The organism is Hymenobacter antarcticus (assembly GCF_039539545.1).
In the GTDB taxonomy this organism is placed as follows: Bacteria; Bacteroidota; Bacteroidia; order Cytophagales; family Hymenobacteraceae; genus Hymenobacter; species Hymenobacter antarcticus.
In genome coordinates, this window is sequence record NZ_BAABDI010000007.1 from 56,801 (window position 1) to 114,471 (window position 57,671).

Annotated in this window: 45 protein-coding genes (2 of these 45 running past the window's edge); 22 read left to right on the top strand and 23 right to left on the bottom strand. The window is 57.3% G+C overall.

The features are described 5' to 3' along the window. The 9 genes from ABD819_RS07175 to ABD819_RS07215 all read right to left on the bottom strand — a co-directional run. A protein-coding gene (locus ABD819_RS07175) for an FG-GAP-like repeat-containing protein (RefSeq protein ID WP_345122529.1) crosses the window boundary here: on the bottom strand, window positions 1–3,757 show its 5' portion. 3,107 nt of this gene lie to the left of the window's left edge; only the first 3,757 of its 6,864 coding nucleotides appear in the window; it begins with the start codon at window positions 3,755–3,757; its stop codon lies off the left edge, out of view. 102 nt (window positions 3,758–3,859) lie between these two features. Next, window positions 3,860–4,069, bottom strand: coding sequence for a hypothetical protein (locus ABD819_RS07180; protein WP_345122532.1), 210 nt, complete (start codon window positions 4,067–4,069; stop codon window positions 3,860–3,862). A 273-nt stretch (window positions 4,070–4,342) separates the two neighbouring features. Next, a complete protein-coding gene (locus ABD819_RS07185) occupies window positions 4,343–5,026 on the bottom strand; it encodes a response regulator (protein ID WP_345122534.1) in 684 nt (227 codons plus the stop codon). A 133-nt stretch (window positions 5,027–5,159) separates the two neighbouring features. Beyond that, window positions 5,160–7,106, bottom strand: a complete 1,947-nt coding sequence (locus ABD819_RS07190; protein ID WP_345122536.1) for an ATP-binding protein — start codon at window positions 7,104–7,106, stop codon at window positions 5,160–5,162. Between the two features lie 839 nt (window positions 7,107–7,945). Beyond that, the gene (locus ABD819_RS07195; protein ID WP_345122538.1) at window positions 7,946–10,333 is read right to left on the bottom strand and encodes a GmrSD restriction endonuclease domain-containing protein; all 2,388 of its coding nucleotides are present in this window, start codon (window positions 10,331–10,333) and stop codon (window positions 7,946–7,948) included. 1 nt (window position 10,334) lies between these two features. Beyond that, entirely contained in the window at window positions 10,335–12,203 is a 1,869-nt protein-coding gene (locus tag ABD819_RS07200; protein WP_345122540.1) for a GmrSD restriction endonuclease domain-containing protein, read from the bottom strand. A gap of 81 nt (window positions 12,204–12,284) precedes the next feature. Continuing rightward, window positions 12,285–13,196 (bottom strand): helix-turn-helix transcriptional regulator, encoded by a 912-nt coding sequence (locus ABD819_RS07205; protein WP_345122542.1) that lies wholly within the window; start codon window positions 13,194–13,196, stop codon window positions 12,285–12,287. A gap of 162 nt (window positions 13,197–13,358) precedes the next feature. Continuing rightward, on the bottom strand, window positions 13,359–13,676 hold the full coding sequence (locus ABD819_RS07210) for a hypothetical protein (RefSeq protein ID WP_345122544.1): 318 nt from the start codon (window positions 13,674–13,676) through the stop codon (window positions 13,359–13,361). A 26-nt stretch (window positions 13,677–13,702) separates the two neighbouring features. After that, entirely contained in the window at window positions 13,703–14,212 is a 510-nt protein-coding gene (locus ABD819_RS07215) for a hypothetical protein (protein WP_345122546.1), read from the bottom strand. A gap of 314 nt (window positions 14,213–14,526) precedes the next feature. On the opposite strand from ABD819_RS07215, the gene ABD819_RS07220 reads away from it, so the two are divergent. From ABD819_RS07220 to ABD819_RS07240, 5 genes are all read left to right on the top strand, one after another. Continuing rightward, entirely contained in the window at window positions 14,527–15,477 is a 951-nt protein-coding gene (locus ABD819_RS07220) for a GIY-YIG nuclease family protein (RefSeq protein WP_345122548.1), read from the top strand. Between the two features lie 58 nt (window positions 15,478–15,535). Next, on the top strand, window positions 15,536–16,318 hold the full coding sequence (locus ABD819_RS07225) for an IS5 family transposase (RefSeq protein ID WP_345122550.1): 783 nt from the start codon (window positions 15,536–15,538) through the stop codon (window positions 16,316–16,318). Window positions 16,319–16,360: 42 nt separating this feature from the next. Continuing rightward, window positions 16,361–16,507: a hypothetical protein gene (locus tag ABD819_RS07230; protein ID WP_345122552.1), complete on the top strand. Its 147-nt coding sequence runs from the start codon at window positions 16,361–16,363 to the stop codon at window positions 16,505–16,507. Between the two features lie 344 nt (window positions 16,508–16,851). Beyond that, the gene (locus ABD819_RS07235) at window positions 16,852–18,954 is read left to right on the top strand and encodes a caspase family protein (protein ID WP_345122554.1); all 2,103 of its coding nucleotides are present in this window, start codon (window positions 16,852–16,854) and stop codon (window positions 18,952–18,954) included. Further along, on the top strand, window positions 18,951–19,817 hold the full coding sequence (locus tag ABD819_RS07240; RefSeq protein ID WP_345122556.1) for a lipase family protein: 867 nt from the start codon (window positions 18,951–18,953) through the stop codon (window positions 19,815–19,817). Before ABD819_RS07235 ends, ABD819_RS07240 begins: the two co-directional genes overlap by 4 nt. A 323-nt stretch (window positions 19,818–20,140) precedes the next feature. Here ABD819_RS07240 and ABD819_RS07245 read toward each other — a convergent pair whose 3' ends face one another. Beyond that, a complete protein-coding gene (locus ABD819_RS07245) occupies window positions 20,141–21,880 on the bottom strand; it encodes a tetratricopeptide repeat protein (RefSeq protein WP_345122558.1) in 1,740 nt (579 codons plus the stop codon). A 512-nt stretch (window positions 21,881–22,392) separates the two neighbouring features. Between ABD819_RS07245 and ABD819_RS07250 the strand changes: the two genes are divergently transcribed. Beyond that, on the top strand, window positions 22,393–22,698 hold the full coding sequence (locus ABD819_RS07250; RefSeq protein ID WP_345122560.1) for an NIPSNAP family protein: 306 nt from the start codon (window positions 22,393–22,395) through the stop codon (window positions 22,696–22,698). Window positions 22,699–22,753: 55 nt separating this feature from the next. Here the strand turns inward: ABD819_RS07250 and ABD819_RS07255 are convergent, their stop codons facing one another. The 8 genes from ABD819_RS07255 to ABD819_RS07290 form a co-directional block, all read right to left on the bottom strand. Beyond that, complete coding sequence (locus ABD819_RS07255) at window positions 22,754–23,206, bottom strand: hypothetical protein (RefSeq protein ID WP_345122562.1); 453 nt, start codon at window positions 23,204–23,206, stop codon at window positions 22,754–22,756. 239 nt (window positions 23,207–23,445) lie between these two features. Next, complete coding sequence (locus ABD819_RS07260) at window positions 23,446–23,769, bottom strand: hypothetical protein (RefSeq protein WP_345122564.1); 324 nt, start codon at window positions 23,767–23,769, stop codon at window positions 23,446–23,448. Window positions 23,770–24,455: 686 nt separating this feature from the next. Continuing rightward, window positions 24,456–24,830 (bottom strand): hypothetical protein, encoded by a 375-nt coding sequence (locus ABD819_RS07265; protein WP_345122566.1) that lies wholly within the window; start codon window positions 24,828–24,830, stop codon window positions 24,456–24,458. A gap of 178 nt (window positions 24,831–25,008) precedes the next feature. Further along, window positions 25,009–25,644 (bottom strand): hypothetical protein, encoded by a 636-nt coding sequence (locus ABD819_RS07270; protein ID WP_345122568.1) that lies wholly within the window; start codon window positions 25,642–25,644, stop codon window positions 25,009–25,011. Window positions 25,645–25,693: 49 nt separating this feature from the next. After that, on the bottom strand, window positions 25,694–25,852 hold the full coding sequence (locus ABD819_RS07275) for a hypothetical protein (RefSeq protein WP_345122570.1): 159 nt from the start codon (window positions 25,850–25,852) through the stop codon (window positions 25,694–25,696). A gap of 581 nt (window positions 25,853–26,433) precedes the next feature. Beyond that, complete coding sequence (locus ABD819_RS07280; protein WP_345122572.1) at window positions 26,434–27,636, bottom strand: hypothetical protein; 1,203 nt, start codon at window positions 27,634–27,636, stop codon at window positions 26,434–26,436. A 732-nt stretch (window positions 27,637–28,368) separates the two neighbouring features. After that, entirely contained in the window at window positions 28,369–28,902 is a 534-nt protein-coding gene (locus ABD819_RS07285) for a hypothetical protein (protein ID WP_345122574.1), read from the bottom strand. A 347-nt stretch (window positions 28,903–29,249) separates the two neighbouring features. Then, a complete protein-coding gene (locus ABD819_RS07290) occupies window positions 29,250–30,590 on the bottom strand; it encodes a site-specific integrase (protein ID WP_345122576.1) in 1,341 nt (446 codons plus the stop codon). 1,025 nt (window positions 30,591–31,615) lie between these two features. On the opposite strand from ABD819_RS07290, the gene ABD819_RS07295 reads away from it, so the two are divergent. Beyond that, window positions 31,616–31,972: a helix-turn-helix domain-containing protein gene (locus ABD819_RS07295; protein WP_345122578.1), complete on the top strand. Its 357-nt coding sequence runs from the start codon at window positions 31,616–31,618 to the stop codon at window positions 31,970–31,972. A 112-nt stretch (window positions 31,973–32,084) separates the two neighbouring features. Here the strand turns inward: ABD819_RS07295 and ABD819_RS07300 are convergent, their stop codons facing one another. Continuing rightward, complete coding sequence (locus ABD819_RS07300) at window positions 32,085–32,711, bottom strand: hypothetical protein (protein ID WP_345122581.1); 627 nt, start codon at window positions 32,709–32,711, stop codon at window positions 32,085–32,087. A 527-nt stretch (window positions 32,712–33,238) separates the two neighbouring features. Between ABD819_RS07300 and ABD819_RS07305 the strand changes: the two genes are divergently transcribed. The 5 genes from ABD819_RS07305 (at window position 33,239) to ABD819_RS07325 (ending at window position 38,811) form a co-directional block, all read left to right on the top strand. Next, entirely contained in the window at window positions 33,239–34,429 is a 1,191-nt protein-coding gene (locus ABD819_RS07305; RefSeq protein ID WP_345122583.1) for a hypothetical protein, read from the top strand. Window positions 34,430–34,603: 174 nt separating this feature from the next. Continuing rightward, window positions 34,604–35,521, top strand: a complete 918-nt coding sequence (locus ABD819_RS07310) for a hypothetical protein (RefSeq protein WP_345122585.1) — start codon at window positions 34,604–34,606, stop codon at window positions 35,519–35,521. A gap of 270 nt (window positions 35,522–35,791) precedes the next feature. Beyond that, complete coding sequence (locus tag ABD819_RS07315; RefSeq protein WP_345122587.1) at window positions 35,792–36,214, top strand: DUF2493 domain-containing protein; 423 nt, start codon at window positions 35,792–35,794, stop codon at window positions 36,212–36,214. Between the two features lie 166 nt (window positions 36,215–36,380). Next, the gene (locus ABD819_RS07320; RefSeq protein ID WP_345122589.1) at window positions 36,381–36,944 is read left to right on the top strand and encodes a hypothetical protein; all 564 of its coding nucleotides are present in this window, start codon (window positions 36,381–36,383) and stop codon (window positions 36,942–36,944) included. 223 nt (window positions 36,945–37,167) lie between these two features. Beyond that, on the top strand, window positions 37,168–38,811 hold the full coding sequence (locus ABD819_RS07325; protein WP_345122591.1) for a hypothetical protein: 1,644 nt from the start codon (window positions 37,168–37,170) through the stop codon (window positions 38,809–38,811). Between the two features lie 231 nt (window positions 38,812–39,042). Here the strand turns inward: ABD819_RS07325 and ABD819_RS07330 are convergent, their stop codons facing one another. Beyond that, window positions 39,043–41,196 carry an IS4 family transposase gene (locus ABD819_RS07330; protein WP_345122593.1) on the bottom strand — a complete coding sequence of 718 codons (2,154 nt, stop codon included), beginning with the start codon at window positions 41,194–41,196 and terminating at the stop codon, window positions 39,043–39,045. A 177-nt stretch (window positions 41,197–41,373) separates the two neighbouring features. Between ABD819_RS07330 and ABD819_RS07335 the strand changes: the two genes are divergently transcribed. The 6 genes from ABD819_RS07335 (at window position 41,374) to ABD819_RS07360 (ending at window position 45,828) form a co-directional block, all read left to right on the top strand. Then, on the top strand, window positions 41,374–41,601 hold the full coding sequence (locus ABD819_RS07335; protein WP_345122595.1) for a helix-turn-helix domain-containing protein: 228 nt from the start codon (window positions 41,374–41,376) through the stop codon (window positions 41,599–41,601). Between the two features lie 466 nt (window positions 41,602–42,067). Continuing rightward, complete coding sequence (locus tag ABD819_RS07340; protein ID WP_345122598.1) at window positions 42,068–44,146, top strand: GNAT family N-acetyltransferase; 2,079 nt, start codon at window positions 42,068–42,070, stop codon at window positions 44,144–44,146. Between the two features lie 10 nt (window positions 44,147–44,156). After that, window positions 44,157–44,612 (top strand): ASCH domain-containing protein, encoded by a 456-nt coding sequence (locus ABD819_RS07345; RefSeq protein WP_345122600.1) that lies wholly within the window; start codon window positions 44,157–44,159, stop codon window positions 44,610–44,612. 431 nt (window positions 44,613–45,043) lie between these two features. Next, a complete protein-coding gene (locus ABD819_RS07350; protein ID WP_345122602.1) occupies window positions 45,044–45,253 on the top strand; it encodes a hypothetical protein in 210 nt (69 codons plus the stop codon). Between the two features lie 11 nt (window positions 45,254–45,264). Further along, window positions 45,265–45,534, top strand: a complete 270-nt coding sequence (locus tag ABD819_RS07355) for a hypothetical protein (protein ID WP_345122604.1) — start codon at window positions 45,265–45,267, stop codon at window positions 45,532–45,534. A 120-nt stretch (window positions 45,535–45,654) separates the two neighbouring features. Beyond that, entirely contained in the window at window positions 45,655–45,828 is a 174-nt protein-coding gene (locus ABD819_RS07360; protein ID WP_345122606.1) for a SymE family type I addiction module toxin, read from the top strand. Window positions 45,829–46,036: 208 nt separating this feature from the next. Here ABD819_RS07360 and ABD819_RS07365 read toward each other — a convergent pair whose 3' ends face one another. The 3 genes from ABD819_RS07365 to ABD819_RS07375 form a co-directional block, all read right to left on the bottom strand. Beyond that, a complete protein-coding gene (locus tag ABD819_RS07365) occupies window positions 46,037–47,041 on the bottom strand; it encodes a hypothetical protein (protein ID WP_345122608.1) in 1,005 nt (334 codons plus the stop codon). 149 nt (window positions 47,042–47,190) lie between these two features. After that, complete coding sequence (locus tag ABD819_RS07370) at window positions 47,191–51,549, bottom strand: NACHT domain-containing protein (RefSeq protein ID WP_345122610.1); 4,359 nt, start codon at window positions 51,547–51,549, stop codon at window positions 47,191–47,193. 337 nt (window positions 51,550–51,886) lie between these two features. After that, complete coding sequence (locus ABD819_RS07375; RefSeq protein ID WP_345122612.1) at window positions 51,887–53,023, bottom strand: hypothetical protein; 1,137 nt, start codon at window positions 53,021–53,023, stop codon at window positions 51,887–51,889. A 148-nt stretch (window positions 53,024–53,171) separates the two neighbouring features. On the opposite strand from ABD819_RS07375, the gene ABD819_RS07380 reads away from it, so the two are divergent. The 4 genes from ABD819_RS07380 to ABD819_RS07395 all read left to right on the top strand — a co-directional run. Further along, window positions 53,172–53,624, top strand: a complete 453-nt coding sequence (locus ABD819_RS07380) for a hypothetical protein (RefSeq protein WP_345122615.1) — start codon at window positions 53,172–53,174, stop codon at window positions 53,622–53,624. A gap of 319 nt (window positions 53,625–53,943) precedes the next feature. Beyond that, window positions 53,944–54,540 carry a hypothetical protein gene (locus ABD819_RS07385; protein ID WP_345122617.1) on the top strand — a complete coding sequence of 199 codons (597 nt, stop codon included), beginning with the start codon at window positions 53,944–53,946 and terminating at the stop codon, window positions 54,538–54,540. 133 nt (window positions 54,541–54,673) lie between these two features. After that, window positions 54,674–55,072: a DUF6530 family protein gene (locus tag ABD819_RS07390; RefSeq protein WP_345122619.1), complete on the top strand. Its 399-nt coding sequence runs from the start codon at window positions 54,674–54,676 to the stop codon at window positions 55,070–55,072. Between the two features lie 1,384 nt (window positions 55,073–56,456). After that, window positions 56,457–57,671: the 5' end (the start) of an NACHT domain-containing protein gene (locus tag ABD819_RS07395; RefSeq protein WP_345122621.1), read on the top strand. It continues 2,577 nt past the right edge of the window; the window shows 1,215 of its 3,792 coding nt (coding positions 1–1,215); it begins with the start codon at window positions 56,457–56,459; the stop codon falls past the right edge of the window.

Genomic DNA, 57,671 nt, shown 5'->3' on the forward strand with positions numbered 1-57,671 from the left:
GCGCGAAGCTCACCGTGCTGCCGCTGGCCGTAGTAGTGCCGCTGGCCCCCGTGCGCAGGCCGCCGCGCTGGGCGCTGAACACCTTGAGGGCCGCCGTGCTGGCGCTGGTCACGGCCTGGTCGAAGGTGACCGAGACCGGGCCGCTGGCCGCACGCGCATTGGCCGTGGGGCTCGTGCTCACAATGATGAGCGGCGAGGTCACCGTGAACGTCACCCCGTTGCTGGTGCCGCCGGGCGTAGTCACTGTTACGTTGCCCGTGGTGGCCCCGGTGGGTACGCTCACAGTAATGCTGGTGGGTGAGTTCACCACGAAGCCGGGGGCACTGGTACCGTTGAAGCTGACCGCCGTGGCACCGGTGAAATTGGTGCCCGTCAGTGTTACGCTCGTGCTGACCGGTCCGCTTGTGGGGCTAAGGCTGGTGAGGGTGGGTGCGCTGCTCCCTGTTACAACCACCGTATTCGACGTGTAGGTGCAGCCACTGGCCGGGTCGGTGGCCGTGGCTGTGTACGAGCCGCTGGTATTCACGGTACGGGTGTTGCCGCTGGTGTTGCCGGGATTGAACACGAAAGTGGCCCCAGCCAAGGGCGCGGCGGTATTGTTAAGGCTACCGTTGGCGTTGAGGCGGGCAATGTTGCCCGGAGTTGGGGCGCCATTGTATGTGGTAAAGAATCCCCCGGCCAGCACCTTGCCGTCGGGGTAGAGCGCAACGCGGTATACCCCGCTGCCTCCAAAGCCCGCATTGCCGCCGTTGAAAGTTGCATCGAGCGAGCCATCGGAATTAAAGCGGGCCAACAATCGGGGTACGGCCCCGAAATTGAAGGTGCTAAAGAAGCCGCCAGCTAAGACCTTGCCGTCGGGCTGCAATGCCAGGGTCAGCACGGTGTTATCTAAGCCTTGGTTTGAGCCGTTGAAAGTGGCGTCGCGGCTGCCGTCGGCGTTGAGACGTATCAGGCACCGCGGTACGGCCACCCCATTGTACGTAGTAGAGTTGCTGCCGACCACGATTTTGCCGTCGGGCTGAACCACCACGGCCCCGGCGTTAGTATTGAAACCGTTTCCACCCGTATTAAACGTCGCGTCGCGGCTGCCATCGGCGTTGAGGCGCACGATGGCCCCGGCGGCACCCCCATTGTAGGCCGTGAACTCCCCCACTGCTACCACCTTGCCGTCGGGTTGCAGGGCAAGGCCGCGCACGATGCCATTGCCGCCAGTGAAACCGGCATTGCTGCCGTTAAAGGAAGCATCGCGGCTGCCGTCGGCGTTGAGGCGGATAAGGCCAGCGGGTACGGTACTGCCGTTGTAGGAGGTAGGATAGGCACCGGCTACCAGGATTTTGCCATCAGCTTGCAACACTATCGATTCGATTTCGACACCACCGGTTGCCCCGAATCCCGCATTACTCCCGTTAAAGGTGGCATCGCGACTGCCGTCGGCGTTGAGCCGGATGAGGGACCTGGGCACGGCAGTACCGTTGTAGGTCGTGAACGAGCCGGCCACCAGAATCTTTCCATCTGACTGTACAAGCACTGTTGCAATTGAAGGGATGCCACTCGACCCGAACCCCGCATTACCGCTATTGAAGGTAAGGTCTCGGGTTCCATCGGCACTGAGCCGGACGAGGCCACCGTTTGTGCTGCTGCCGTTGTAGGTAAATGAGTCGCCTCCGACGAGTACCTTGCCGTCGGCTTGCACCGCCAGTGTTCGGGGACGGTCGAACCCGCCGGTACTAAACCCCGCGCCACCTGTATTGAACCCCGGCGTGGTGGCCGTGGCCGTGAGGACCTGGGTGCCGCCTGAGGGCAGCGCAATCGGTCCCGCCGGCGTGATGGCGGCCTGCGCCGCAGTGCAGTAAGAATAGGCAAACGAGCCGGCGCTGCTGCCCGTGCCGTTGGGCGTGGTCGCGGCGATAGGACCCGTGGCAGCATCCAGCGGCACCACAGCCGTGGCGCTCGTGGCGCTCAGTAAACTCACTTGTGTGCTCAGACCGCCCGCACCGAAGCGTACCCCGGTGAGGCCTGTCAGGTTAGTGCCTGTGAGGGTGACCACCGTGCCCGCCGCACCATTACTGGGCGAGAAACTGCTAATGATGGGTGGTGGAACCGTCACCGCAAATGAAATGCCATTACTCGTACCGTTAGGCGTGGTCACGGTCACGTTGCCCGTGGTGGCTCCCGCCGGCACGGCCATGACTACACTGGTAGCCGTGTTGCTGCCGATGGTCGTCTGGGCCGTGCCGTTGAAGCTCACGCTGGTCGCGCCACTCAGGTTGGTACCACTAATCGTTACGCTCGTGCCCACCGGCCCGCTGGTGGGCGACAAGCTGGTGATGACCGGCGGCGTCCCTACCTGGCGCAGCACTGACACCGTAGCGCTGCCTGAATTAGCCACGGCCAGGTCGGGCTTGCCGTCCCCGTCCACGTCCCCGATGCTCACCGAGCGGGGCTGGCTGCCGGTGGTAAAGTCCACTTTGGCGGCGAAGCTGGCCGTGCCCGCCGTGCCCGTGTTGCGCAGCACCGACACCGTATTGCTGCTTAAATTGGCCACGGCCAGGTCGGGCTTGCCGTCCCCGTCCACGTCCCCGATGCTCATCGAAAAGGGCTGGATGCCGGTGGCAAAGTCCACTTTGGCGGCGAAGCTGGCCGTGCCCACCGTGCCCGTGTTGCGCAGCACCGACACCGTGTTGCTGCCGAGATTGGCCACGGCCAGGTCGGGCTTGCCGTCCCCGTCCACGTCCCCGATGCTCATCGAAAAGGGCTGGATGCCGGTGGCAAAGTCCACTTTGGCGGCGAAGCTGGCCGTGCCCGCCGTGCCCGTGTTGCGCAGCACCGACACCGTGTTGCTGCCGAGATTGGCCACGGCCAGGTCGGGCTTGCCGTCCCCGTCCACGTCCCCGATGCTCACCGAAAAGGGACTCGTGCCGGTGGGAAAGTCCACTTTGGCGGCGAAGCTGGCCGTGCCCACCGTGCCCGTGTTGCGCAGCACCGACACCGTGGCGCTGCTTAAATTGGCCACGGCCAGGTCGGGCTTGCCGTCCCCGTCCACGTCCCCGATGCTCACCGAGACGGGCTGGCTGCCGGTGGCAAAGTCCACTTTGGCGGCGAAGCTGGCCGTGCCCACCGTGCCCGTGTTGCGCAGCACCGACACCGTGTTGTCGCCCTGATTGACCACGGCCAGGTCGGGCTTGCCGTCCCCGTCCACGTCCCCGATGCTCACCGAGCGGGGATTCGCGCCGGTGGCGAAGTCCACTTTGGCGGCGAAGCTGGCCGTGCCCGCCGTGCTCGTGTTGCGCAGCACCGACACCGTGTTGTTGTTGAAATTGGTCACGGCCAGGTCGGGCTTGCCGTCTCCGTCTACGTCCCCGATGCTCACCGAAAAGGGAAATACGCCGGTGGTAAAGTCCACTTCGGCGGCAAAGGCCACGGCCCCGTTCAGGGTCACGACGAAGGGCTGGCCGGCGTAGGCCGTGCGGGCGCTGGTCAGGTTCGTGACCGAGGGGTACTGGTACGTCGCGCCCAGCGGCACGCTCACCGTCAGGCTGGTGGGGCTGGCCGCCGTCACGGTCGCCCGCGTGGCCCCGAAGAACACCACGTTCTGGCTGGCCCCGGCGTCGAAGCCCGTGCCCACAATGGTCACGCTCGTGCCTATCGGCCCGCTCAGGGGCGAGAAGCTGGTGATGGTTTGGGCCGGGGCCAGCCCCGGCAGGGCCAGCAGCAGCAGCAGGACCAGGGTGCCCGACCAGGGGCGGCACCGGGCCATGAGGGAGGGAAACAAAGAGCAAAGCTTTTTCATAAAAGGACAAAAAGAGGCAAACAAAAAATACTTAAAAAGCTACCGCCCAATGCAGCTTACCACGGCCGGCTACCCCAGTCCGGCCACCGAGCCGGGGGGTACCCGGCAACCATTACTTCCACCGCAGTGCCTTTGTAGCTTAATAGCTGCCTGAATATCCGCATAGATGTTGGGGCCCGTAATACCGCTATTATTCACGCGGCGGGTGGTTTGGGCCGAAGCCGAAAGGCTGACCAGGGCCAGCAGCAAGCATACGAGGGAAGCGGAAGCGTTTTTCATAAGATGAGAGGTGAAAAAGTGAGGGTTGAAAGCGGAAATCAAATGAGAAATAAGCCAAACCAGTGGGCCAGCATCTGGCAGACTGCAGCGCCAGCGGCGTCAGCTACCCGTTCGCCAGATGCAACGTGCAAAGTTTAATTAATTCTTGCTCCCGTGCAATACCTACTTATAGGTATAAAATGATTTTATTGGCTTATCGCGCCAATTTTTTTCCTAAGAGGTTATCCGAACAGGCCGCCAGGACTCCGTTCATAAGCTGGTTAATTATTTGGTTTACAGCCCGTGCTCATGCGCGAAGCGCACCAACCCGGCCACGCCGTGCAGGCCGAGCTTACGCAGTAGATTACGGCGGTGGGTGCTGACGGTCATTTCGGTCAGGCCCAGTTGGTCGGCGATGGCGCGGCTGGAATAGCCGGCGCGGACCAGGCCGATAATCTCGCGCTCGCGGGCCGAAAGCTGGCGCAGTCGTAGTAGAGCGTCGGCAGCCACCGTGCCGGGCGTGGCGGCACCGGATGCCGGGGCCCAGGCCGCCGCGCTCGGCAGCAACGGGGCCCGCAGCCGCGCCGGAAATACCAGCTGCCCCGTATGCACCGCCCGGATGGCTGCCAGCAACGCGCCGGCCTCGGCCGATTTGTCCAGAAAGCCGTGGGCACCGGCCGCCGCCACCTGCGATACCAGCACCGGCGAGGCCGCGCTGCTGAACACAAGCACGCGCAGGCCGGGCCACCCGCGACGCAGGCGCGGCAACAGCGTCAGGCCATCGAGCGGCGGGGGCAGATACAGGTCTAGCAATATCAGGTCAGCGGTCGGCCCCGGCGCGGTGGCCAGGAACTCGAGCAGGGCGTCACCGCTGGCAAACTGCCCGCTCACTACAAGGTCGGGCTCCTGCGCGAGCAAGGCTGCCAACCCCCGGGTGAGGGCGGGATGGTCATCGACAAGTAACAAGTGGCAAGCCATACGCACAAACGCTAAGTAATCATTGAAATAAGTGCGTTGTTTGTTGTCAACTATCAGTCAGCTGTTTGCAGCGAAGCCAACAACCGGAATAACCAGCGGCCAGTAGCCAAAGCCACCACCGGTGATGAACAACTCAGATGGGCAACTCAACGGTGACGACCGTACCCTGGCCGGGCCTGGAGCTCACCAGCACCGCTCCGCGTAGATAGCCGGCGCGGGCCTGCACGCCGCGTAGGCCCAGGCCACCGCGCTGGGGCGGTGGGGCCTGCGGGTCGAAGCCGCGGCCGTCGTCCTCCACGCTCAGGCGCAGGCTGGCGGGTAAGCGGCGCACTTCCAGGTTCACATGCCGGGCGTGGGCATGACGCAGCGCGTTGTGCAGTAGCTCGGCCACGATGCGGTAAGCGGCCAGTTGCACGGGTATGGGCACGTCGGCGGCGGCTGGGTCGCAGTAGCTACTCACGCGGGGGCCGGCGTCGGCCAGGGACAGGGTTTCCACCAGTAGGTTCAGGGCTTCGGGCAGGGGCGGCTGTTCGCCGGGGCCGGCCGGCAGCAGCACTTGGCTGAGGGCGCGCACGTCATGGCGCAGTTGGCGCAGCAGGGCCTCCGTTTGCTGATGGGTTTCGGCCAACACGGGGGCGGCTTCGGCCAGGGCGTGGCGCACCTGCCGGCCTTGCCAGGCCAGGTGCAGGGCCGTAAGGCCGGGAGCCAGGGCATCGTGTAGCTCACGGGCCAGGGCCTCGCGCTCGGCCTCCTGGGCCGTAATGAGGTGCAGTCCGGCCGCTTCGCGCTCGCGGAAGCGGCTCTGGCGCAAGGTGCCGTTGCGGCGCTGGGCCTGGCGAAAGCGCCAGGTGAGCAGCACGCTCAGTGAGAGCAGTTCCAGGGCCAGACTCCAGGCCAGCGAGTTGGGCTCAACGAGGTGCACGTACACCAGCCCCGAGTAATCGAGGAGCAACTCGGCTGCGCCGAACAGCAAAAAGGCATAAGTACTGGCGTAGAGGGTCGCCAGCCGCCGCTGTGAAGCCCTCCCCTGCGCCAGTACCATGGCTAACAGCGCGGCCCCGCCCAGCAGCAGCGCCCACAGCAGCACCAGGCGGCCGGTATTGAGCATCGCCAGCGCGGTGGCGGCGTGGCCGCTGCGCCAGGCCAGTGCGTACAGCGCGGGATAAGCCAGGGCGTATCCCGCGCCCACCGCGCTCAGCCATTGGCCCAAAGTGTGCAGGCGCGGCCAGCCCCGGCGCAGGCGTACGAAACCCGCCAGGATGCGCAATTCCGCGGCTAGCGCCAGCAGCAGCAAGCTGAACTGCCCCAACTGCCAGCTCAGCCCATATACTGACTGGGGCAACAGCAGCGCGTCCACGCTGTCCTCCATCAACAAAAACCAGGTGATGCACACCACGTAAGCGGCGTACCAGAGGTGGATGCGGTCGCGCAGCAGGGCGTAAAACACCAGATTGAACAGGGCGCTGCCCATGTACAAGCCCAATAGCCAGGCCCAGTGCTTATAGGCAAAATAAGTGGTTTCGAAGCGCAGAAAGCCCTCCGTGGTGCTCATATCGGTGGGCAGGCACCAGGCCCCGGTGTGGTTTTCGACGCGCAGGTATAACACCGCTCGTGCGTGGGCATCAAGCCAGAACGGCAAGCACACGGCTCGCGCCGGAAACGGCCGGTCCGCCGCTACCACCCGGCTGCTGGCCCCGCCCGCCGCCCGCAATGGCCCTTGCCCTTCCGGCTGTATGTACAGCGTGGCACTGTCCACGAACTGGTACAGGCTCCAGACGAAGTGCGTGCGCTGGGGCAGCGTGTTCACCACCGCTACCCGCAGCCACAGCCGGTCCTGCCGGTAGCCACCCTGCAGCACGCCGTTGGCCAGCGGAATGCGGGCGTAGCGCCCGGCCGCCCATAGGGCCGTGGCGCGGGCGCCCGTGGCGGGCCGGGCCAACGGGTCGAAGCAATAGGAGAAGTAGTGACCGAACTGACCGCTGTCTTCGTAGTTCAAGTGCAGGGTGTCGACGGGCGCAGGCGCGCAGTGCCCGACCAAACCAGCCAGTAGCAGCCAAAGTGAAAGAGCGAGCAAGCGCACGATAGAGCTACGAAACCGCCAGAAAAGTCGCCGGTGGCATGCTGCAAGTACGCCCCCAATTTTGAAAAACCAAATACCTATTTATGGGTATGGGCGTAACATGCGAGGGAGGTAGGCTAGGGGCGCAGTCCTCATAATCAATAATGTATTTTCCTGCGAGAAAAACTCTTTACAGCGGCGGTGACATAGAGGCTGTTTAGGGTTCCAAAAAAGCTGTCATCCTGAGCTTACGAAGGACTTTACCACGTTCGTGCCACTTGGAATTAGGCCAAAATGAGCAGTCATGAGAAGGTCCTTCGCAAGCTCAGGATGACAAACGACTAAAAAACCGAAATCCCAAACAGGTTTATAGACTTGCACTACTCTACCCCAAGATTTTTTAATAAACTGTCTTTCAACGCATTATCGAGTTGTCAAAAATGGGCCTTTTCTGGCTTCATCTGTCAAAAAACAGCCTTCCGAGGCTGAAATCGCAGGTGCTACAGATAAGTCAGAGAGCCGGAGAAAAAATCGTGGGGTAGAGTAGCATAGCCCACTACTTCGAACGCCCAAAAAATTATAGTAGGTCATCCGGATTTGTCCCAGATACCGTCCCAGATAAAAGCAAAAACCCCATTCACAGGCTGTGAGTGGGGTTTTTTGTGGTCGTGTAAGGCCCGGAAATTACCTATTCAGCTAGATGAGAACACACAGAAACCGCCTTTTCTGGCCTTCCTGGCGGTTTGCGCTGCGAGCTACTATCTAGTCTGGTGTGTCCTGATATAGCGGAGAGGAGGGACGGGTCCCCTGACGGGTCCCCCGGCTATCATTATCCTATTCACAGCGCTAGAAATACTGACTCAACTAGCTGCTGCAACTGACAAGACATTAATTCGAGCGCGAAAAAAATCATTATCAAACAGATCACTCTTAATGATTTGGACAAGTTCAGATGCCAACTCGGCGCTAGAGACGTTATTGAACACGTAGGGTTTCTGTACGAGCCAGTGCTCGTCCTGCTCCACCTCCGAAACAAGTTCATTCTCTGTTAGTGCCAACGCATCAGTCCGGCGGACACCAATATGTAAGGTCTCGTATTCGTTGAAGTGAGCCGTAATCATCCAATCGGCTTCAACTCTAAACAACGTCAACGTATCGCCCCAGAAGCAATTGCTGGTTCCACATCGTTGCTCTGTTTCAAAGCCAAGATGCTCAATCAAGCCATTTGCTATTTCGTTACGAAAAGTATCGAGTCTCACTCGCGTATAGTCGCGGCCATAGTGTTTATGGGCATAGATGTGATCATACCTCCATCGAAGTCCCGTAGCACCTACTTCTGGCTTTTGCATCCAGTTTTGCAACCCTGCTTCCAGATAAAGGTGCTCATGGACATGACGATGTTCAGTATTTGATTGGAGAGCAGAAGGTTGGCTCACTAGGCGGTGTAATTCCTCTCTTATAGCTGGTTCATCTGCCAAACTCACCAAGTGTCCTACCAAAGTCCGAACCGCTGCATTTCTTCTTAACAGTAGCCGCCAGTTATAGGCATTATCCCGCATGTCCAAGCCCAAGAGCCAGTCCCATTTAGGTGCATTACTGATGGTGGCCCGAAGCAATAAGTGGGCTCCCTTATAGGCGCCTTCTGTGCCCTTCGCTGAAAACATTCGTTCAGCCAATGCCGCCCGGTGTTGGAAACGGTCAGTTGTAAGTTCGCCAAGCAACAAAAACAGGATGTTCCCTTGAAAAAGCGGGTGCTTCTCGCTTGCAACAAGTACAGATTCCCAAGCAGCGTTGCCCTGTATGAGCTGAGCTTTTAAGCGCTCCTCCGTTAATTGGGCCTTGATAAAAGAAGAACGCTCGGTGTTGGCTATCTCAGCGCATTCATCGGTCGGCAGGAATTCATAGATGTTGCCCGCACCTTTGGCCAACTTGCCGACCATTCGCATGACGGCGACCATGGCGTCAGTACTACGCATATCGGGGTCCACGCTGATGTTCCAAATCACCCGCAACCACCGCCGCAGTGCCTGCTGGTCAAATGCTTCTGTTTCCAGGTAGCACACAACTGCATAAAAAAGAATACGCTGCTGCAGAGTGATGGAAGATGCCAAAAGGTGCCAGTTTTCGGCCTGTTCTCCCCATGAATCTTTTATAGCGATGCCAATTGCATCATAGTGGTCAGATAACTTATCCAAGAGCCAAGCCGCGGCCTTCACCCGGCCGGGTTTTCCTAGCAGCGTTCTATAAAGTGAAAAACCTTTGTAAGTCTCATTGTACGCGCTGCTATCTAAAGCCAGAGCTAAGGAATTTTCTTCTGCAACCGGTTTGGGCTCAACATATTGCATAGCCAGCAAAAAACGCTGCCAGAAGCGCAGATAAGCTGCATCAACTGTATTGTCAACCCTAGCATTCCGCCAGAATAGGTCGGTCCAAGTGGTATCCAGCTTAATGGTGAAAGCCTCAACAAAAGGAATCTTCCGGCCATCCAAAATAGCAAGCTTAGCAAACTCCTCGCGCTCCGGATTGGTGTCGGCTCGTAACCAATCAATTAAGTCTGCCTTAAAGTTCTCGAAGCCCGTGAGTTGCTTGCCTCGGGCGTTCATTTTAATGTATAGCTCATCCGAAAGCCCGAAACCATCAAGTGGCAGCACATAGAACGACAACTGCTTTAGTGCGGGAAACAGGTCTGTCGCGGTTCCCTCGGTGTACTTCTTGTGTATGGCATCAAGCATTTCCAGCATGGCCAAGATAGTCGGGTCTTGCTGGTAGCTGCTGTAAAACCAAGCAAGGTTGCGAATTGTCTGACTTGGCTTAGTAGCAGGGTCTATGTCTACGCCTGTGAGTTTGTCGCAGAAGTCACGGGCTGTGCTGCGGGTTGCGTAGCTAAACTTTCCCAGCCAGCCCCTAAGCGTCGTCTTTGCATCGCCCATCAGTTCACGATTTCCGATGTACCAGTAGAGCAAAAACAACGTCGTCAGGCGTTGCTGCCCGTCAAGCGGCACGAAGTAGGACTTTTTATCCAGCGTCTGGACAGAGCCATACACAAAATCGAGCGTCAGTTGATTGTTTCCCGTCAATGCCCCGAAAAGGGCCGACAGAAACCGGTTACGTACAGCTTCCTCCGACTTTCGGCCTTGCGCGTAGTCGCGCTGTATCATGGGCACCTGCACACCGTCAAAGCGAATTGGCTCCTGCGCCACCATGCCGATTTCGCCGACCAGCAGTTCTTCCAAAGTATACTTCTTCATCTTAGTTATTGAGTGGCTTAGCAGGTAAAAAATCGCGCAGTTCGATGGCTATTTGTTTGCGATGAGCGCGGATATCATCTATACCCCAGCTAGTCCGGAAGATGCCTTGCTTGTCGTGGTGCTTTAGGAAAGCATTCTTAGTAGCAGGCGGGATGAATTTCCCGTCGCCATCGTTTTCAAGAATTATTCTCCGCTTGGTTACAAAAAGGGCGTTTCCATAGGAGCGGTTGGTACTCGCATCTAGCAGGGTCAAATTGCCGATGTTGTTTTTCGTTAGCTCATCATTCCCTTCTTCCCCCGCCAGTTTGATAATATCCTGTTGGATGTCCTGAAATGTCTCCCTGTCCTCACTCTTTTGTGCTGTCCGAAAGTCTTGAATTCGTTTAAAGAGGCCGGCATCACTGCTGAGTTGTGGCAAATCGTGCAATGCCGCGTCCAGCCAGTTTAGCTGGTCCTGCAGGACGATAAGTGGATTCTCTGAAGAAGAATCAATGTGTTCGATGTCCCACTTTTCAAGCTTGAAGGATTTGAAAGGGAATCGGGCGAAGCCCAGAGAAGAGCGGCGTTGCCGGATTACCTCCTGCAGGTTGAAGAGCAGGAGTACTCGGCGGACCAACTCACGATTATGATAACTCAGATTTAGATAGGTCTCACCGCCTTTAGCATCATGAGTCCATTCCACAATACCGACGGCTACAAGCTTTGCCGTGATTTTGGCTTTTAACCGTTCAGTGATGTCCTTCTTAGTAGGTGCATCATAAAGAGCCAGTAAGTCCTCTACTCGCTCTCCGCAATGAATTAGAAAACCTACATAATGGTACCACTCAGGATGCAGGTACCACTCAAGCATCTGATTGAAGCGAGTAACAACCGTTCCCCATTCCTGCTTGATAAACTCATACGAGGGGTCAGCATTCGTTCGTAGGTAGTAAAAGCGAAAGGTAGCGTGGCCATCCGTACCCGTTTTCTTATCTAAGTCAGGGTCATTTTGCCGCTCCAGTTGACGGATGATTTCGAAAACAAATTCAATGCGGGCGCTGGTATTGTTTTCTCCTTTATTCAGGAACCACCACAGGTCATCGTTTTGCAACGCATTCTCCATGCGGTCCCACTCGCCAGCAATTTCAAGCTGTTGCAGTTTACCCAGCTCATTAGCTTCAGGACCAAAGTTTCTGGTTTGCAGAAACAAGGCTTTGATTAGCTCAGAATTAGTCAAAGGTATTTTGCCCAGGTTGATGCGAGTGAAGCTTTCAATGGGGTTTTCGTCCTTGGCCAGCTCGTACCAGATGACTTTTACGGTCCCTTGAACATAGGGCTGTTCGGGGGTTCCCACCAGCGTTCCGATTATCGTGTCGCGAGCTGGCCGCTGTTGCGCTTTGCCCTCAAACCACTCGCGGATATACCTGTAAGCCTGGGAAATATAGTGCGAATCAACACCTTCCTCATTGCCCTCGCTAATGTGCTCTAGGAAGTAGTTGGTATCGTTCCGCGTTTCATACCGTAGTGTGAATACATCATTTCCGTAAGCGCTGGCAAAGGACTCATTCTGCTGTAGATGCACTCGCGTCAGGTACACAAATAGGATTTTCAGCGTTGTGAGCCGTTGCTGCCCATCGACGATTTCCCAGCTTTGCGTTGGATTGCCTTGGTCAGTTGAAGCAGCAACTCCTGTGCAGGGTCGAACGACAATAGGCTGCAAACAATAAAACTCCCCGGGGTTCTTGTTCCTTTTATTCGCAAATTCGGATATGTCATTCAGCAGGTCAACTACTTGTTGCTTATCCCAGCGGTATCCGCGCTGATAAGATGGGATAAAGAAATCCTTTCCAAGTAGTTCGCCTATGGAATAGAGTCGTACAGCGTTTTCCATGAAGCACAAGGCATTAATGTGATGTTGATTATGAGGTAGTTTGAGTTCGAAGAGTTATTGGCTTCAGGTATTTCTGGGCCATTATATGGGACCGCCTGTTACTGCAGCAGCATGAATTTGCTTGACCTGCATCCTTAGTGACGCAGGGGCCAGCACTTGCACTTGGTCGCCAAGGGAAAGCAATTCCATCAGCAGGTCGTAGGTGTTGTACACGGTCAACTGAATCAGTAGCTCCGCATCAGTATCCACCAGCACGCGCTGCGAGGAATGGAGTGGGAACGACTTGAGGTATCGGCCCTGGGTTGGCTCCAACGCCAAGACAATCTCTGCCGGCGGTTCGTGGTCGGGGCGAATAATGCCAAAGCTGTGGGCGTAGTAAGTATCGGGCGCAAAGTCGGCAGGGGACTCAAATGACTGAGTATTTGATTCCAGCGCCCGGATACGGTCCAGCCCAAAGCACCGCAGCCCCTGGCGGGCCGGGTCGTGAGCCAGCAGGTACCACCGGCCTTTGAATTCTTTGAGCAACAGAGGTGAGACGGTCCGAGCGGTGGGCGCTTCATCCCAAAACTTATGGTACTGAAACGCTACCTGCCGGCGTAGCTGCACGGCGCGCAGCAACGGTTGCAACCACTCCGTGCCCAAGGGCCGACGTGACTCCCACTGCACAAACGGGCTCAGGGCTGTCGGGAGGCGTAGGAACTCTTGCAGCTCAAAGGCATCGAGCAGTCGCTGGTAACCTTCCGGCAACGGATCCGCTGTGATAATCACATAGCCACCTGCTCGTCGGTCATGCCCAATGGTAACACCAAAGCGCTCGGCAATCTGAGGCAAGTCCCGCTGTAAAGTGCGCTGCGAATAGTTAGCGGCTAAGTCCCGCAACGAGGTCTGCTCCAATAGGTAGTCACGCAACTCTTCAAACGGCACCGCCCGCTTGAGGTGCTGCAAGCGCAGAACCACTAATAACTGACGAAGAAAATGGGCGTGGGTAGTCACAGAGCAGAGTAGGTGCCTCCGTTCGTTCAGGATTTCAACCGGATACGCTGCCCAATTTCATCCCCTGGAGTAGAAGGCAAACGGACGATACCTGCTCTCCTGAAGAAGCGTAAGCAAGGTGCAAGGTAAGGATTAGTAGTGGCTGGCAAATACCCTTTATGATTAAAGACCGGCTTTATTTTCATTGTCATAAAGCGCGATTAACATGCTCTCCTGCACCCACCGCAAGCCCCACTGCTCGAGCTTGTCGGTTTCTGCTCCATAATGGCGCTGCGCCCGCTGCCATCCCTCTTTCCCGGCCTCGACCAGTTCAGTTAGGTTCAGGCCCCGCCCCCGGAAGCGGCCGGCGACGGAAACCAGGAGCATGTTGGTGCCAGGTGGCAGGCCGGGTGGCACCGGAGCGTTTAACACTTCTTCTCTGGCTTGTCGGTCCTCCTCGGTCAGGCGTTCCGGTTTTACAATGCGTAGCGGTCGTAGCATGGAGTTACTCCAAAAGAAAGGTGGTCTTATTGCCGGCTAACGAGCATCATCACCTGGATGCTTCCACCGAGGGCCGGATTGAGGCCGTGCCCAAAAACTACTTCGACTTGGTCCCCAGCCTGGCTCACCACGTACTCCAGGATTTGGGTTAGCTCGTCCATCTCCAATTCCGGCGTCGTTCCGCTTTGGATGGCCAGCAAAATCCGGTGGGCCGGCAGTGTAGCATCACCAAGCAGGGTGGAACTCTCCCACAGTTGCTGCCCGACTACTGCGGCGCGGTTGTGGCCTCCACCGGTTGCCATGCCGAATTGAAGGGAGGTGGCCCCGGCCAGCAATGCCCAAACGTCCTGATGGTCTACGTTGATATCCCCGGTATCCGCCAGGATGTGGTGCAAGACGGTTAACAGGCCGGATTTCGTGGCCGGTGTCAATGCCTGCACGGCTGGTACGTCGGCACATTCCTGTAGCCAGGACGCGAATAGGGCATCAGCCTGCGCCGGGCCGCTTGCGCTAGAAGAAATGGATGGGGGTTGCATGGGTTCAGGTGCCAATTTTAGACGAAGGTGCATGCCGAAGACGACAGAACATGTCGTTTTCATCCGAGGCAGAAATTTGCTGCCGGGGTTAAGCTAAATGTTCGGGATATCTTCGATTTGCACCGACCGATTCTTTGCCTCTTATTTGACTCGGCAGCTAATTCCCTGGCCCAAATCGAATGACCAACTCACTAGTTTCAGACCAGGAAAGCGAGCTTGCCACTTTGCTGGCTGCTTACCAAGAACAGTTTCCAGATGCAGAGAGCCCCTTATCTTACATGATGGGGTTTGGGCCGGAACAACTGTGCACCATTTTGCGGGAAGCCAACGGGCGGAAAATCGTGTTCAGCTACCCCGGCCTGGACCAAGGGGTACTCGATGGCTGTGCCTATCATTATAAGGAGGCATCGGATGACGTCGAGCGCGGCAATCCCATCACCCTGCAGGAACTGCTCTATGCCCGCGGCCTCCCCGCTGCGGCCAAAACAAAACTGGTGCGGCACCGCGATACCAGCGGCAAAATTGACATTAACGACCTCTACCGCAACCACCGGCCGGCCTTCCTCGACTACCAGCGCCAGCAGGGGAACCGCGTGTTTGACAAATGCGACTTCCTTGTAGCCTGCCTGGGCGAGCCGGGCAGTCAATCCCGTTTCGTGGGGGTGTTTCAGGTTCTGGGCATCGAGCGCGAAACTGAAGAACATTTCTACTACCACCTGGTTGAGGTGCCCGGCTTTGCTGACCTGAAAGAGCGGGTCATCTTCGACTGGGGCCGGGCTGCCATCAGCTGGCACCAGTGGCTGCGGCCGGAAGTGGGCAAGGCGGTACTGGAAATTCAGCCCAAGCCGTTCAGTCAGCCTTTCACCGACTACCTGGATTTCACCCTCTCGTTCGCAGAGCTGACGCAGCTCGTCACCAGCCAGTCGCCCCGTGACGAGTGGTGCCGGATGCTCTCGGCCACCGCCGGGGTGTATTTGATACTGGACCAATCCACCGGGAAGCAATACATTGGCTCCGCCTCCGGCACGGAAGGCATTTGGGGCCGCTGGAAAGACTACGTGGCCACGCAGGGCCACGGGGGCAACGTAGAATTAGTCAAGCTCCTGGCCGCCGACGCGCATCACGGCCGGCATTTTCAATTCACGGTCTTGATGACTCTGCCCAAAACCATGACCCGGCCTGAGGTCATCAAACGCGAATACCTCTTTATGAAAAAACTCGGCTCCCGCGCCAACGGCCTTAGAGCGTGTTTGGGAATTGGGTAGGGCAAAAAGAAACGAGTCAGTAAGTTGCGGCAGAAGTTCCTAGGCTCCGGTTCGCTTTATGGTTGACGGCTATCAACCCCTCACTGACTCGCAGTGGCAAGTTATTGCGCCCTTGCTGCCCCTGCAACGCAAGCGGCGCTTGTGTTTGCGCCAAGTCGTTGACGCCCTGCGCTACGTGTGCCGCACGGGCTGCCAGTGGCGCAGCCTGCCAGCTTGTTTTCCGCCCTGGTCGGCCGTGTACTACTATTTTGCCTGCTGGCAAACTACCGGCCTGCTGCAACGGCTCAACGAGGCCGCCAACCGCGCCGACCGGCGGGCCTGCCACCGGCCGCCTACTCCGTCCCTGGCGCTGGTCGATGCGCAAAGCGTCAAGCTGGCCCCGCGCCTGAACCAGCAGCGGGGCCTCGATGCGCACAAGCGCGTGAACGGGCGCAAACGGCAAGTGCTCTGCGACACGGGCGGGCGCATTTGGCGCGTGCAGGTGCACGCCGCCAACGGCCACGATAGCCGGGCGGCCCGGCCCTTACTACCGGCCCCCACGCAACTGCGCCCCGCCTGGGCCAGCCGGCTCCGCAGGGTGCTGACCGACAGCGCCTACAATGGCCAATTCGCCCAGCACGTGCAGGACCTGGGCTGGCAGCATCACGTGGCCAGTCGGCCGCCCAGTGCCACGCGCGGGTTTGTGCCGGTGGCCCAGCGCTGGGTCGTCGAGCGCACCTTTGCCTGGCTCAATTGCTTTCGCCGACTCACCATGGATTACGAGCGCACAACGGCCAGCCATGCCGCGTGGCTGCTGGTCGCCAACTTGACCATGACCTTACGCCGAGCAACAGCCCACTAGTTCCCAAACACGTTCTTAATCAGAAAGCATCCGAATAATAATATGGCAACCATTACCACGCACGCGGGCCTGACGCTCGACCTGGCGCAAATCAAATGCTTCAAGTTGTCGCCGTTTCTCATGGACGGCAACGACACGCGGCAGCTGCTCGTGGAATATAAGACGCGGCCGGTGTATGTGCTGCAGTGAAAGGTTGAGTACAGTATAGCGTTCAGGGTACTCCCTATTAAGCCTACATCAGCCCCTAGCTTATGAACTTCTACTTCTTATTTTGGTGGGTTACTCAGATTAATGGAACTGCTCCAATTCATCTTTCGGGGTCTATTAAAACGTCATCTAATAGACTTACATAAAATCTATGATGTTAATTGCTCATAATCAAATGGTTGAAACGAATGACATTGAATGTCAGGCGTTTCCTCATATCTGCACGATAAGCTAGGCATTAGCGCAGTTATCATCGTGAATAAGTGGGTAACAGGTTTTATTCTTATTGTTACAGCAAAATTGATAAACTACCCATTTTCTACCCCATGCCGAATAGAGCCGTTGTTTGTATAGGAGTCAATAACGTAGCAAAACTACAACCTCTGTTAGGCGCAGTACAAGGAGCCAATGACTTTGCGGAGTGGGCGCGCTCACAAGGTTGCGATACGGTACTTATTACAGATGAGGGAGGCGTTGAGGTAACGGCCGCTACTATTTTCAACGCTGTGGATAAAATTGTTGAAGCGGCTACCTACCAGCAACTGATAATTTATTTTTCGGGACATGGTATTCGTCTCAATCCACGCGACGAATTCTGGCTGCTCTCTAAAGCTGCTACAAATGGGTCAGCTGCCATTAACCTTTCGGAGTCTATTGACTTGGCTCGGGGTTGTGGTATTCCACATGTAGTTTTTATCTCCGATGCTTGCCGGACACCTGCTGAACGTGATGAATTAACGGGCATTAAAGGGAGTGCCATTTTTCCTAGCAACCCTGGTTATACTGGAGATGGGGATAATGCCACTATAGATTCGTTTTTCGCCACAGCACCCGGCAAGGCAGCGTGGGAAGTTCGTGACGAGGCCGAACAGAACCGATACCAAGGAGTATTTACTGATTGCCTAATAAAGGCCATCAAATCCCTTGAGCCGTGGTGGTATGACAAGACTGGCGAGGGGGAAACACAACTTCAAGTAATTACTTCGAGAAAGCTTAAAATTTATTTAGAGTCGACCGTACCAAGCTTAGCAGCGAAAGCTGATATTAAGGCAAACCAGAAGCCCATTGTGCGTGTAGAAAGTGATTTACCAATGTACTTCGTAGATGGTACCACGTTACTAGCGCCACTTGTTAACAAAGCCAAATCGCCGAGCGGTAGTCAGGTGAAAATGTTGGGTGCATTTAAATCTTATAATGCCTATAAGAATGAGAATGTCCAGTTTTCACTGCAAACTTCGGACTGGACTAGTTATAAAGTAGCCAGGAAGCAAGCCTTTCATCTGGATTTAGATAAAAAGCTGCAAAATAACGGGTTGCCTAGTGTGAGTGCTATAATTTCTATGCAGGAGGGACGCGAAGGCAATGGTCAATTGTTTGGCCTGCACAACACGTTAAGCACTTCACTTGCACGAGTAGCAAGGACTATCCCCAAAGAAAGTCCAGTTTATAACCAAGAACTGAACGAAGTCTTTGAGGCCACACGCGTGGCTTATGAAGAAACGAAGAAGAACAAAAGCTTAGCAGATAAAAATGCAGAAAGGAAGCGGCTACGACAAGAAAGGGGAGAGATAAAGTTGCTGCTGGATGGGCAAGCTGAAGTACTTAGCTATGGCTTTAAAACGGGCTTTGTAATTCAAGGTGTCTCAATCATCGGGGAGCTGCAGTCACCGAATTGGCTTGCTTCCAGAAGGGATTCAAAGGGGCGTAACAACTCAGCTTGGGAATTATTGCCAAATAGCTACACTGGGGTTATAGATGAACAAACACCAACTTCATTACTACTAACTTTTCGTGGTGGGAACAGTACCGTATTACCCGTCTGGCCTGGTATGATAGGCATTGTAGTTGTGGAAGACGAACGGGTAGTTAGTGTGAACTACATTCCGTCACGGCAGAATTGGCGATACCAAGGCTATGCAAGCCATGCCGTTCAATTAGAAAGGCACAAGGCTGCTATTGCAGTAGCGAGTCGGTATGGAGAATTTTTCCCCAATCGCAATGAAGCAGAGAAGATGGCTAGGGAATTGCGGCTCATGAAGCTTTTTGACCCTACTCTAGGCCTGTACGCTGCTTATGCTTATGCCCAGGCTGGCAATTACAAACAGGTGCGTGATGTTTTATCTTACATGCAACAGTCCGACTTGCCTGTACCATTCGACGTGCTAATGCTGGCACGGCGCCACCGGATACCAGACGGAGTGTTTGTGAATGGTTTAGAGCGTTACGCGCCATTTGCTCCACTTCTGAGCCAAGGTTGGGCTTTATTGCAGCCTGGCAATCCGTTGCATAAACCCTATCATGAACAGTTGCGACATCACGTGATTCCCGCTTTATGGACTACCTACGCACCGTCAGGCCGTGACTTGCTCTTTACCCTCACTCACAACCCTAGTTTTTTCAACCTCATTCACCAGTCCCCAAAACAATGAAACTAGTTCTCATTCATGGCCGTGCACAAGAAGGTAAAAATCCTGAACTGCTTCGCAAAGAGTGGGTCGATGCCTTGCATTACGGTTGTGCCCGTGCCGACGTACAGCTTCCGCCCAAAACAACAATCGAGTTCCCATACTATGGAGACTTGCTGGCAGACCTAGTGAAGCAAGTAGAAGCTCCGCTTAGTCGAGATGTAACCGCTAAAGGGGACTTAGGTGAAGGGGATGAGTCCTCCTTACGCGGAGAAATTTTGACTGAAATTGCCCAAAATGCTGGTGTAACGGCGAAGGATGTACAGTTAGAATTAGGTGGTGCTGCAATTGCCCGAGGACCTGGTGAATGGGAATGGGTACAGGCCATGGCTCGGGCTCTTGATAAGGTGCCTGGCCTCAACGGGCGCTTCATTGACCTCTTCACGCGTGATGCCTTTGTGTACCTGAGTTATTCAAACGTTCGCAAACAGATTAACGACTTCGTAGCAGCTGCCATAGGGCAGGAGCCTTGCGTAGTACTAGGGCACTCATTGGGCTCCGCTGTCGCCTACAACGTGCTTAGTGCACCTTGGCCAGCTCAACCAGCTTTCCCCCAGCTTATTACGGTAGGTTCTCCACTTGGCTTGAGGGCATTTAAAGCAAGGCTTAAAAAACCGCTGGCCTCACCACCGTGTGTAAGGAATTGGTTTAACGCCTACGATGACCGCGACATTGTTGCTTTAAACCCACTTGATAAGACCAACTTTGGCATAACCCCTGCCGTTGATAACTACAACAAAGTAATAAACTTCACAGACAATCGTCATGGCATCGCAGGGTACCTAGCTGACCCAGAAGTGGCCCGCAAAATTTGTCAATTTCTATAATAACACATTTGGTGAAAGCTTGAGTATTCGAGTATTGGTGTAGCGTCACAAGCAACGTTTGACAGTAGGATTGCCCTGCTGTGGAACGTAGTGAGACGGTCTAGAAACGACGGACAGAAGAGGGGCATATGCGAAGGACGTACGTTAGCCAAGCTTGAAACCAGTCATCCCATAGCCTGCTACAAAGTTGAGCCACCCCGTGCTCGGCTACCACTTGCCCAACCCCGTCGAAACTAACCTGCAAACCACGTCCCCGTGGTGTCTGGTTTACTGGACCACATCGGTTTGTTGGGTTGAGGGAAATAAGGCTCTTTGAGCAGACTCTATTTCGCACTATAATCGGCTATCCGGGCCTCGTAGTGGTCCAGCGCCGCCCGGCACTGTTCAGCGGACGCATCCGGCCTGTTCTGCGCGTCGCGCAACTCTGACCTGAGAATGCCTCGGTAGAGCTGAGCAAACACTGTCTTATAAAGCGGCTGCTGCATGCCAACCAAGTACTGCGTCAGCGCCTTCGCAACCGCGTCAGCTCGGGCATACCCATAATAATGGCCAGCCGGCACCCACAGGTCCCGGTACTGCTCCATTGCCTGGGCCAGCTCGGGGACGTTCAGCACCTGAGCCGCTGCTAACAGCCACTCGTTGATAGTGCGCTGCCGCTCGGGGTCTGTCACTTCTTGCGCCAGCTGGTGCTCCAGTTGCCAGCGCAGGTATTCGGTGTCGAATACCGGTGGTGGCAAGTATTTTACATCGCCAATACCCAAAGAATACGGCGACCACTCTCCGCTCATTCGCCCGCGGTCCCGGCGCGGTTCTTCCGGAGGCCGGTCGGTGGCGGCCGCAAAATGGGCCAGCGCCTGCTCGGGCCGGCCCAGACGAAAATGAGCCCAAGCCGCATAATAGCCATAGCGGGCACGCCGGCTTAATGCCTGGTCTATCGCCTGGCTACGGAGCGAACCGGGATTGTCTGTTCTCTTTGAACGGGTGGCACGGGGACGGAGCGCCTCCAGCAGCCACTCACAATCCGTTAGCAGGGCCGCGAAGTCCGGCGTCGCTTGCGCCTGCTGACAGGCCACGCGAAGCTCCCGGTAAGGTGCGTGGCCGGGCCGCAAAGCCACAGTGGCTTCGGCATCGGCCAGCGCCCGGACCGGTGCGTCATGCTTCAGGAAATAGTGGGCCCGTTCGCTCAGGTACTTCGCCGAAGTGGGCTCCCGGAGGCCCGTCAACTCGAAAAGAGCCAACGCATCGTTCCAGCGCTGTACCGGGGAGGGCTGCCGCTTATCAGGGTACTTGATAACGTACTCAACCCTGGCCTCACGCCAGTCGCCCTCCAACCCTCGCCAGCTACTGGTGCGGAAGTCTTGCAGCGCCCCGCGAAAGTCGTGCCGCAGGAAACGAGTGACGGCCCGCAGTTCCGCGGCATGGTAATATGTTTGGTGCAGCAACGCCGCGTCCAGGTCCGCCAGTGCCTCGTCGAGCCGGTCGTGCAGTAGGTGAAATCTTCCCCGGCGCACCCGATACCAATCGTTTGTGGGGTTCAGGGCAAGGGCCTGGTCGTATGCGGCCAGCCGCCGGGCCTGTCCTTCGGGCGAGGCATCGTAGTCATCGGGGGAAACGTAGGCGGACGGGGTTTCCAATGCTTCGGCGAAGCGATACCAGGCGTCGGCTCGGGTAGGGTCGAGCGCCAGGGAGGCGGCCAGGTCGCGCCGGGAGTCGCCGTCGCCGTCGTTGAGGAGGGCGCCCACTCCCCGCCAGTAGAGTTCCTCGGCCGTCGTAGCCGGGCATTTGGCTGCCCGCGAAAAGGCCGCCAGGCCAATGTGCCCATCCGAATTACGCACCCCCTTCCGGCCCAGCAGTTGGCCGTAACGGGCCCACAGCTCCGGGGAGTCCGTGACCAGCTTAACGGCCTGCTCGTAGCAAGCCCCCGCCGCGCCCCAATCCGCGGCTTGCTCGTGCTGAAGGGCGTTTACATACAGGGTTTGAACGGGTTCAGGGAAGCTGGGCATAAAAAACAGAAAGCGAAGAATAAAAACACGCGGGGACGTACCGATAAAGCATAAGGGCACAACCACAACCGGAGCCTGTTCGCTGGGCAGGCAGCCATCAGTTCAAAACCGAAGGCCCGGACATCTTAATCATCGGTGCCCATACCCTCGCCGTGGTCCATTACTTCCATGCGCTGGCCCGGTGTGTCCGTGCTGGCGGTGCAGCAACGGCCCCCAGGGGGATACGCGCGGATGAGCACGCCGCGGGCGCGGTTGGTGAGCAGCAGATCAAATGCGGATGATTAAGATAGTTTAGCTCATCGAAATAAATTTACCCACGAAGTCGACCACAAACGGGTGAACCCGTGCTGCGTCCAGGTTGATACGATTCCTACTTATTGGATGCTCCTTCTTGCTTTTACAATCGGTTCTAATGATGTTTGCTCGCCTTGACCAGAACACTTGGCAGTCCGGGTCAAGATAAAAACTCCTACCCGCGCCCGGACCTTTATAATATCTAAACGCGATTGGGGTTATTTTGCAAAACAAGGCCTGCATCCCAGGTACTGCGGTGCCTTCAACGAACATAACCAATGGTCACTGTTTACATCCGCTACGTTCTGGACCCCGCCAAATTGATGGATTTTGAGCAGTACGGTCGCCTGTGGATTCCGCTGGTTGAGCAATTTGGAGGCCAGCACCACGGATACTTTCTGCCTGGCGAAGGCGCGAACAACGTAGCGCTCGCGCTCTTTACCTTTAGCAGCTTGGCCGCGTACGAGCAGTACCGCCAGCAAGCGGCACTTGACCCGGCCTGTCAGGCGGCCGCCCAGTTTGCCGAAGAAACGGGTTGCATTCTCAGCTACGAGCGTAGCTTTTTTCGCCCGGTGTTTGCTTGAGCGGACTCCGCAAGCGCTGACCAAGGAGGATGCCGCAGGGGCAACGAAGTGAAGCTTAAGGCACCGGCACGTGCTGCCGTTGCCAGTTGGAATACCCTTCCCGCTCGGCGTGGGTAGGCGTGCTGGGGTGTCGGTCCAGCCGCACGACAAAGTAGGTGTCGGAGCAACTCACGCTGACGTAGGCGTACTGGTGGTCGTGTTGGATTTCTTTGTGGCCTTTTTTGGAATCGTCGAACATCTGCCAAATGGCATGGGCGAGCTGCACTGGCTGGTTGCGGTAACGCATCAGGTCGGAGAAGTAGCCGCACAGCTCGGCGTGGGGTTGCCGGAGGTCGTGAAACAACGCGCCGTTGGCGGTGACCAGGCGTTGGTTGTGAAGCACGGTGCCGGGCAGCAGCAGCGAGTCGTACTGCACGGGCTGGTAACTTTGCGGCAGCGGTTGGCGGAGCAAGCGGCGACGGCTGAGCTCCCGGACATAGGCGTAGTTGAGGGCTCGCAGTTCCACCAAGGGATTAAACGCGGCTGTTTTCGGCGGCGGAGGGGGGGCAGGGGGACGCGAGGCGTCGAAGCGGCTGCGGCGCATGCGCGGATGCGAACGCTTGTCCGGCGGCGGTATTTCTTGGGCTGAGGCGGCTGACCAACTGCCAGCTATCAGCGAGAGCAGAATAAACTTGACGCAAGAGTAGCGGAACATTGTGAGGGGGCGGGAATAGAGGTTGTCGTAACAGATCGTGCTTGACGGCGCTGTCAAAAGCAGGGGGCGTCCGCGAGCAGGTGCCAAGCGTTCAGCTGGTGGGTGAGGCTCACGCGGGAAGAAGTGACGCGCGGGCCGTGGGTCATCAGCGCCGAGAGGTTGGTACCCAGGGACGGGCTGGCGTAGCACTGGCCGGACCGGGTGAAGTACAAGAAGAGCCGGCCCACTTCCGCGGAGCAACGCAGGTAGTTAAGCAGCTCCAACGTGGGCAGCACGAAGCCGGTGGTCGTCGGGCCAGGGCCGGGCTCCTCCAGCACCAGGATCCAGAAGTCGGTCATGGCCACTTGCTCGGCGCCGTCGAAGGACCAGCATCCCACGTGGGAGACTTCGGGGCGCAGGTGGTCCGGCACCGCCGCTTCGGTGAGGAGCTTCGCGGCGGGACGAATGCGAAGGTCAATCGGGCGACGAGACTTGATACCGGACAGGCCGCTAAGCGGCAGTTGCAGCCTTAGGTGGTAAGCGTCTGGATTGGGCCACGCCCATTGACGCAGGAACCAAGCTTCGCCAAAATGAGCGACAACTTGTTTCCGAACCCACTGCAGGGGCGTATTTTCGGATGGGGCCATGGATGGGAGCAGAAATAAGGAAGGCAGGAATGACCACACGGCCGTCTGCTCAACGGCCTAGTAGCCTAAAGCCGGCCGGAACAGGTTGGTCGTAGACGTAAACTTGAACGAGGGCCGCGTAGGGGAACCCCCAACGACGACCAACCGGCGAGATGTTGCACCGGACGGTGAGCGCACCAGGCCGCAGGGATTCCACCGCCGCATACAAGGCCTCGGGGGTCGGCAAATGGGACTCATGCCGGACAAAAACGGTGACCAGCAGCGGGGCAAGGGGCCGCTGTTGCAGGCGGCAAACCTGTACCCGCGTGACGGGCCACAGGGCGGCCAGCAGCCGTGACAAGTCGCCCACAAACTGGCGGAGGGAACCGAACCCGATGAAGTAAGGCACATACTGGCCCATGAATAGCGGAGTTAGAGGAGCGGCTCTGCGGAAGAAATTAGTTGTTGGAAAAACGCCAATAGGCGATGTGCAAGCCGAAGCCCCGGTGCGTGCACTCGTCTGAATCCGGGTCGCGGTACCAGGAGAACACGTGGAACGTCGTGGGGAAGTCCAAAAACTCAAACTGGGCCCTTATCATGCCGGCCAAGATGTATGGAGGAGGGACCTGGTCGGTGGCATCGAAATAGAATACCACCTCCAACGGCCCTGTCGACCCAAGTCGGCGCTTTTCCCTTATCGCGCGGAGCTTGAACACCCGTCGGCAGTCTTGCTTGAATTGGCGCAACAACTCCCACATGCGTCCCACGATGACCTCGTTGTCTTCCAGGCTAGCAGCAATGTCTTCATAACTAACAAAGGCATCGTGGTCCATCTTTTTTAGGTTAAGCGTGCGCCCTATCCACCCGGTCGCAGCCAAAGCCCACGGGTGATGATGTGCTCTTGTCAAGGAGGTAAAAACGTACTCGGCTGTCAGAAAATTGGATTACCCATCTTTTACTTGGTAGTGACGGGAGCGATTCCAACAAATAAAAACGCTGCCTTTCGATGCTTCACGGTGCAGCGAGCTGGTGCCAATTGTTCAGGTACGAGTCCATTTTTAAGTCCCGGTTTTCGTCGGTGTCGAGCAGGGAAGGGTTTTTAAGCACCGCCAGCCGGTTGGCCGTTGACAATGGCTGGGCGGCGAAACAGAAACCGGATTTGGACCGCAGCAAACTGAATTTTTCGGGGTCGTGCGCCCGGCTCAGCAATTCTTTCAGCTTCCGAGTGGGCAGAATCAAGTAATGAGATGCTTCGTCCTTCAGCTCAAGCATTAGGATCCAAAAATCGGTTGCTGCCGGGTTAACCCAGGCCTCAATGCGCCAGTAGGCGTAGTATGCCAGGTAATCGCGAATTTCCGCATCGGGCCGCGTAAACCGTTGGATGTAATCAGCGCCGGGCGCAATGCAGACGCTTAGCGGCCGCTGGCCCGGCAGCGTCAATTGCAGGGGGTAGTAAAACGGGTAGCCGCCCGGATACCGCAACTCAATGGTCGAGTAATCCTCTCCGAATTCCCCGTTGTCCCCGCTCTGGTAGAGGCGCGTCGTCCGGTCGCGCCGGGGCTCGTCCGAATCGATTAACGGCGCGACACGGGCGCCGGGAAGGTGGGCGCGCACTTGGCGGGCAACGAATTCGTAGGGGGTGGCCATCGCGTGGTAAGCGGGTAAGTGAAAGACAACAGTCAGCGGCGAACTGGAGCTACTTCAGCCAGTCGAAGATGGCCCGGATGATGTCGTAGATGTAGCAGAGAAACAGAAACACGCCGAGCAGCAGCAGATAGGACAGCGGCTTGTGGTGGCGGAAGGCGTCGCGAAAAAGGATGGCCGTGAGCAGGAGGCTGCCGAAGATGCGTGACATGGGTTTGACGTTAAAGGGCGGGATGAGCGGATGGCGGGGAGTGAAGGAGCGTCCCGAGGGCGCTCATTCCTCATTGCTTCGGATGCTGGCGTTAATTGCCCAACTCATGGGGCGCCACCGGCATCGCGTATTGCGTAGCTTCGGCGGCATCGTTGCCGGCCTTTAGCCACTTGGTCTTCTGGATGGAATACCCCTCGCCTTAGGGAACGAAGGTGCCTGACGTGCCGGCGGGACTCATTTTTTGGCAGTTGTGGCCGGAAGGTGAAAAAGTTGAGCAACCGTTTTTATCTGGGGGTTTGCGAGCAGAAAAGCACCCCCAATTGATGCGGCGAAGGCTAACACCAACACGAGGCAGGCGAGCTTGACCAGGAAGCGGAGCAGGACCAGCATAATTGCACGTAATCCGTTGAAAATAAGAATAAGGCAAAAAAGGCTTTCTGCGGAGTCCTTCGTTTATAAAGACGAGTTTGCGCGCTATCAAATTGCCTGATTAACTGGTTAATGGGTCACCAAGCATCGGCCGCAGAATGAGTGCGGGCGTGGCATCTGGCAACGAATCAGCCACGTTAGGCCGCTTGCACTCAGGCGGCTGCTTTGCTGGGGAACGTGTTGCTTCCGCGCTGGCTGTTGCGCGAAGTGGAAAGTATTTCCAACTGGACCTGCTCAGCAAGCAGGCGGATTTCGGCCGCTACTTGGTCCACTAAATCGACGGGAAGGGCGCCGGGCTTGCAGAAGCCCTGGTAAATCTCACGTTGCCCGGCAAAGTAGCGGGCGTTGGGGGCTTGCAACGGAGGCCCCCCCGTTTGGCTAATCCGTGCGGTCAGTGCCCGCAGGCCCGGAAGTTTGTCCACGTTGGCGCGCAAGGTGTCGGTAAAGGGCACCACATGGTCGAGCGAGACGTGGGTGAAGAGCTTTTGGGCCAAGGTGGCGGAGCTGGCCGAGCTTTTGGCGTACGCCGTGGTCAGCGTGGCGGGGGATAGCTGAAAAGGCTCGAATTCGGTGACCGCGTCGGCGGCGTGCACGCGCTGCATGAGTTGGCCGGCCACCAGTTGCCCTCCGGGGTTCACGCAGTGCGCATGGACGTGTGCCCCGGCAGGAACGGGCACGACTTGCAACCGCACGACGGCGCTGAAGGGAACCGCTCGAACCGTGGGGTTGGGACCTAAAGGCAATTCCGTTATGTAGAAGCGCACGCGTTCGGTCGCCGCCTGGATGGTTTCTTGCACGGCTTGCCGGATGAGTGGGGGCGCGCCAACGTACCGAAAAAAGGTGGCCGGGTAACGCAGGCACACCGGAGCATGCTCCGGCTGCTGGCGAAACAGGTTGGCGTAATAGCGTTCCTGGGACTCCAGCCGGCCGACAAACTGACGCCGCATGTATTCCCGTTCGATGTAAACGGGCTGCGTCAGCACCATCGGTTCGGAAGAGCAGGAATGCTCCGTAGCGGCAGCCCGGGGCCGTTTTGTGGGACCAAGGGCAGCAGGTGGGGCGGCGCGTTGCGCGGGCACGTCCCCCACGATGGTGAGGGGAAGGGGCTGGATCCGGTAAAACTGCCGCAGCGAGCAAGCTTGGTCCCCGTTTATGCGGTGCATGGGGGAATGGGCTTGGACCCCGGTCAGGAACTCTTGCAAGGTGCTCGAAACGGCGTACTGCTCACCAGGTACCAACCGAAGCGCGGTTTTGACGCTGCCGGCATAGGCCCGAGCCGAGACCGGCCGGAGACCGCGCACCGCAATCAGGTGCTGTTGAAAATCGTGCAAAAGGTCGGTCAGGGGGCGCTGCATGGGTGAAAAAAGAAAACTGAGCGTTCGGATTATCAGATGTTGGCACAGCCGGACCCGTTGCCAGTCCGCAAGTGCTTGGCTCGGGTTAGTGCCCATGCTTCGGCCTGTTTCAATTGGCCGAGCGTGTCGCGCTACGTTTCGTTATAGCGAGCAGTGTGAGAGATACCTGTGTTGGCGAGGGCCAAATCGTGATGCTGTACTGGTTCGACGGAGAGGCGCAGCCAATGGGTAGCGCTTGTCCGGCCTGGAACCCCTAAATCAGTTCCTGCGCAAGGGCTTCAAGGTTATTCGCCTTTTCGTTCGAAGTAAATGGCTTAGCTACCGCAATCCACAACCAGCGGTAATTAGCCAGGGTACTCATCAAATCGGGTTCGAGACCGCTCACGGCCACGGGTGTGACCAAGCAGACGCATGAGCCAGGTTGTACTCACGGGCCTGGAGACTACGCTATTCAACGGTGGTATGCCTCTTTTCTGTCCGACTCCGCAATGACTTGGTAACAAATAGCGGAAGCGGGGCAGCCAGTGCTAGAATGAGGGGTCGGCGGGTGTTTTGCTTGATGGGTCATATACCGGGCGGGAGCTCGTTACTGCCATATTAACGCGGTATAGACGATTTATGTTTGATAAATGATAATAATAATTATAAAAGACTGATTGTCAATAATAAATAATTTAAACTTTAGTGAAATTCTCCCTGTGATGGGCATCCATTGGACTTGGTTGGCATCTACTAGCTTTTGGTTTGGATGGGGAAGTGAAATAGGTCGGCCAAGTACTGCAGCAATTCGGGAAAGTTGTTCATCCCGATTTGATTGGTTACGCGGATGAACTTCCCGTCCTTGGTGCGCACCAAGTCGCCGTGGAAGCTGGCGTCTGCTTTCCCCGTTACCTCTGCAGCCGGTTTAAACACGATTTTGTTTCCCCGTACGGCTTTGGAATACACTTTGTCTGCCGCAAACAACGCGGTGAGTTCCGCCAGCGTGTACTGTTGTTCCACGTACTTTTTGAACACGACCAGCGGAAAACGGCCTTTGGGGTAATAAGCCCCGTCGAGGAGCCATTCGCGAAAGTCACGCCCGCTGGCCGGGGCATTTGAGGGTTGTGTGGGCATGTCCTGGGCGGAGGTTTGGGAAGGCAAGAGGCTTTTGGCGGTTGCTAACTGGTGTTGGAAGAGCCGCAGCGTTTGCGCGGCGGCCTCGGCCATCAGTTCCAGTTGTTCCAAGGTTGTGGACAGGGCAGATTCGGCGGGGGAAAGCATGGCCAAACGGTCAAAATGGAGAGGAGCTGAGGCTTTGTTAAAATTATCTTTGATAATAGCCCAAATATACCTTGTAAATGCGTATTTGCAATATAAATTGTGGGCCTTGAATGGATAAGTTCCGCTGCAGACCTGCGTTACGTTTTGCTGGTGGCCGGACAAAGGTCGAGCGGTCCGCAAGTACCGGATTTGTACCCTGTCCCTAACCGGGCGCCGGCTGGGAGTTTAGGTGCGCGAGCACGGCCAGATTCAGAGGGCGCTGGTAGGCGTGGGTCACAGGGTTTTGTCAGCCAGTACGTGTCGGGGCAATTACAGCGCTCGTAATCGCTCAATACGCGGTCCGACTGATTTGCTTAGCAATGCTTGGGTAGTGGTGGCTCCTCGTGACGCATGGCTATTTCTTCTGCCGCTGGTGGAACTGATTCTATTTGGCCATACACCGCTTCGAATGCGTCGGTCACGGCTGACTGCGCCAAGTTGATGTAACGAGAAAAGGCGCTAAAAGTCTTATGACCAGATACTTGCATGACTATCTGGTTTGGAATGCCTTGCTCTAGGGCCAGGGTCACGAAGGTGCGCCGGGCCGTGTGGCAGGTCAGCAGTTGCCACTTGGTAAAGGTCTGGTTTTCAGGACGTCCTGAGCGGTAGCGCACGCGCTCGACCAGGGTGTTCAGTTGGGCTCGTTGGCCCACCTCTTTCAGGTAGTCGTTGAGCTTTTGGTTACTGATGTTGTGGACCTCTCCAGCGAACAACCGGTCGAGCAGCACCCCAGAAGCGGGGCGCAGCGGGATGGTGACCAGCTCGCGGGTTTTGACGGCCCGGAGCCGTAGGTTATTGCCCTGGCGGTGTTCGGGTCGCACGCTCACCAGGTCCGAGTAGCGCAGGCCCGTGTAGCAGGCCAGCAGGAACAAATCGCGGGCGTTGGCCAGGGCAGGCGCGTCGGTGAGCTCGACCTGCTCAAGGGCTTGCACTTCGTGCCTAGTGAGTACCAGTATATCCGGGGTCTGGTGTTTCCATTTTAGCCGTTCGAAGTCCCGACGTTCGGTCAGGCCCTGGGCGTGGGCGTAGCGCAGAAAGCAATTGAGGCGGATGAGGTTTTTGGCAATGGCGTTGTCCGTGAGCTTGGGGACGGTGAGCAGGTAGTTGCAGAATTTAGCGTCGAAGGCAGGGGTCAGGGTGTCGAAGGCGAGCAGGTAGCCGGTACGGGCCATAAACCCGCGTAGATGGTTGATGCAAGTCGTATTCGTCTGCAACGTGGCCGGTCTCATGCGCCCGCGCAGCTGCTCGTTCCAGGCGATAAACTCGTCGAGTAAGGAAGGGCGTACCAGGGCGGGCTCGGCGATGGCTTCGGGTTCCGGCCGAGTTCCGACCCCCCGCGCTCTTTCCGGTTGAGCAACTTCCGGTTCGATGGCCTGCCGCAGCTGCTCGGCGGTGGGCAAGAAGCCCGCCGCCACGCCGTCGAGGAAGCAATTCTCCAGGCGGGTGCGCATGGCGGCCAGAATTAGGTTGAGGCGGCCAGCCTGGGCATTGCCCCGGCTTTTGACAAGCTGCTCGTCTTGCTGCCACTGTCGCGGTTCAATACTAATTCCTAGATATATTTTTGTCTTAATGCCTCCGTGGGCCAGGCGGGCAATGATGGGCGTCTTTTTGTCGACGGGCGTGGGGTTCTTAAGGAACAGGGTAATGCTAGCCATGAAACGGGGCGGGTAAGGAGTTGGAAATGACGAAATCCTGAAAACATTCGAGAAAATTTCTTCAGTTACAACTAATTATCAGTAATTTATGTCATAATGAGGGTGTTGGTTTCGTCTAGTTACAGGCCGTTTCTGCTCAGATGTGGCAGTGTTTCCTGAGTAGGGAAGCAGCCTGCTTTCGTGGGTGCTTTCGGCATCGTTCTGTCCATCCGTAAGCGCGACGGATGGCCGCACGGGCAGCGATAACCGCTACTGGCCGGGAAGCGCTTGGCTTGCGGTTCGCGGCCCGAGTGCAGCGACATAAGACCACTTGCCGCATGTGTGATTACTGCCCGCAATGGGAGAAAGCGATTAAGGCAAGCACTAAATCGAACCCCCGTGCTTGCCTGCCACCGCGATTTTCGCGTGTCCGGGGATGAGTAATTGCGCCCTATTCGATGTTCTTCTTGGCTGAACACGGCCCGACGTATGCGGATTGGCGCCCCTAACTGGTGGGCCATGCGCCGGTGCGTTAACACCCATGTAGCGAATGGTCGAGCGTGGGCGCCGGCCTGAATACCGCTAGGCGGGGCACCCCCGACTGTGAGGCGGATGGTTACAGGGTAGAGGAAGGCTCGCCTAGGGTCTGGAGGCGTCCGACGGGGTTTTCAAGGCCGTAAAGACGTTACTGAAGGCCAAGTCATTGTGTGCGGCGTAAGTAGGCGTGGCTGTTAATTTCGTATAATCGCTTTGTTAAGGCCTCCGGATACATTAAATGCCATCACACAAAATTCGTACACTACTATCGGGCGCGGGCAGCTGGGCTGCTGCACAGTTACTGATGGGCTAATCAACCGCGAGATTAACCTTTCGCATTCGCCCAATGCTCAGCCTTCAATTAGGGCGAGAAAAGCTGCCAGTAAACCCAAAACGTGGCATCGTTGTGGGGGAGAACCCTGGGTTCAAAAACCACCGAACCGGGCGTGTGACTTTGCGGATTGAAGGGGACTAAAAAGAAGAGTATTCACTCTCTCGGTCCACCTGTTTTGGATAAGCTCTCGCTCGATTCTGCCTTTGCCCAGTTGCTGTTGCTGTGTCGGCAAGCGCTGCACGAAGAAATCTCCCTGGCTGTGCGCCAAGCCCTGGCCCAACACCATGCCGGCGGCCGGGCGGGAGGGGAGCCTACGGTTGTGCCCGAGGCATCGGCCCTGCTTTCTGTGCGCGAGGCCGCGGCATTCCTACAAGTGAGCGTGGCCACAGTCCACGCCTGGAAGCGACAGGGACTGATTGCCTACCGTAAAATCGGCGCGCGCACCCTCTTCGAACGTACCGCTTTACTCGCCGCAGCGGCCCCCCAGCCTGCGTTTGACGGGCGCCGCACCTCGCCCCGCCGCCGGAAATAAACCGTTCCAAAACCGGTGGCCTCCCAGATGAAAATGAGTAATGCCAGCTCAGGAGGTATATGGTCCACCTGTATTTGACAGTGTTCAACTTAGGCACCTAACAAAAGCGAGCTTAGGCCGCTTCACGGCGCTTTTCTGTAATCCTTAGCCGATGGTCTCGGCTAGCGACTACATTAGCTAACCTTCGGTTGAATGCAACGTCGGACTCAACGAGGTCTTGCAGGGCTTTGCGCAGCCAGGGCAGACTGAGCTTCAACCAGAGGCTCACCTGCGGTATGGTCTTGTGAAACCCCTTGGCCAGGTCAGCCTGCAAATGCCGCTGCCGCTGCGGGTGTTGCTTTTGCCAATACAACAGGCAAAGCCTTAGCAATTGGCCCGAAGATTTAAAGGCACTGTCCTTTGGCAGCTTCAGGGTGGTGTCTCCTTCCAACCGCAGTTTCCGCACCCGGGGCTGCCGTTCAAGTTGCACCTCTTTACACCTGAGCAAGGTGAAAAGGGCGCGCTCCCGCTCCACAACTTGGTGAAAGAAGGCCTCTAGCTGGGAAAATTCGATTGGTGTTAGATGCGTCCCGTTCGCCAAGGCTCGCGTGGCCATATCCAATTCCTGCCTTCGTTTAGCTTCCAATTGCAGAGCTACCGCCACCGGCTCGGCATCTTCCCTAGCTAACTGGGCCTTAACACGTCTCCTTAATCGGTAATTTTCTAGTTTTCTAGAATTACCTTTTTCTTCGTTATTCATAGCTATAAATCAATAGCAATCAATGGTTTGTGATGGATAGGGGGTTCGTCTGTATCCGTATGGAATGGTAGTTCGGAAACCTTGCGACAAAATAATAGAGGGAGTAGTAAAGGGTGTCTGTACAAAAGCGCCCTTCCTAACTGAATCGTGAAAGCTACCAGCTCTGTGCCAAACCGTGCGGCTCTTGCTCAGCGCGCGAAGGAGCTACTCGCGGATTTGATTCTTTGGCTCTCTCTGGCCTGGGTGCCACACTTGCCGCTTCTGCAAGCACCCTGCGGTGATGGGAACCCAAAGGAAATGCCTGCCTTCCGAAATGTCGTCAGCGCGGCTTCTTCTCTGTGCCCCGGCTACGGAAAGTTTCATTTCCATGGCTGGAGCGCAGGTACCCCGCGCCCGCCACCCGGTCGCCGCCGATGGGTGACCGCCGCATTGCCATGCGCGGCCCACCTCACATCGGCTGACTAGTTACGTGGCAAACCCGAGCCAGAAGGCTATCCATTCACTCCACAACCCATCCCTCATCTCTGATGAACACTCCCGCATCTCCGAACCAACACCCCTCCGGCACCTACGTCGGATTTCCAGCTGACCCAGTCCTGGCTGCCATGCGCAGCGTCAAGGCCCTGCCCGAAACATTGCGTGAGCTGCTCTGGTGGGCACTGCATTTTCTCCGGCAATCGGGCATCACCATTCGCGGTGTCATCCGGCACCCGTACGCCCTGCGCATCATCATCAGCCAGCACAACACAGCAGAAGAAATGCGCAGCGAAGTGCTGCTCTATTTCAATAAAGCCCTGCAGCCCACGGAGGCAGAGCCGACTGGCCCTGATTCCCGAATGGTGCGCACTGCCGTCGCATGCCTACGGGCAGCTCTAAGGCCAAAACCTGTCTTCATTTTTCCTGTCACCCAAGCCTCCCTTACCATGGCACCACCCGCCCAAGACTCAAATCTTGTTCCCTCAACTCCCCAATTTCCCATCGCCTACTCTTCCTTGCAAGCCTCCGAAGAAGCTCTCGAGCAACTGGCCCAATTCAACCGCTACGTCCATAGGTGCCTGGTGGCGCCATCGGGCCCTTTTCCGGCTACAGAGACTCTGGAGCTGCCAGTGCCCGTGCATGCTTTCTCGCCAGAACAAGAAACCGTGTTAGCTGAACAACTCGCCCAATCGCCTGAGTTTTGGGAATTACCGCCTGCCCACTTGTCGGTACTGTTGCGGTCATTGCGGCGGCTCCATCCGGCGAACATCGCCGTTGCGCCCGGCGAGCTCCTCGAAAACGGCCTCCGGTTGCACCTGCTTCGGGATGGCCAAGAAGGAACCATCGTGAACTACTTCAAACGCAACGGCGAGCCCGGGCGGGTAGTTACCGAAGGGCCTTGCCGCCCACTGGCCGCCGAAGCCGTTCAAATCCTGAATGTCCCGTTGCTTGGGAAGGAGCAAGAATTCCCCCGTAACACGCCGCTGGGCTTGCTTTCGGTTTTTTACCACTTGGCCGATTGGGCCAGCCGCTGCCAAGTGGAGATACGGTACGCAGCACTGCACGCGGGCACCCTGAGAATGTGGTTAGCCGACGCGCATTTCGACTGGCTCGAACTGACCCTGCTCTCCGGGCCAGGCGATGAATTGCTGCGGGTACAGGAAGTGCGCTACCAGAGCGCGGCGATGATGACCGCGCTGCAGACCGCGCTGGAGTCGCTCTACTGCGTCGACGCTCAGTAATAACGTCAATCGCAGCCGTCGTCATCAACGCCGGCGGCCGCTGAGACTATGGCATGGGCAGGAGCAACGGCGATGGTTGAATAAGCTCTCCTATCGGGACCACGCCCCATCACGAACCTTCGACCACACTCTTGAAACTGGCACTTCACCATCACTTTACCAATCTTATTCTCAATGAAAACCCAACCCACTCAGCTCGGTGAACTCCAATTCCTCGCGCTTCAATTAACCCATGCTCCAGGGCTTCACAGCCGTTCCTATCTGCTTAACGAGGCATCCATTTACGGCATTCCGAACCCCGAGCGATTCGTGGATGATTGCATTGCCCACGACGTCTTCCGGCGCTCCGATTCGTACAGCACCGACCTGCTATTTGGTTACGGGCTTGGTCATATTGCTCCGCTGCCCGAGTTCATCGTTTCAACGCCGCGTATCGGGAATTACGGAATTTCCGAAGAGGACATGGCCCGACACCAGCGCTTCATGGATTTTGAATCCACTCGTTGCCGATTGGCAAACGACCCCGCTGCTGTGGGCCGGGCGAAGATGAGCTTTTTCAAGTGCGGGCTACGGTCGGGCATCGCCCCGAAGGACTACGAGCTGTCGTTGCTATTTCAGCGGATTATGAACGCGTCCGAACGCGTGCGGTGCTTCACCGCCACGCTGGCCGCGGCCCAAGGCCGTAACTACGACGTCTACGAGTCGTGCCAAGACGCCGTGACCTTCGGCGGTGTTTTTTTATCCGGTTCCGCCGGCCTTGAATTGCAAGAAGCCTCCGGCTTGGGCGCGCTTCACCTACTCGTGGACAGGTCAACGCCCATGGAAGAAATGCGCGGGGCGCTGAAGACCGACTCCAACCTGCGCGATATTCTGCGCCTGTTGTACGCGGGTCCGCAGAACCGAATGACGGCCGTGATAAAAGTCCCACCGGCGGCTACGTACGCCGAGGGCTTACGCCAGGTATCCAACTACCTCCACGACCACCACGGACCGCAAGGTTTGGGTATTGACGAGCTGGGGCAGGGCGATATCGCCCGCCCCAGCTTCGTGAGCTGGGACCCCTTGGCTTCCCTCGGCCCAATGTTAGGCTAATCCATGATGCTAATCCTGTGGCCCGTCAACCGAAATGAGTGTTGACGGGTCAGAGGTGCGGGTTAGTAATGCGATGGCATTTTCTTATATCTGTCTGATATTGAAATAATAAAGTGCTGTAATGCTGAGGCTGCTTGGAACTTGAAATAATTTCCCTTGTGTTTTTTAAGTGCGCGGTCAATTACGCTCTCAGGGCCATCAATATCATCTCACCATCCCGAGCGGAGGCGTCAGTGAAACCGTCGCCTACTGACCAGTCTAGTATTGCCAATGGCAATATTCCTCGGCTACGTCAACGCGTTTGCTGCCTGTTCTTTTTCCATCATCCCCAATATGAAAGTCGCTGTCATTGGCCAACGGTCGTTCACCAACTACCCGCAACTCGAACGCGAGCTTGACGCTCTGGCGCTCGCCGAAGGTGAGGCCATCACCGAAATCATCTCCGGCGGTGCTCGGGGGGCCGACTCCCTGGCTGAGCGCTACGCCCACGAGCGCGGCATTCCGTTACGGGTTTTTTTGCCTGACTTCAAGAGCTACGGCAGAGCTGGGGCTCTGATAAGGAATACGGCCATAGTCGCAGCGGCTGATGTGGTCTGGGCAGCGTGGGGGGGCGTTTCTCCCGGTACGCGGCACGCACTACGAGAGGCCCAGCGATTGGGTATCCGAACTATCGTAGTAATGCCTCTGCCCTAAGTTTCCATACCGCACTGGCAAACGCACCGCGGCCAGCCTTAACCCACCAGTTGGTCTATGGATGTCGCGGCTATATGCTCCGGCTGCTGAGTATTCTGCCCACCTCATCTCAACTCTCAACGCCATGAACTTATACCCCAGCAAACCGCAATTAAAAATGCTCGCCTTGCGTCCAGAATTGCTGCACCGCCCATTTTGGGACGTGGCTCCGCTGCCGCTCCTGCAAAATCCATTTTCGCGCCTTAAGGTGCCCTGGGAGGTTTTCCGGCTGCTCGAGGACGGGCAGGAAATCTGTCAACTCGCCACGATTTTCAGCGAGCTTCGGGAATTCGTTGCCGTGCCCCACGACGACCAGACCGCGACGCTGCACGAGCAAGCGGCGGCCTGCCTGCAATGCGGCTGGCCCCGCTTTGCCTTCGAGCAGCCGCAGGCCTTCCCCGCCGATGCCCCGCTCGAAGTGCTTGGGGCCTACGTCGGCTTCGTGCAAGCCGCCACTCGAGCCGGGCTGGCCGTGCGCTGGGCCCAGCCGCGCCCCGCCCGGCTCGAGTTGTGGCTGGTCGCCGGCCCGGACCTGGTGGAGGTGGCGTTCTACTTCGGACCGGGCGACACCCCCCTGCGCGCCCGGGTGCTGGAAACAACGTCACGGAAACTGGCCTGGGTCGTTTTCGACCTGCTCCTGGAAATGGAGCGCTTCTCAGTTTCGGATGAGTCCGGATTTGAGGGGGCGTAATGTCCGATTGCGCATCTACCCCCTGAACGTGCTGTCTGGTTGCGGAGGAAAAGGTGTATGAACGCATTTTAATTCACCACACAGTCTTTGGCGGACTCTTCACAGACTACTACTTCCACGTTGCCAGCGGCCGTGCAGAATGGCCTGGCGGCCCATCAAGCCCACCCCGCCGGGCGCGGGCACACGTCGGCGGCTCATTAGATGGCCTTTCAGTTTTCCTCCTATGTTACGCCTCGAACTCGTCGCCCTTGACGACCACCTCACCGCGCACCCACCTGACTTCGCCGCCTTTCGGCGCGATTGTTTGGTCGAGTTGCTGCACCAACTCACGCTCGTACCGGCCAAGAACCGCCGCCTGGCCGACTACCTGGCTGCCGAGCCGCGCGGTTACGTGCCCCTCAACGCCCAGGCGTTAAGAACTTGGTTGCCAGACCATAAAGACTATCTCGCTTGGGCACTGAGCAGTAAATTGCTCGAGTGCGACAACCATTACATCGTCGGCGGGCCGGGCCGACCGGCTAAGTCGCGGGGCTACCGCTACGCCGCGCCCTTCCGCTCGGGCGGGGCCTTGGCCGGATTTCGCATCGTGCGCCTGGCCGATGCGGCGTTGCGCGAGCGGCTGCAGCGGGCGCTCACGGCGCCGGCGCCAGTTACTTGGTCGCGGGCGGCGCGCAAGGACTACGCCCCGGTGCTCGACTGCCTGCGGCCCGAACGCTGCTCCTTACGCATCGACACGGCTGCAGCCCTGGCCTTCATTGCCGAGGAGCGCGACCGTGTGCTGCGCGACCCCACCCTGCGCGAGCCCAAGCCGAAGAAGCGCCGCCGGAAGGCCGGGTCGCCGAAGTCGCTCCAGCGCCGGAAAGCGCGGTGCCAGCCGGGCGAAGCGGCGACGACCAAGGACCCGGAGGCACAATACCAGCAGCGCTTCGCCAGCATCGCCCAGTTCGACGCCCGCGACTTCCGGTTCACCATCGACACCTACGGGCGGCTGCACACCGTCTTAACGAGGCTGTCTTCGAAGCTGCGAGCCTATGTCTATGCCGAAGGGGCACCCCTGGTGGCCTTGGATCTGAGGTCAAGTCAGCCGTACTTGATTAACCTACTTTGTCGCCCGGACTTTTACCAGGAACCCTGGACGAAGGGGCGGCGCGGCGCCCACCCCCCGCTGACCATCTGGCGAGAAGGCCGCAATCTGGCCGACGAATTGGCCGACGAGCAGGCAGAGGAGGCCCGGTGGCCGGCGGCGTCGCCAAGCGCCGCCAACCCCCGGGCGAGCGGGCGGACAGGCCGACCAGGCCGGCAAGGAGAAGCGGCGAAGAGGCCCAGTCCGTCTTATATTATGTTGTGTCAGCAATTGTTGGGGTCTGATTATATGGGCGTTGCGCAGTTCCCCGATGTAGAGCTCTTCCGGGAGCTGACTTCCTCGGGCCAGTTTTACGCGCAAATGGGGCGGCTGCTCGGCTTGGCCGGTGAGGGAGAAGAGGTCGCGGACGCTGCCAAGAAGCTCATGTTCGGAGTGTTGTTCTCGCATAACGCCGTTGAATCGACCGACAAAGCCGTTTTCGCCCAGCACTTCCCCACGGTCGACGCCGTGCTGCGAATATTCAAAAAAGACGATTTTTCGTACTTGGCGAAGCTCTTACAGACGCTGGAGTCCAATCTGTTTTTGCGCCGGCTCGTGCCGTTGGTGCGGGCGAAATGGGGCATCCCGGTTTTCACCATTCATGATTCGGTAGTCATCGAAGCATCTCATGTAGACCTTGTCGAGACGTTGTTGCGCGAACACCTTACCCGCTGGGTTGGGGTGCCTCCGCAGTTTTCGCGAAAGCATTGGGGTGCAGAACGCCGTGATGGCAGCAGCTCATGATAGCGATTCCATCGGTAATGCTTGATACGCAGGTTTCCAGTGCGGCCATTCGAATAGAAAAAAGGCGAGCCGTCAACAGCACCTTGATTATGGTGTTTCGAGCACAATAAGTATTGAAGAAAGCGGGGTACAATTGAAGCATCGCGTGCCAACCAGCACTGACGTGCGAAAAGCTGCCGAACCAGCTATTAATGGTTCGGCAGCTCCTTATCAATAGCACCTGGAGATGCGTTAATACTCGGGGCACTTCACGCCATCGAATTCAACGCATTTGAAATGCCGGTCGACGTAGAAGAATTTGCCTTCGGCGGTGGTGAAAACTTTGGCCAATGACTTGCCATCGGCTCCGAACTCGAATTTGGATACCTCCCGGAAGTTGACGGGTAGCAACACCTTGCCCGCCATGTCCACCACTCCGTACGCCGGCCCGCGCTGGACGATGAGGTAATCGTCGTCCCAGTTCCCGAATTCGTACCCGGCCGAGGTTGGAATGACCACCCGGCCGGCTTTGTCAATCAGGGCCGAGGCGTACCGGTAGCGCTGGCCAACTTTGAAGGTGTAGCGCTGGCCTTGTATCGTGGTCGCGCCCTCCGGCGTGGCAATGCGCGTTACTGCGTACCCATTTTCCAAGTTGGGGCTCTCGTAGCCCAAACAGTTGAGCTTAGATATTTCCTTGCCTTGGGCGTTGATGAAGCCCCAGAAGTGGCTGTGTTGCACCCCATCCCGGCTGTCGTTCTGGAGGCACACGCGGGCAATGCCGCCCTTCATGAGTTCGATGCCCTGGTATTTGTAGGGGGTAAGTAGCACTCCCTTGGTGTTGATGAGCGCGCACTTGCGGCCCAGGATGGCGGTGGCCCGGCCCTCACTAAAACTGCCGATGCCGTCGAAGGTGAAGGGAATCACAACGGTGCCCGCCGTATTGACGAACCCGTACTTCTTGCCGTCCAGGCTAGCCCCAGCCAGGCCTTCGCCGAAGTAATCCAAGTCGCGGTATTTCAAGGGCAAAACTTCGCGGCCGGTCGTGTCAATCATGCCCCAGCGGCCGCCGATGCTGACGGTGGCGTAGCCGTTGAGGAAGACGTTGGCCTCCTCGAACCGGGGCTTGATGATGACTTGGCCGGCGGGGTTTTTGTAACCGATTTTTTCACCGCCCATCGTCTGGATGAGGGCGGGTTCCAGTTTTTGGGCGCTTGCGTTGGCCCACAGGGCGAAAGCAATCGAGAGGAGTAGCAATGATTTCATGGGGTTGAGGAAAATGAGGTGAATCCCACTCTGACCTGCGATTTTAGGTACTTGATAAAGAGCGATATGTCGAATAAACCAGTCGAACAGAGCCACGACTTTTCGGGCGATTGGTTCGCTGGGCCACGTGAGGGGTCGGGTTAGTTGACGCAGGATGTTGAGGCCGTGGCGGCTGAGGCTCGTAGCGGGGTAGCCGTGGTTTTTGCGGGCAATGGGCTTGATTTTTTCGTGCGCCACCGTGCCCACGCTCAGGCACAAGGCGTAGGCCAGGCTGACGAGGGCCACGAGTTTGCGCAGCTTTTGGTGGCAGCGCAAGTGGGTGGTTTCCAGGTTAAAGCCGCGGCCTTTGAGGTTCTGAAAGCACTGCTCAACCGTCCAGCGGTTGGCATAGAGTTGGTCGAGGTGTTGCAGGCCGGCCGTGGCGAAGAGAAACAAAAAGTCGTCGTCGGCCAGGGCCTGGACCCAGACTTGGCCCCACACGCCATCCACCTGGCAGTGGGCGAAGCGGCGCACCTGCCCTGGGGCCAGGCCCAGGCTGGCAATGGCCTGCCGGTGGCCGTCGGGGTGGGTGAGCTGGTGGTGCTTGGGCAAGCGCATGACGAAGTTCAAGCCGTTTTCTTTTAACCACTTGAACCACTGATGCCCCACAAACTCGCGGTCGCCCAGCACCAGACCGATGCGGTCCTTGCCCAGCACCTGCACGCAGGCCCGCAGCAAGGCGATGCGGTCGGCGGCGTTGGAGTTGCCGCTGCGGTTGTCGAGCAACTCCCAGTAAAGGGGCACCTGAAACGGGCCCTGGCCCACGGTCACGAGCAGAATATTGACCTGGCACTGGCCGAAATCCCACTCCGTGCGGTCCAGGCAAAGGCGCAACTTGCCCTGGGCAGGCAACAGGCTGAGCATGAGTTGCGCCAGAACGAGATAGTTGAGGTCGGTTTTGCGAAAAAAATCCTGAATCCGCGTCTCGTTTGACGCCGGTTTAGCGGCATCGTTCAAGTGCTGAGCCACTTCACAAAACTGCACGTTGCGGCTCTTAAGCAGGCCGATAATAAACTGACCCACAAACTTTTGCCGTGCCAGGTTACGCACAACGGGCAGGTGCTGCAAAAGAGTGGTAATTTTGGCGCTGAGGCATTGCTTCACGGGGCGGAACGGGTTTGGGTGTGTAGGAACCCCAAAGGTCGGGACGCCCCGTTTTTATGCCCTCAATTTTTCGCAGGGTAGAGTAGGTGAATCCTTGAGCCCACAAAGAAAATCATTCTGATACTCCTGTACCAAATACGTTACAAGTGGCAATTTTTCCTGGGTCAGCTTGCCGGCGTGAAAAACGAGGCTGGCATCCGGGCGTTCGGGGCCCATCTGCAGCGGTTGCGTGAAGCCCGCGGGTGGAGCCGGGAGGTGCTGGCGCAGTCGGCCGACGTGTCCCGTATGACGGTCTACCGCATCGAAAAGGCGCAGCTGGCGGCCTCGCTGGACGTATTTCTGTCCCTGGCCCACGCCTTGGAAATTTCGCCCCGGGAGCTGATGGACTTCCCGCCGCTACTTTAAATAAATTAGGCGCACCTGACAGTGAGTCCAGTCTACTTAGGCTGCTCAATTCAGGCGAGGTAGCGTGCGTGGTTACACAAGGGACCTAGTGGTTGGAGCATCTTATTCGAAGCAATAAGGCTCGAACGGGCTTTTCTAGACCTTAGTGCCAGTATGTTGTTCACGCGAATAACCGGGACATCCTTCAGCGCGCGGCTGACACTAGGCTTGATGCCGTCTCACAATCAATGGCTCCTGAAATCACGTATGACTGGCAGCGACGCTGGCTGCCGGTTGCTATCACAGCTGCTTTCCGGCCCCCGCATCACTTTGACCAGACAGGGTATGTAAGTTTGAGGCAGTGGAACCCAAAGATGGTTTTTCCACCGGCAAGCTATTCGCTGGCTGACCTCACCGAATAGCGCCGTTGCGTAGCTCTACTCGATGAGCCAGGCATTAGCAAGTCCCGCGATAATCGTCATCTCCTATGCAAACAGAAGTACGTCTACTTCACGCCAGCGACACCAACGTGCTCGACCAGGTTATTGAGCTGGCCGATGACAACCGCGGCTCGCTGGGCTTTATGCCCGCGCAAGCGTTTGGCCCGTTTGCCCGAAGCGGCACTATCATCGTGGCCCTGCAGGGGGATGAGCTGCTGGGGTACTTGTTGTTTCGCCGGGTCAAGACCAAGTACAGCGCGGCCATTACACACCTGTGCGTGCGGGAGGCCGCCCGGGAGCAGCAGCTACCCCGGCAGCTGTTTAACTTCCTGCTGGAGCTGGTCAAGGGCGTTTCCGCCATCACGTTGAAGTGCCGGCGCGACTACACGTTCGCCAATAAGCTCTGGCATCGGCTCGGCTTCACCCCGCGGGACGAGGTCACCGGGCGCAGTTTGGACGGCAAGCCGCTCACCCGCTGGTACTATTTGTTCAACACGCAGCTGGAGCTGTTTAAGGCTCGGGAGGACGACGACCGGCTGCGCGTCGTGATTGACGCCAATGTCTTCTACGACCTGTGCGGCGCGCCGGCCGCCACCGAGCCTAAGGAAGCCTACTCGCTGCTGGCCGACTGGCTGCTGGATGACATCTCGCTCTGCGTCACGGACGAAATCTACCACGAGATTAACCGAAACCAGAACCGGGCGGTGCGGGAGGCCAACCGAAAGGAGGTCCGCAAATTCGAGGAACTGCGCTACGACAAACCGAGCCGGGATGGCGTCCTGGCCGATATAAAAACCATCATCCCGCGTTCCGACTCGGAGCGCAACAAGTCGGATTTGACCCACCTGGCCAATGCCATCGCGGCGAAGGCCCGCTACTTCATTACGCAAGACGTGGCCGTTATCGAACAGGGCGAGGCGCTGTTCGACCGGTACGGCCTGCTGGTCAGGCGCCCCGTGGATTTGGTAGTCGATATTGACGAGCTAAAAAACAACAACAAATACGTCGAGTCCCGCTTCGTCGAGCACAAGACCGCGTTTGCACCCATTAAATCGCGGGATATCACGGCCCTCACTCAGGACTTCATCTACCACGAGGGCCGCGAGAAGCTCAACGAGCTGCGCACCAAGCTGCGCACCTTCGTTGCGAGCCCAGAGCGTTACCAGGCCGAGGTCTGGAAGGCCAACAAAAGCGAGATGGTCCAGCACGCCATGACCGTGTGGAGTGTCGACCGCGGGGGGCTGGACGTGGCGCTGCTGCGGTGCAAGCCTAATCATAGCCGGCTGGTGGAGCGAAAACTCAAAGAACTTATCCTGAACGCCGCCGGCCGGGGCCTGACCTACGTAAAGGTGTCCGACCCTTACATCTCGGACACGGTCCGAAAAGCGCTAGCGGAATACAGCTTTTTCCGCGATGCCAGCGATGACTGCTGGTACCGCTTTCTGGCGTCCGGCATCAGAAGCTTGGACTACCTGACCGCGCACCTCGGCGACCAGCTTCAGCAGGCGGGCGGCCTGCCGGAACCACTACGCCAGGTATTCCTAGCGGGCGAGACGGATACGCGGAGCCTCTTCCACGCCGAGAAGTGCTTGTGGCCGGTTAAGCTGGCCGGTGCCAAAGTTCCCTGCTACATTGTGCCGATTCAGCACCGGTGGGCCCGCAACCTCTTTGACGAGCGGATGAGCGAGGCCGATATTTTCGGCTTCGACGCCACGCTGCTGTTCAGCCGGCGTAACGTGTACTACCGCGGGGCCACCCCGCGCCTGCCCCAGGTGGGCCGGATACTGTGGTACGTTTCCAAGAGCAAGGGCGGCCAGCAGTACGGTGAGCTACGGGCCGCCTCCTACGTGGAGGCGGTAACCATTGCCAGCGCCAAAAGCCTGTTTCGCAAGTACGAGGGCCTGGGCGTGTACAAGTGGAACGACATCATCGCTTTGGCCAAGGGCAACGCGCACGCCCCCATCCTGTGCTTCGAGTTTGCTGATACGGAGCTGCTACCCACGCCGATAAGCTTCGGCGACGTGCAAAAAATGTTAGTAGCCGACGGCCGAAAACCTAACCAACTGGTGGGCCCCATCGAAATAAGCCACGAGCTGTACCTGAAACTCTACGCCCAAACCGGCTAACTTTGTTAGTATGCAAGTCATCCTGATGTCCATCAAGCCGAAGTACGCCGAGCAAATCATTCGGGGCAGCAAGACGGTTGAGCTACGCCGTGTGGCCCCCAACTTGGACAAGTCCGCGGTCATCCTGATTTACGAAAGCGCCCCGGTGAAAGCCATTACCGGCTATGCGTTCATCAGCGAGATAACCAAATCGAGCCCGTCGGAGGCGTGGGCACAGTACGCGGGAAAGGCCCAGATATCCAAGCACGATTTTGACGAGTATTACCAGGGGACCGACCAAGCGTTTGCCATTCACCTCAAAGAGGCGGCCCGGTTGTTGGAGCCGATAAGCCTGGCTGACCTGCGTAGCGAGCAGATTCTGTTCAACCCACCGCAATCCTACCGCTACCTGCACCTGCAGGCATTCGGCGAGGAAATTGGCCAGGAGATACACGCGGTCCGGCAGCGCGCAGCCGCTTCTTGCTAGCAGATTGTTCCCGACTATACTCGTAACACATCAGCGCCTTCTCAGCGGCCGGTCCCTAAAAAGAGCCGGCTTTTTCGATTGTGGTGGTTGCCGTATTAATCCTACGGTTGCGTCGCAGCCTAGAAGCTTCTTAACCAGCAACCACCCAGTCGGTGTGCTTAATAAAAATATGCTGTATGTCAGATGATTAAGCTATTGCGGGGATAATTTTCAAATAGTTTTTTTGTAATGTCCCCGAGTGGGGGCTGTTCAGCACGAAAGAGGGGCCAGCCGCGTCAACGACTGACCCCTCCGGCGCGGCCGCGTCAACGGCCGCACCTAAAGCTGAGCTTTTAGCTCACCTTGCATTCCAAAATTACATGGCAACGCGTGTAATTAGGGCAGCGGCCGCGTCAACGGTCGCTGCTGCCCCCCTCTCTGAGCTGGCTGCCTTGCGTACCCAGCTCACGGCTCTCACCTTCGCCTCGCCCTGGCTCACAGTCGCTGAGCAACTACGGGCCAACCATCACGCCTATGAGTGCCAGGATGCCGGCCGCCTCGAACGCTGGTGCCTCAACACCCAGGCCACTATCGCCCGCCGGGCTGCCGAGTATCAGCGCCAGTGCGGGCAGCGAGGTTCCTCTTCGAGCATTCACGGCTAAGCGGCAGGTCCATGTACAGAGCTCAACTCAAACGGGTGCGGCGCGCCCGTCAGCTTGTACGCTCCCAGCGCCGCCAGTTGCTCGTGCTCGAACTCGACTGCCTGGTTGGCCTCACCTTCCACACCCTGACGCAAACGCTGACCGTGCACCTCAGCCCCGAGGCCGTCGTCCAAGTGGTCGAGGCCGTGCGGGCTGACTTGCGCGAACGGCAGCAGGTGCTCAAGCAGCAGGCCGCTACGCTCAAAATAGAATGGCAGCGAGAGCAGGCACTTAAAGATTAACAACCAGCGCAGGAGTAGTCTTCTGCTCAAGTTCAATCATACGGCTGCTGATAACTCCGCCGCTCCGAGCAGTAATGGGCTATTTCTTACGGCCATACCCATCTTCAACTAGCGCAATACATGAAGCCCCGTCGCTTAAAAGTAGCCCCGCGCTACGCACGGCTACCTCCAGATTTGAAAATCACTTCCTCGCTACACTTATGCGGCGACTGGCTGCGGAACGCCGGCTTTGTCCCGGGCGATGTAGTGTCGGTAGAGGTGACCTTAGGTCGACTGACTATAACCCGTGCGTAGTGCCGCCTGCACGACGCCAGCCTGTCCGGTACGCCCGACCCAGCGCTGTCCCGCTACCTTACGATGGTGTTCGTGCGATAGCTGCTTTTAGCACGGGCAGGCTGCTTGTCCGGGAGTCAGGAAGCGCCTAAATAGTTCCTGCTATTACGGTTATCATTGACGGCCTATAAGCTGGCACCATTTATAGCAGGGCATTGGGTGGTTACTGCTACGCCAGTGCCCGTTTAATGTGCTCCTCTAGCAGCCGCTGCACACGCTGCTCGGAATACTTCACGGTGGGCAACTCGTCCCCCTCTGTCAACGCTGTCTGGAAAGTTCGCCATTCGGCGCTGGTCGGCAACCGTCGCAAGCGCTGCCAATAAGCTTGCAGGAAAATCTGCGCCACGTTTTGCCAGAACCGGCCGGCCGCGATGTTCTGGAAATAGCGCAGCATGGTGGTACGCTCGGCCAGCGAGAAAAACTTGATGGAGAGCCCAGGCTGTTGGATGCCGAAGCCCACGCCAACGTACTGCTCCAGAGTCGGTACCTGCGGCAGGGCGTAGTCGAAGAGCAAGACGTAATGGTTGATGGCTACCAACCGAGAGTTTTCGCCTGCCTGTGGCAGAAGCACCAAATTGTTACTGTTATCGGCCTCGACAGGCAGGTAGCCTACGAACAGGTTAAATGGGCCGAGGTGCTGGGCCAGCTGCTTCACGCGCAGACAGTTTTGCTCGATTTGAGCCGGTCTGTCGTCGAGAAGCTGGTTGACCAACAGCCCCGAAATGTCCTGCAAGGCGGCCGCCATGACATACCCGTCAAACCCGGTGATGGCGCACCGATAGAGCGTTGACAGCCAGAACCCGTAGGCAAGGGCCTGTTGGTGCTCCGTGAGGGTGTTGCCGCTGGCCAAGGTGGGCACGACCTTCTGCTTGTAGAGGGACTCAAACACGCCTAGGCGCTTTTCGCAAACCGTGCAGAAGATGTTGTCGGCCACGTAAAAATTCTGCGTGGCGTCGGTTTCATCTAACTCACGTCCCATTGTCTCTTCGATGGTTTCGGGCAACACCTGACGGCCGAAGTAAGCTTGAGAGCCGGTCCCGGTAATCCGAAAGTTCTGCTCTTTATCCCGCCCTCTCACTGAGCCGCCGTTGGACATATCTTCCAGCACTAAGTGGGAGATGATGTGGGAGCCAGTGGCGTTGGCTTCCCGCTGGTTGCATAGCAAACAATTCATACACAATTTACTAATAATTGGATTTCGCGGTCCTCAACTGCTCCAAAATGGCTTAGCGTAAATCCTCCGTTTGCAAGAAGAACACTTTAACAGCCAAGGGAGTTAGGACCCACTAGTCCTGCAGTATCCTTATTCTGCAACAAGCTGGGCTAACCTATTACCTCGCCCTCTTCAACATCATCCGCTTCCTGGCTACCCTCTCGTTGGCCTTTAAACCAGTTACGGTAGTAAAGCTGAGCATGCAATTGGTCTTCTTCCCATACCAGCCATTGCCGAATGTTTTGTGCGTGACCATTTGCATGCTGTTGCGAAAAATCAACCGAAGTCTTTTGAAACTGGCTGACCAGCCAGAAAGGTTGGAGCTGGTGCTGGGCGCTTGTTTCCAAAAACCGCTGCCGGTCAACTACTAGAAATTCCTGCTGTGGGTCGTAGTTTTCATCGATTTCTTGGTACCCAGCAACCGTTACACCCTGCGGGGTATGAAACGCCTGGCGGTTAGTATCCACGATATTTAGGTGCTGGCGGACCAGTTGCGAGGGCACTAGGTATTCTGTTTCTCCGCCTTCAACAGAATGTTCCATCACGCGTGTAACGGTATGGTAGGCAGTCCATTCTTGCCCATCAGGGCCGAATAATGATGTAGTAGTTTCCTCTTCCTCGATGCCGTGGGCGAGCACCACATCCTTTACTGAAGCATAAGTATCGCCTGCGGGCCGTGCCTGCCAGTGGTTCAAGTCATCGAAGGAATGGAAGTTGTCTTTCGCGAACGTACGTAAATCGCCCGCGTAGCTGTGCTGGATAGCCTGCCAGTCAGCCAGGCTTATCCAAACGCAACACACATGCAAGGCCGTCGTTCCCCGACCTTCCCGCTCAGGCAGCCGGATATGAGCGGAAAGGGGCAGCCACTCCCGCTGGGTGGGCTCACTAGTGGCGGCAGCTGGCACGAAGTCGGGTAACCGGAGCCAAGTGGCAAAGTCTGGCTCATCCGACCGGAGCGCCCATTCCCGCATGCGGGCGACTAACTCCTCATCGGCCCCGTCTGGTACTTCTGGTGCTAGCTCCACTGGCACATACCATGTCACGGGCTCCAGCGCAGTACCTGCCACATCGGTTGCTGGATTTATAATAGGTAAAAAGTCGCGGTAAGTGCGGACCGGCCGGGGCTTACGAAAGTGCCCGAAAGGCAAGCGGTCGGCTAGGTACCCTTGTAAGTGATGTACTGCCAGCCAAGTATATTTCTCTTCCAGCGTGCTGGTTCTACTCAATGCCCCGTGCGAGGCATCCGTTGAGCCAGGGCCTGTAGTTCGGTCATAACCCAATGACGCGATATAGGCGAGTGCAGCCGACATCGCAAACTCATAAGCGCCAATTACCTGTTGGTAATGCTGCTCATATTCGGCCAGTAAACTATAGCCTTGAGCTTTTTTGCGGCTACGCCCTTCTTGTTGCAAGTCCAAAAAGCCCTCGTAGCTCTTTTTAAGTACATACCAGGCTAAATCGTGAACAATAGGAAATCGCTCGTCGCCATTCAAGTAGCCAGCATTTTCGGCAGATTGCTCATCCTCATCCGACAGCTTAAGTGGCAGCAATTCTGAGCTGGTCGGGTAAGGGGGGCGAGCGACTTCCGCTTCTTCTGCCGTGCAGTCGCCAAGGGCCACTGCGCGCTCTATAGCTGCCCGTGCGTGGGCGCGTACCACAGAATTGAGTAACTGCAGAAGGTGGTCCGGTGCAAAAATAGTGCGCAGTACCCAAGTGGCCAGTTGCTGCCCGCCCACGCTGGGTTGCGTCAGTAGGCTGGTCACTCCCAGCATAACAGCGGCTAAATCCTCCTGCATTTGAGGGTCACCTACAATGAAGACCAAGTCTAGCAACTGAACAAATGCAGCCGGATTGGCACTGCCCCAGTGGGATAGCTCCCGGCGGGCGTGTTCGCGGTACGTATTGTTAACGGTGGCCAAGCTCCAAGCAAATAGCAGTGGTAGTCCGGTCGCCGCATCATAAGCCCGCAGTTGCTGCTGGCTGAGTAGTTGACCGACATTGCGCTCCCGGCTTTCATCTTGTGCGGCAGGACCGGACCAGAATAAATCTCGGGCAAATACCGAGGAAAAGCTGCTCAGTACTTCGTGCACCAGCGGCCGCACAATTTCCACGTCGGGCCGGTGTATATTGGGCAACACGAATTCTTTCAGCACCGTGTTGCGCTCGTGCACTCCCTGCCGGAAATGCGCAATAGCCTTGGGCAGGTAAGCGGCTACCATCGCGGCGGGTGCATTGGCCAGTGCAGTATACTGAATATCGGCGATTTGTCCTGCACTGAGGTCATCTACCCAATACCCATCTTCCCCGACCATAATCTGCTGGTCGCTGAGCAGGGCAGTAGCCGTCAAGTACAACGCATTCGGGTCGCGGCGACCACGCAGACTCACTGGTACCCGCTTATCACCGGACCGCCGGATGTAATTGGTGGCCTCGCTGGCCTGCAGGTAATCTACTAGTGGCTGCTGGTAGGCCAAGCTGACTTGGCGCGTGGGCATTGTCAAAACACCAGCTGACTGCTGCTCCGCTTGTTGCAGGATAAGCCCATGATTAGCATAGCCGTCCAGCATCAGTGTGGCTTGATTCAAATTAATCCGGCCTCGTAGCTCTGCGACTAAATGCTCGCAAAGCGCATCGTGCTCCATCGAAGGATGTATTTGCAGTTGGCTACATACACTTAGAATACCGCGTTGCGCTAGGTGCAGGCTGGGCGGAAAGGCTAGCTGGGGTGCTGCTGTAAACTCCGCTTCCAACTGACCAATTTTGTAGTTAAGCAGCCCACCCAGGCCCGTTGTGACGGGCTCCGCCAAGGTCGCTAAGTCTCTGTTCTGGTATTGTTGAGCGAATAAGCGAATAGCTAATGCGTCGTGAAAAGCCGCAGGCAGCCACGGCAAGCTGGTGTAATCAATCTGGTAGTGTTGCAGGTAACGCTCGGCAAGCTCTACCAACGGCACATCTCCTTCTTGAGGTAAGTCGAGCCGCCGGTTGATTGCCTCATCACAATCCAACCCGCTGGGATTCGAGTTAGCAGGGTATGCCCGCGACGTTACGACAAAGCGTAACCGGGGGTGTACAGTCAGTAACAGGCGTAACTCACTTACCCGCTCTTGCCATGGCAATGGGTCTGGGGCCTCGTCCAAACCATCTAAGACGATGAGCACCCGGGTTGGCTCATCTTGCAGTGATTGCTCGGTTACGGCTGCCCGAGCTCGTCGCACATCGGCCCGTACAGCCAGAGCTTCTAGGGCAGCGAATAGTTGCACATCCGTCCATTCAATGAAGCCGCCAAGCGCGTGAGTCAGCAGCGCGTGCCAGTTTTGCGCCGGTGCCCGTCGAGCTGACACTAGCAGGGCCGGATAACCATCTGCTAGGCGCTGGTCAACAGCTCGCGTGACCCCGTGCGTCTTGCCAGTACTGGGCAGGCCGAATATTAATAGGTGATGTGGGTGCTGACCTGTCAATATCCGTGTGGCATAGATAGGCAAGTCGACCTGCATTAAAGCGTCCAGCACCTCTTCTAAGCGTGGCACTACCGCCAGCACTAGGTTGGAGAAACCGCGACCCGCCAGCTCCCCCGATAAGGGACCCATCGCTACCCATGGAATTGTCGGCAACGTCAGGCAGTCGTCAGCCGATAGCAGCGCCTGAGCCACTCGGTGCAGTTGCTGCTGGTTCTCTATCAGGCAGTTTTTAGCTTCTTCTGCCAGGGTATTCACTATCACAGGGGCACCAGCTAACTGGCCGAAAGTCGTCAGCAGTTGCGTTGCCTCGTCGAGTAGTTCAAGCACTTCGGTTACCTCCCCGTGAATGGCTCTTCGGGATTCTGGCGTCAACAGCAGGATGTTGATTTTGTGCTGGATGAGACCGTAAGTGTGCAATTCGGGCGAATAACGTTCCCGCAGCCAGCCTGCTTTGGCCAAGGCGAACTGCTGAGTTAGCGTCGTAGGTGAAAATTCTTCCCTTAAGAACCAGAAACGGTGAACCCCATCGTTCTCTGGCAGTAGCAGGAGTTCCTCTAGCTGGTGCTCCGTCCAGAATTCTATCGTCAAGTCCGGATAAGCGGTTTCCAGCTCTGTCAGCAGGTCTTCAACCCGTTGGTCCTCTGGGTTTCGCACCAACTTGTCGCCCCGCCCGATTTTACGGGACTGCAATTCCCGTGGAATGCACACGATGTAGCGCTGCAATCGTGGTCGAACGCGCCGGGCAGTCGCCACAGAATCCCTAATCTGCTCTAATTGGGTTCTCTCCAGCGGACCCAGAAACCATTTAGCTTGCAGGGCAATTACCGAATCCGATGTCAGCTCGGCATAGGCTTCTACGCCCCCATCGCCGCCCGCTCCATTTACAACCGCAAAGCGCTTAATCTGACCTGCATAAACGGCGTGCACCCAATGGCCGAAAATTTGTGCGCTCAATGCCTCAAATGCTTGGTCGGGCGCTTCCCCGTAGGTGTTTAAGGCAGCAAAGTTCATTAAAACCGCAGGTAAGCCAGGCAGTACCTAGCAGTATATTGTCCGGCAAGTTAGCTTGTTGACGGGTAACTGATTGTTGGGTGAAATTCCAACTAAAAATCAATAGCAATGATGAAGTGGTATTAGGATTGATGGACAGAAGTAGGATGTGTAGTTCTTCTGTTATGGCAGGTAAAACAAGTGTGACTGTTGCAGAACCCGTATTGAGGCCTCAAGAATCGGTTGGCAAACTCAGAACGGCCCGGAAATAGGGCGCCCCCGGCGTTTTTCTCCGCGTGGTACCCACCCAACCGGTCTTGCATACCGGTATCTCGACTTCTGCAACAACCACGAGTAGTTAAATGAACTCGACAGCTGTCCAGTCCACCTCAATCTCGGGGTAGTCGTCAGCGCTTAGCAAACCGATGGTCAATAGCTCGGCCTTTAGCAGCGCGCAACGCTTCATAAGTGGGAGTAATTCGCGCCAGATAGCCCGCAGCGGCAGTGATTTCCGAAGCCAATCCTGCTTCTGCTCGGCGCTGGGCGGCGCCGACAAGCTCGGCTTCGCGTTCACGCGCTGCCACTCGGCGTGCATGGTCTGCTCGGCGTGAGTTAATCGTTGCTTCTGCTCGTGCAACCGCTGGTGCCTCGCGGTCAAAGTCGGCTTCCAATCGATAAGCTGCTGCCCACTCACGTTCAAGTCGGGCCAGCTCGGTAGCTCGGCGGCTAACGTCTGGTGATTCGCGTTCCAATCGGCTAATTCTTCGCGCAAACTCGTCTCCCGTACGGCAGCAGCGGCCTTCCAGGTAGCGACTGAGGCGGGTAAGTCGGCTCTGAATTGCGCGTTCCACTGCTGCAGCTGCTGTAAAGTCAGCGGATTCTCGCGCTGCTCCTGCTTCAAGCGCCGTTCGAGCTTCTCGAAAGCGTTTCGTAACAGCGTCTTGTGCTGCTGCAAGGCGGTCGTGTAGTTGGCTTCGCTTTGCTGCAACAGCATGTTCTGCTCGGCGATACGCTGCTCGGCGCTCTGCCACTCGGCGTCGTAGCCCAAGGGCTGCTCGTTCACAAACTGCTCGAAGGGCAAGCTCAACAGCCGCCTGCTCTCCTGCAAGTTTTGCTTTTTCCCTCTCAAAGAGTCGCGCCACGTCTGCTTTTTCTGCTCCCAGTGCTGCTGCTGCTGCGTTAAGTTCTGCTTCCGCTCCTGCAAACTCCGCTCGTAATTCTGCCTCAGCTTCCGCAAGCTGTGCGGCCAGCTCGTCGGCCTCGTGTTTTTCTGCTGCTGCAAGCGCGTCGTACGCCGCTGCAAGTCGCTCATGGAGGGTGCCCACTGCAGTTCCTCCCACAAACTTTGCAAGGCTTCGTAGAGCTTCTCTAATTTCGTAGAGCTGGCACTCGAGGGATTCTGGCTCAAAGGCTGGTGCTTCTTCAGAATTGTCTCCACCATGTGGCGCAGGGCCGACGGCATCACGTCCAACGGGGTCAGTAGTTTCTCGCTCATGATTATACAGCCACTTGGTGTCGGTGGCAGAAGCCAGTAGTTTTTCAATTTCCCGGGCGTTGAAAAACCAGGGGATGGTGATTTCAATGGTGTCAATCTGGGCCCGGCGCAGGCCAATGAGCTTTTCGTATCCTACTTCGTGGGTGACGTGGATTTCGACGAACAAAATGGGCTGGTCGTTCGCATCGGTAAAGATGACATCGGGCCGGCACACGAAATCCACCCGGCCGGGCTCGACCACGAAGGGTTGTTGCGGTCGCTGAAAATCAAGCCCACACGCTGCGTTTTCGTACATCGTGCATTCGAGGTACACATGGGCGGCTTTTACCACGCGGGCGTCGTGCAAGGCCTGGATGGGCCCTTGGTACCCTTCCGCGCGGCGTGGGAAGACCGGCGGTACCTTCACCCAGCGCTGCTGTTGCAGGATGGCCTTGGCCTGGCGGTGGGCATAGGTTTCGTCGCGGTAGTCACAATGCTCGCCCAGAGCCCACACCTGGGGCTTGTGACGGAAATGCCGGGTTTGGTTGATGTCGCCGTAGCACAGGCGAACGGGTTTGCCGCAGCCGCGGCAGGTGTAGTCTTTGCGGTGTTTATCGGCTGAGGCGGCAGCCACCACGTTGAGCTGCCCATCGTGGGCATAAGCGAATCTAATACGCGGAGGCATGGGGTAGAGAAAAGGCCATGAGTAAAATTTAATTTCACCGGAAGGAACTTTTATCTCCAGGGCAATTTAGCGGCCAAACTCCGCTAAGTCCTTTGCGCAGGCAGTAAGTTCGGGGGCTGATGTCCATTTCAGTTTTATCGCCTTCCTTTCTATCCGTGACTTGCCCTGACTTCGCCGCCCGCTGGCTCACTCCGGCGGCGCCAAAGTCGCCAACTACGGCCTCTTTCCGCAGCCCCTGCGCGACACTCTCCAGCAAGTGGCCCAGCCACTCCATGCCGCCCAAGTCGCCGCCCGCTTCAAGCCCCTCGAGCCCGAGAAAGTAGAGCTGCTACTGGCGACTTTAGCTACCCTAAGTTTGGTGCGGCAGTTACCGGAAGGTACCTACGTGGCCTTGCCCATATTTTTTCAATTACCAACCACCGAAATCTACATGCCAGCTCCCGCTTCGCGCGATTACAGCCAATGGATATTGTCCGGCCGCTCTATCCCTCTGAAAAAGGGGGCTTTCCTACTTGCCGTCTTCGAGGACTTTGTTGCCGATAAGCTGACGGTGGCGCAGCTTCACGAGGTGTTCCGCCCGGTGGAAGAGTTGCCTGCCAGCCTAGGCAACCGCACCGTCTTTAAGCTTAGCTACGAGGTGACGGATGAGGTACGCTTCAACCGCCAGCCCATTCGCACCGCCGGTGGCCAATTGGTGCGCGTGAGCACGCAGTGGAGCTGGGCCAACTTCCCCTACGTGCTCCGGGCGGTGCACCAGGCCTTCGGCATTCGATTGCAAGGTTGCCGCCTCACCGACCAGATGCGCGCGAGTATGCGCCGCGCGGATGCGGCCTATGAAGAGGTGGACTGTTGAAGCTGTATTTATTAGCTGCCATCGCCGACTATTTGGCAAAGGATTTAAACTTGCTGCTGCTCATGCGGCTATTCCCGAGCCAGCCATTGCATCCATCGGATAGATTTCAATTTCAACCTCTTTTCTCTTGTTTATGACCGTTCCTACCCACCTGCAGCATCAACCCATTGTCGCTGTTGATGACTATCATCTTAACGATGCCGTCTATCCGGCGCAAACCACTGATGCCCGTGCTCTGTCCATTGGCCGGGCCCAATTCGACCCCCACGACTTCACGGCCAAAGTATTTCGCGAAACGGCTACAGGCCGCTGGAGTCGTCAAAGCGAGGAAGTGCCGTTGCATCGGGTGTTGGATTTGGCTATTCTGTTGGCAACCGTGGTGAAACGGCAAACCACTGGCCAAGCAAGTCTATCACCCCGCTTGAAAGAGTACGTCATCAATCCAAGCGACTATCCCGATTTGGTCAATTTCATTCAGAATAACTGGGGAGAATTTGGTCCTCGTTTACAAGAGCTAAAGGCGCTGCTTTAATCATTACGCCCCGGGCGCCGCAATCATGCTAGGGTATTTCACATTGTCCTTAGGTCTACTTCTGCTGCCCTTCCCTGGCCTTCGCTAATCTATAAGCATTAGGTCTAGCTTGTCCATCTAGTGATACGTTACGTGCGCTGGCTACCCCATGACTTGGTAGCCCAATGTTGCGCTCTGCGCCGACCCCGAGTGGCAGGGCGAATGTGCTCAGGGCCTGTGCAACGCCGGTATTCAACCCGCATTGTACCTGCGGCCGGGGAGTAGCGCATAGAAAAGCTTTGTATTTTCAATGACGTGAAAACTTAAAGTGGCGAATAGCCAAGCCATGTACCGTTAAGCAGCGTCAAACAAACCCTTAGTCGCAGCCTGCGCTGTACTCAGAAGGAGCAATTCTATTTAAATACCATTACCTGGTTGACATCACGAAAGTATTTATTCAATGAGTGGCAGAGGTACGTCTGGTGGAGTTGTTTTTCAGGCTGAAGTAGGGGCCTGCGTTGCGGGCTTGCTTTTGGCAGAGCGTCCTCTTTCCCGACTGGCGAGCGGTTTACCCGGAACCCCCAAGAAATTGTTTTTTGAGGTACCAACGGCGGTAGACGACGTTCTCATCCAGACGGATTGTGGAGAAGTATACATTCAGGCGAAACGCACAATTGCTCTCTCGGCTCATCCTGACGGGGAATTAGCTTCCGTGGCCGACCAATTTGTGCGGCAGTATCAGCAAGGTACTTATGTAAATGGGCCTCCCCGCCGTTTGGAAATGGCCCGCGACCGTTTAGTGCTCGCCGTCGGAACGGAGGCCCCCACCACCATTACCCACCATCTACGAGAAGCGCTCGACCGCAATCGCACGGGTGCCGCTACGGGGATGCCGGGCCGGCTACTGGTTGCCCTGCAAACGTTCACGACCCTACTGCAGGCCGCGTGGCTTAAAACCGCAAATGAACCCTTGCCCACTGTTGAGTTGCAAGCCTTGCTGGGAACCTGTTCCGTAATAGTTATAAGTGACGACCACCGCCAGTTGCTGCTGGAAGTTCTACGTCCCGTCGTAGCGATAGTCGGGGAGGAAACTACGCTATTTGATTTGCTCGTGGTATGGGCGGCTGATGCTGCCCAACGCGGTACCGGGGGCGATATTTCCGTTATCAGTCAAGCCTTAAGAGGGAAGGTGCAATTACTGGCACCGCCCAGTTACCAGGACGACGTAAGTTGCCTGACGACATATAGTACGAAGGCCATTGCCCGCCTAGGGCGATTCGCTACGCTGGTGGCTCCGGAAGGCGCCGTCACCATTCACCGACCGGTGGTTGACATAGTTGCGGCCGCCGCGCGGGAGGGTTCTCTTGCGCTCACTGGAGAACCTGGTGCTGGCAAGTCCGCCGTTATGCATCAACTCGCTCAGCACCTGGGCGGGCAAGGTACCGTCGTTGCACTAATGGTGGAAGGGGGCGCGCAGACGATGGAGCAACTGAGCCGGGAAATTGGGCTTGTCCATCCGCTTCCAGAGGTCCTGCAACAGCTGCCCATTGTTGCGCCGGCTTATCTGCTGCTCGATGCCCTGGATGCCGTACGGGGAAGCGTGGCTGATTCCATCTACCGGCGGCTGGTGGAGGAAGTTACCGCTTTGCCTGGATGGCGAGTGGTGGTATCCGTGCGCACGTTCGACTTGCGGCTGGGGAGAGAATGGTGTCGTTTGTTCGAGGGAACACCTCCGCAATTAGAATACGCTGACTCTGGTTTTATGGCAGTTCGCCATGTTCATGTCGGATTGCTGAACGAGGAAGAGCAGGCAGCGGTCGCGGCTCAGTCACCAGCATTAGGCACTGCTGTCAGCACGGGGAACGCCCGACTGGTAGGCCTGGCACGTAATTTTTTCAATCTCGCCTTGCTCGGGAACCTGCTGCGCGCTCAACCCACAAGGTCCCTGGCGACTGTAATGACCCGTGGGGAATTGCTGGAACGCTACTGGGAAGAGCGCATCCAGGAGTTTAGCACCCTGGCGACGGTAAGTTTAAAGCGAATCCTCGAGCAAATGCTCGCGGCCCAGTCCCTTGACATCCCGGAAACTGCCATCGAACCGTCCTCCACGTCAACAGTGGTTGAGTTACAACGGGTCGGCGTGCTAGTGCTTGAGCATACCCAGCGCATCGGCTTCCGCCACCACGTGCTCTTTGACTACGCGGTGGCAAAACTGCTGCTTCTACCGGACGAAACCACCGCTTTACACTACTTGGAACGCACCAGTGGGGCCGGCCTCCTGATTTCTCCTTCGCTGGATTACTGGATAGAAGTCCTCAGGAAACGCCTGCCCCGAAGCAGGTTTTGGCTTTTCGTCGCTGCCCTGATAAGCAACGGGCAGTTGGACCCACTCATTCGCATTGGGGTAACGCGCATCGCAGTCGAGTCGGTCCAGGAACACGAAGACATGTCCCTGCTAATTGAGGTGCTGGGCCGGCCTGACACGGCCCTGGAACAGGCCTTTGGCTTGCTGGCGGGCGCGCTGCTTACCCGCCTATCATTCAACCAACCTGTGGCTGTTGGACCGTGGGCTGACTTGCTGGCCCATCTACCGGTCATGCGAATTGAACAACTGGGCAGC

Excerpts from the sequence above, each read along its gene's own strand:
- ABD819_RS07180 (WP_345122532.1), bottom strand. The coding sequence starts at position 4,069 with ATGAAAAACGCTTCCGCTTCCCTCGTATGCTTGCTGCTGGCCCTGGTC.
- ABD819_RS07185 (WP_345122534.1), bottom strand. The coding sequence starts at position 5,026 with ATGGCTTGCCACTTGTTACTTGTCGATGACCATCCCGCCCTCACCCGG.
- ABD819_RS07195 (WP_345122538.1), bottom strand. The coding sequence starts at position 10,333 with ATGAAGAAGTATACTTTGGAAGAACTGCTGGTCGGCGAAATCGGCATG.
- ABD819_RS07200 (WP_345122540.1), bottom strand. The coding sequence starts at position 12,203 with ATGGAAAACGCTGTACGACTCTATTCCATAGGCGAACTACTTGGAAAG.
- ABD819_RS07210 (WP_345122544.1), bottom strand. The coding sequence starts at position 13,676 with ATGCTACGACCGCTACGCATTGTAAAACCGGAACGCCTGACCGAGGAG.
- ABD819_RS07215 (WP_345122546.1), bottom strand. The coding sequence starts at position 14,212 with ATGCAACCCCCATCCATTTCTTCTAGCGCAAGCGGCCCGGCGCAGGCT.
- ABD819_RS07225 (WP_345122550.1), top strand. The coding sequence starts at position 15,536 with ATGGTTGACGGCTATCAACCCCTCACTGACTCGCAGTGGCAAGTTATT.
- ABD819_RS07230 (WP_345122552.1), top strand. The coding sequence starts at position 16,361 with ATGGCAACCATTACCACGCACGCGGGCCTGACGCTCGACCTGGCGCAA.
- ABD819_RS07235 (WP_345122554.1), top strand. The coding sequence starts at position 16,852 with ATGCCGAATAGAGCCGTTGTTTGTATAGGAGTCAATAACGTAGCAAAA.
- ABD819_RS07240 (WP_345122556.1), top strand. The coding sequence starts at position 18,951 with ATGAAACTAGTTCTCATTCATGGCCGTGCACAAGAAGGTAAAAATCCT.
- ABD819_RS07250 (WP_345122560.1), top strand. The coding sequence starts at position 22,393 with ATGGTCACTGTTTACATCCGCTACGTTCTGGACCCCGCCAAATTGATG.
- ABD819_RS07265 (WP_345122566.1), bottom strand. The coding sequence starts at position 24,830 with ATGGACCACGATGCCTTTGTTAGTTATGAAGACATTGCTGCTAGCCTG.
- ABD819_RS07270 (WP_345122568.1), bottom strand. The coding sequence starts at position 25,644 with ATGGCCACCCCCTACGAATTCGTTGCCCGCCAAGTGCGCGCCCACCTT.
- ABD819_RS07275 (WP_345122570.1), bottom strand. The coding sequence starts at position 25,852 with ATGTCACGCATCTTCGGCAGCCTCCTGCTCACGGCCATCCTTTTTCGC.
- ABD819_RS07280 (WP_345122572.1), bottom strand. The coding sequence starts at position 27,636 with ATGCAGCGCCCCCTGACCGACCTTTTGCACGATTTTCAACAGCACCTG.
- ABD819_RS07290 (WP_345122576.1), bottom strand. The coding sequence starts at position 30,590 with ATGGCTAGCATTACCCTGTTCCTTAAGAACCCCACGCCCGTCGACAAA.
- ABD819_RS07300 (WP_345122581.1), bottom strand. The coding sequence starts at position 32,711 with ATGAATAACGAAGAAAAAGGTAATTCTAGAAAACTAGAAAATTACCGA.
- ABD819_RS07305 (WP_345122583.1), top strand. The coding sequence starts at position 33,239 with ATGAACACTCCCGCATCTCCGAACCAACACCCCTCCGGCACCTACGTC.
- ABD819_RS07310 (WP_345122585.1), top strand. The coding sequence starts at position 34,604 with ATGAAAACCCAACCCACTCAGCTCGGTGAACTCCAATTCCTCGCGCTT.
- ABD819_RS07315 (WP_345122587.1), top strand. The coding sequence starts at position 35,792 with ATGGCAATATTCCTCGGCTACGTCAACGCGTTTGCTGCCTGTTCTTTT.
- ABD819_RS07325 (WP_345122591.1), top strand. The coding sequence starts at position 37,168 with ATGTTACGCCTCGAACTCGTCGCCCTTGACGACCACCTCACCGCGCAC.
- ABD819_RS07340 (WP_345122598.1), top strand. The coding sequence starts at position 42,068 with ATGCAAACAGAAGTACGTCTACTTCACGCCAGCGACACCAACGTGCTC.
- ABD819_RS07345 (WP_345122600.1), top strand. The coding sequence starts at position 44,157 with ATGCAAGTCATCCTGATGTCCATCAAGCCGAAGTACGCCGAGCAAATC.
- ABD819_RS07355 (WP_345122604.1), top strand. The coding sequence starts at position 45,265 with ATGTACAGAGCTCAACTCAAACGGGTGCGGCGCGCCCGTCAGCTTGTA.
- ABD819_RS07360 (WP_345122606.1), top strand. The coding sequence starts at position 45,655 with ATGAAGCCCCGTCGCTTAAAAGTAGCCCCGCGCTACGCACGGCTACCT.
- ABD819_RS07365 (WP_345122608.1), bottom strand. The coding sequence starts at position 47,041 with ATGAATTGTTTGCTATGCAACCAGCGGGAAGCCAACGCCACTGGCTCC.
- ABD819_RS07370 (WP_345122610.1), bottom strand. The coding sequence starts at position 51,549 with ATGAACTTTGCTGCCTTAAACACCTACGGGGAAGCGCCCGACCAAGCA.
- ABD819_RS07375 (WP_345122612.1), bottom strand. The coding sequence starts at position 53,023 with ATGAGCGAGAAACTACTGACCCCGTTGGACGTGATGCCGTCGGCCCTG.
- ABD819_RS07390 (WP_345122619.1), top strand. The coding sequence starts at position 54,674 with ATGACCGTTCCTACCCACCTGCAGCATCAACCCATTGTCGCTGTTGAT.